58 protein-coding genes and 2 tRNA genes are annotated in these 57,671 nt (G+C 42.6%); 19 read left to right on the top strand and 41 right to left on the bottom strand.

From position 1 onward, the window contains the following. Positions 1-37 precede the first annotated feature (37 nt). Both AAEU32_RS07900 and AAEU32_RS07895 read right to left on the bottom strand, forming a co-directional pair. Positions 38-883, bottom strand: coding sequence for an amidohydrolase family protein (locus AAEU32_RS07900; RefSeq protein WP_421969983.1), 846 nt, complete (start codon positions 881-883; stop codon positions 38-40). Then, the gene (locus AAEU32_RS07895; RefSeq protein WP_421969982.1) at positions 884-1,612 is read right to left on the bottom strand and encodes an SDR family NAD(P)-dependent oxidoreductase; all 729 of its coding nucleotides are present in this window, start codon (positions 1,610-1,612) and stop codon (positions 884-886) included. Between the two features lie 71 nt (positions 1,613-1,683). Between AAEU32_RS07895 and AAEU32_RS07890 the strand changes: the two genes are divergently transcribed. Continuing rightward, the gene (locus tag AAEU32_RS07890) at positions 1,684-2,082 is read left to right on the top strand and encodes an acyl-CoA thioesterase (RefSeq protein ID WP_421969981.1); all 399 of its coding nucleotides are present in this window, start codon (positions 1,684-1,686) and stop codon (positions 2,080-2,082) included. On the opposite strand, the gene AAEU32_RS07885 is transcribed toward AAEU32_RS07890, so the two are convergent. Next, positions 2,079-2,480, bottom strand: a complete 402-nt coding sequence (locus AAEU32_RS07885; RefSeq protein WP_421969980.1) for an META domain-containing protein — start codon at positions 2,478-2,480, stop codon at positions 2,079-2,081. The two genes, AAEU32_RS07890 and AAEU32_RS07885, sit on opposite strands and share 4 nt — an antisense overlap. 192 nt (positions 2,481-2,672) lie before the next feature. Between AAEU32_RS07885 and AAEU32_RS07880 the strand changes: the two genes are divergently transcribed. Beyond that, a complete protein-coding gene (locus tag AAEU32_RS07880) occupies positions 2,673-4,253 on the top strand; it encodes a S41 family peptidase (protein WP_421969979.1) in 1,581 nt (526 codons plus the stop codon). Continuing rightward, positions 4,246-4,623 (top strand): hypothetical protein, encoded by a 378-nt coding sequence (locus tag AAEU32_RS07875; RefSeq protein ID WP_421969978.1) that lies wholly within the window; start codon positions 4,246-4,248, stop codon positions 4,621-4,623. The genes AAEU32_RS07880 and AAEU32_RS07875 overlap by 8 nt, the downstream gene beginning before the upstream one ends. 69 nt (positions 4,624-4,692) lie before the next feature. Here the strand turns inward: AAEU32_RS07875 and AAEU32_RS07870 are convergent, their stop codons facing one another. From AAEU32_RS07870 to AAEU32_RS07855, 4 genes are all read right to left on the bottom strand, one after another. Continuing rightward, positions 4,693-5,868 carry a mandelate racemase/muconate lactonizing enzyme family protein gene (locus tag AAEU32_RS07870; RefSeq protein WP_421969977.1) on the bottom strand — a complete coding sequence of 392 codons (1,176 nt, stop codon included), beginning with the start codon at positions 5,866-5,868 and terminating at the stop codon, positions 4,693-4,695. Positions 5,869-6,187: 319 nt separating this feature from the next. Then, the gene (locus AAEU32_RS07865) at positions 6,188-6,964 is read right to left on the bottom strand and encodes a class II aldolase/adducin family protein (RefSeq protein ID WP_421969976.1); all 777 of its coding nucleotides are present in this window, start codon (positions 6,962-6,964) and stop codon (positions 6,188-6,190) included. Between the two features lie 127 nt (positions 6,965-7,091). Next, positions 7,092-7,406 carry a c-type cytochrome gene (locus tag AAEU32_RS07860; protein WP_421970096.1) on the bottom strand — a complete coding sequence of 105 codons (315 nt, stop codon included), beginning with the start codon at positions 7,404-7,406 and terminating at the stop codon, positions 7,092-7,094. A gap of 144 nt (positions 7,407-7,550) precedes the next feature. Then, positions 7,551-8,093, bottom strand: a complete 543-nt coding sequence (locus tag AAEU32_RS07855) for a DUF2058 domain-containing protein (RefSeq protein WP_421969975.1) — start codon at positions 8,091-8,093, stop codon at positions 7,551-7,553. A gap of 215 nt (positions 8,094-8,308) precedes the next feature. Between AAEU32_RS07855 and AAEU32_RS07850 the strand changes: the two genes are divergently transcribed. Beyond that, positions 8,309-9,454 carry an MFS transporter gene (locus tag AAEU32_RS07850; protein WP_421969974.1) on the top strand — a complete coding sequence of 382 codons (1,146 nt, stop codon included), beginning with the start codon at positions 8,309-8,311 and terminating at the stop codon, positions 9,452-9,454. Here AAEU32_RS07850 and AAEU32_RS07845 read toward each other — a convergent pair. Both AAEU32_RS07845 and AAEU32_RS07840 read right to left on the bottom strand, forming a co-directional pair. Continuing rightward, entirely contained in the window at positions 9,397-9,960 is a 564-nt protein-coding gene (locus AAEU32_RS07845; RefSeq protein ID WP_421969973.1) for a prolyl-tRNA synthetase associated domain-containing protein, read from the bottom strand. The two genes, AAEU32_RS07850 and AAEU32_RS07845, sit on opposite strands and share 58 nt — an antisense overlap. Continuing rightward, positions 9,960-10,352: a hypothetical protein gene (locus AAEU32_RS07840; RefSeq protein ID WP_421969972.1), complete on the bottom strand. Its 393-nt coding sequence runs from the start codon at positions 10,350-10,352 to the stop codon at positions 9,960-9,962. The genes AAEU32_RS07845 and AAEU32_RS07840 overlap by 1 nt, the downstream gene beginning before the upstream one ends. 152 nt (positions 10,353-10,504) lie before the next feature. Here AAEU32_RS07840 and AAEU32_RS07835 point away from each other — a divergent pair. The 4 genes from AAEU32_RS07835 to AAEU32_RS07820 all read left to right on the top strand — a co-directional run bounded on the left by AAEU32_RS07835 (position 10,505) and on the right by AAEU32_RS07820 (position 13,794). Beyond that, positions 10,505-10,580: transfer RNA gene (locus AAEU32_RS07835), tRNA-Ala, on the top strand. 314 nt (positions 10,581-10,894) lie between these two features. After that, entirely contained in the window at positions 10,895-11,758 is an 864-nt protein-coding gene (locus AAEU32_RS07830; RefSeq protein ID WP_421969971.1) for a DMT family transporter, read from the top strand. Next, positions 11,755-12,456, top strand: coding sequence for a glycerophosphodiester phosphodiesterase (locus tag AAEU32_RS07825; protein ID WP_421969970.1), 702 nt, complete (start codon positions 11,755-11,757; stop codon positions 12,454-12,456). Before AAEU32_RS07830 ends, AAEU32_RS07825 begins: the two co-directional genes overlap by 4 nt. 123 nt (positions 12,457-12,579) lie before the next feature. Continuing rightward, positions 12,580-13,794: a methyl-accepting chemotaxis protein gene (locus AAEU32_RS07820; RefSeq protein WP_421969969.1), complete on the top strand. Its 1,215-nt coding sequence runs from the start codon at positions 12,580-12,582 to the stop codon at positions 13,792-13,794. A 66-nt stretch (positions 13,795-13,860) separates the two neighbouring features. On the opposite strand, the gene AAEU32_RS07815 is transcribed toward AAEU32_RS07820, so the two are convergent. From AAEU32_RS07815 to putP, 3 genes are read right to left on the bottom strand one after another with little or no spacing between them, the layout of a single operon-like run. After that, positions 13,861-15,108 carry a glutamate-5-semialdehyde dehydrogenase gene (locus AAEU32_RS07815; RefSeq protein ID WP_421969968.1) on the bottom strand — a complete coding sequence of 416 codons (1,248 nt, stop codon included), beginning with the start codon at positions 15,106-15,108 and terminating at the stop codon, positions 13,861-13,863. After that, positions 15,105-16,211: a glutamate 5-kinase gene (gene proB, locus AAEU32_RS07810; RefSeq protein WP_421969967.1), complete on the bottom strand. Its 1,107-nt coding sequence runs from the start codon at positions 16,209-16,211 to the stop codon at positions 15,105-15,107. Before proB ends, AAEU32_RS07815 begins: the two co-directional genes overlap by 4 nt. Before the next feature lie 15 nt (positions 16,212-16,226). Continuing rightward, positions 16,227-17,723 carry a sodium/proline symporter PutP gene (gene putP / locus AAEU32_RS07805; protein ID WP_421969966.1) on the bottom strand — a complete coding sequence of 499 codons (1,497 nt, stop codon included), beginning with the start codon at positions 17,721-17,723 and terminating at the stop codon, positions 16,227-16,229. Between the two features lie 525 nt (positions 17,724-18,248). Here putP and AAEU32_RS07800 point away from each other — a divergent pair. Beyond that, a complete protein-coding gene (locus AAEU32_RS07800; RefSeq protein ID WP_421969965.1) occupies positions 18,249-20,087 on the top strand; it encodes a cation:proton antiporter in 1,839 nt (612 codons plus the stop codon). 104 nt (positions 20,088-20,191) lie between these two features. On the opposite strand, the gene rpmG is transcribed toward AAEU32_RS07800, so the two are convergent. The 3 genes from rpmG to radC form a co-directional block, all read right to left on the bottom strand. Next, positions 20,192-20,347, bottom strand: a complete 156-nt coding sequence (gene rpmG, locus AAEU32_RS07795) for a 50S ribosomal protein L33 (RefSeq protein ID WP_099643121.1) — start codon at positions 20,345-20,347, stop codon at positions 20,192-20,194. A gap of 12 nt (positions 20,348-20,359) precedes the next feature. Continuing rightward, a complete protein-coding gene (gene rpmB, locus AAEU32_RS07790; RefSeq protein ID WP_138508549.1) occupies positions 20,360-20,596 on the bottom strand; it encodes a 50S ribosomal protein L28 in 237 nt (78 codons plus the stop codon). Positions 20,597-20,874: 278 nt separating this feature from the next. Then, entirely contained in the window at positions 20,875-21,549 is a 675-nt protein-coding gene (gene radC, locus AAEU32_RS07785) for a RadC family protein (RefSeq protein WP_421969964.1), read from the bottom strand. A gap of 128 nt (positions 21,550-21,677) precedes the next feature. Here radC and coaBC point away from each other — a divergent pair, with 128 nt between their 5' ends. The 4 genes from coaBC to AAEU32_RS07765 all read left to right on the top strand — a co-directional run bounded on the left by coaBC (position 21,678) and on the right by AAEU32_RS07765 (position 25,969). Beyond that, a complete protein-coding gene (coaBC, locus tag AAEU32_RS07780) occupies positions 21,678-22,865 on the top strand; it encodes a bifunctional phosphopantothenoylcysteine decarboxylase/phosphopantothenate--cysteine ligase CoaBC (RefSeq protein ID WP_421969963.1) in 1,188 nt (395 codons plus the stop codon). Between the two features lie 97 nt (positions 22,866-22,962). Further along, positions 22,963-23,550 carry a nucleoid occlusion factor SlmA gene (gene slmA / locus AAEU32_RS07775; protein ID WP_421969962.1) on the top strand — a complete coding sequence of 196 codons (588 nt, stop codon included), beginning with the start codon at positions 22,963-22,965 and terminating at the stop codon, positions 23,548-23,550. A gap of 229 nt (positions 23,551-23,779) precedes the next feature. After that, positions 23,780-24,484: a 16S rRNA pseudouridine(516) synthase RsuA gene (rsuA, locus tag AAEU32_RS07770; RefSeq protein WP_421969961.1), complete on the top strand. Its 705-nt coding sequence runs from the start codon at positions 23,780-23,782 to the stop codon at positions 24,482-24,484. Between the two features lie 120 nt (positions 24,485-24,604). Further along, entirely contained in the window at positions 24,605-25,969 is a 1,365-nt protein-coding gene (locus AAEU32_RS07765) for an MBL fold metallo-hydrolase RNA specificity domain-containing protein (RefSeq protein WP_421969960.1), read from the top strand. Positions 25,970-26,761: 792 nt separating this feature from the next. On the opposite strand, the gene AAEU32_RS07760 is transcribed toward AAEU32_RS07765, so the two are convergent. Together AAEU32_RS07760 and AAEU32_RS07755 are read right to left on the bottom strand one after the other, a co-directional pair. Continuing rightward, positions 26,762-26,902, bottom strand: coding sequence for an integrase core domain-containing protein (locus tag AAEU32_RS07760; protein WP_421969959.1), 141 nt, complete (start codon positions 26,900-26,902; stop codon positions 26,762-26,764). A 3-nt stretch (positions 26,903-26,905) separates the two neighbouring features. Beyond that, complete coding sequence (locus AAEU32_RS07755; protein ID WP_421969958.1) at positions 26,906-27,259, bottom strand: DDE-type integrase/transposase/recombinase; 354 nt, start codon at positions 27,257-27,259, stop codon at positions 26,906-26,908. Between the two features lie 251 nt (positions 27,260-27,510). Here AAEU32_RS07755 and AAEU32_RS07750 point away from each other — a divergent pair, with 251 nt between their 5' ends. The 4 genes from AAEU32_RS07750 to AAEU32_RS07735 are packed head-to-tail and all read left to right on the top strand — an operon-like array spanning position 27,511 to position 30,499. Continuing rightward, positions 27,511-27,699 (top strand): phosphopantetheine-binding protein, encoded by a 189-nt coding sequence (locus tag AAEU32_RS07750; RefSeq protein WP_421970095.1) that lies wholly within the window; start codon positions 27,511-27,513, stop codon positions 27,697-27,699. Next, entirely contained in the window at positions 27,680-29,035 is a 1,356-nt protein-coding gene (locus AAEU32_RS07745; protein WP_421969957.1) for an AMP-binding protein, read from the top strand. The genes AAEU32_RS07750 and AAEU32_RS07745 overlap by 20 nt, the downstream gene beginning before the upstream one ends. Beyond that, positions 29,035-29,757 (top strand): SDR family NAD(P)-dependent oxidoreductase, encoded by a 723-nt coding sequence (locus AAEU32_RS07740; RefSeq protein ID WP_421969956.1) that lies wholly within the window; start codon positions 29,035-29,037, stop codon positions 29,755-29,757. The genes AAEU32_RS07745 and AAEU32_RS07740 overlap by 1 nt, the downstream gene beginning before the upstream one ends. Positions 29,758-29,767: 10 nt before the next feature. Then, positions 29,768-30,499: an N-acetyltransferase gene (locus tag AAEU32_RS07735; RefSeq protein ID WP_421969955.1), complete on the top strand. Its 732-nt coding sequence runs from the start codon at positions 29,768-29,770 to the stop codon at positions 30,497-30,499. Positions 30,500-30,828: 329 nt separating this feature from the next. Here the strand turns inward: AAEU32_RS07735 and galE are convergent, their stop codons facing one another. The 22 genes from galE to AAEU32_RS07625 all read right to left on the bottom strand — a co-directional run bounded on the left by galE (position 30,829) and on the right by AAEU32_RS07625 (position 54,228). After that, positions 30,829-31,845, bottom strand: a complete 1,017-nt coding sequence (gene galE / locus AAEU32_RS07730) for a UDP-glucose 4-epimerase GalE (protein WP_421969954.1) — start codon at positions 31,843-31,845, stop codon at positions 30,829-30,831. A gap of 14 nt (positions 31,846-31,859) precedes the next feature. Further along, positions 31,860-32,735 carry a UTP--glucose-1-phosphate uridylyltransferase GalU gene (galU, locus tag AAEU32_RS07725; protein ID WP_421969953.1) on the bottom strand — a complete coding sequence of 292 codons (876 nt, stop codon included), beginning with the start codon at positions 32,733-32,735 and terminating at the stop codon, positions 31,860-31,862. Between the two features lie 91 nt (positions 32,736-32,826). Then, positions 32,827-33,912 (bottom strand): UDP-N-acetylglucosamine--undecaprenyl-phosphate N-acetylglucosaminephosphotransferase, encoded by a 1,086-nt coding sequence (gene wecA, locus AAEU32_RS07720; RefSeq protein ID WP_421969952.1) that lies wholly within the window; start codon positions 33,910-33,912, stop codon positions 32,827-32,829. 127 nt (positions 33,913-34,039) lie between these two features. Continuing rightward, the gene (rfbD, locus tag AAEU32_RS07715) at positions 34,040-34,885 is read right to left on the bottom strand and encodes a dTDP-4-dehydrorhamnose reductase (RefSeq protein WP_421969951.1); all 846 of its coding nucleotides are present in this window, start codon (positions 34,883-34,885) and stop codon (positions 34,040-34,042) included. Positions 34,886-34,926: 41 nt separating this feature from the next. Continuing rightward, complete coding sequence (gene rfbB / locus AAEU32_RS07710; protein WP_421969950.1) at positions 34,927-36,006, bottom strand: dTDP-glucose 4,6-dehydratase; 1,080 nt, start codon at positions 36,004-36,006, stop codon at positions 34,927-34,929. A gap of 3 nt (positions 36,007-36,009) precedes the next feature. Next, positions 36,010-36,558 (bottom strand): dTDP-4-dehydrorhamnose 3,5-epimerase, encoded by a 549-nt coding sequence (rfbC, locus tag AAEU32_RS07705; RefSeq protein WP_421969949.1) that lies wholly within the window; start codon positions 36,556-36,558, stop codon positions 36,010-36,012. Beyond that, the gene (gene rfbA / locus AAEU32_RS07700) at positions 36,555-37,439 is read right to left on the bottom strand and encodes a glucose-1-phosphate thymidylyltransferase RfbA (RefSeq protein ID WP_421969948.1); all 885 of its coding nucleotides are present in this window, start codon (positions 37,437-37,439) and stop codon (positions 36,555-36,557) included. The genes rfbC and rfbA overlap by 4 nt, the downstream gene beginning before the upstream one ends. Continuing rightward, the gene (locus tag AAEU32_RS07695; protein ID WP_421969947.1) at positions 37,436-38,464 is read right to left on the bottom strand and encodes a DUF1972 domain-containing protein; all 1,029 of its coding nucleotides are present in this window, start codon (positions 38,462-38,464) and stop codon (positions 37,436-37,438) included. The genes rfbA and AAEU32_RS07695 overlap by 4 nt, the downstream gene beginning before the upstream one ends. Further along, positions 38,461-38,895 carry a hypothetical protein gene (locus tag AAEU32_RS07690; protein WP_421969946.1) on the bottom strand — a complete coding sequence of 145 codons (435 nt, stop codon included), beginning with the start codon at positions 38,893-38,895 and terminating at the stop codon, positions 38,461-38,463. The genes AAEU32_RS07695 and AAEU32_RS07690 overlap by 4 nt, the downstream gene beginning before the upstream one ends. A gap of 46 nt (positions 38,896-38,941) precedes the next feature. After that, positions 38,942-40,063: a glycosyltransferase family protein gene (locus AAEU32_RS07685; RefSeq protein ID WP_421969945.1), complete on the bottom strand. Its 1,122-nt coding sequence runs from the start codon at positions 40,061-40,063 to the stop codon at positions 38,942-38,944. Next, positions 40,053-40,952 (bottom strand): formyltransferase family protein, encoded by a 900-nt coding sequence (locus AAEU32_RS07680; protein ID WP_421969944.1) that lies wholly within the window; start codon positions 40,950-40,952, stop codon positions 40,053-40,055. The genes AAEU32_RS07685 and AAEU32_RS07680 overlap by 11 nt, the downstream gene beginning before the upstream one ends. Next, complete coding sequence (locus AAEU32_RS07675) at positions 40,952-41,818, bottom strand: polysaccharide deacetylase family protein (protein ID WP_421969943.1); 867 nt, start codon at positions 41,816-41,818, stop codon at positions 40,952-40,954. The genes AAEU32_RS07680 and AAEU32_RS07675 overlap by 1 nt, the downstream gene beginning before the upstream one ends. Position 41,819: 1 nt before the next feature. Beyond that, the gene (locus AAEU32_RS07670; RefSeq protein ID WP_421969942.1) at positions 41,820-42,758 is read right to left on the bottom strand and encodes a glycosyltransferase; all 939 of its coding nucleotides are present in this window, start codon (positions 42,756-42,758) and stop codon (positions 41,820-41,822) included. A gap of 14 nt (positions 42,759-42,772) precedes the next feature. Beyond that, the gene (locus AAEU32_RS07665; RefSeq protein WP_421969941.1) at positions 42,773-43,858 is read right to left on the bottom strand and encodes an EpsG family protein; all 1,086 of its coding nucleotides are present in this window, start codon (positions 43,856-43,858) and stop codon (positions 42,773-42,775) included. After that, positions 43,855-44,778: a WavQ gene (locus AAEU32_RS07660; protein ID WP_421969940.1), complete on the bottom strand. Its 924-nt coding sequence runs from the start codon at positions 44,776-44,778 to the stop codon at positions 43,855-43,857. The genes AAEU32_RS07665 and AAEU32_RS07660 overlap by 4 nt, the downstream gene beginning before the upstream one ends. Before the next feature lie 5 nt (positions 44,779-44,783). Further along, positions 44,784-46,301 (bottom strand): oligosaccharide flippase family protein, encoded by a 1,518-nt coding sequence (locus AAEU32_RS07655; protein WP_421969939.1) that lies wholly within the window; start codon positions 46,299-46,301, stop codon positions 44,784-44,786. A 15-nt stretch (positions 46,302-46,316) separates the two neighbouring features. Beyond that, positions 46,317-47,447: a dTDP-4-amino-4,6-dideoxygalactose transaminase gene (rffA, locus tag AAEU32_RS07650; protein WP_421969938.1), complete on the bottom strand. Its 1,131-nt coding sequence runs from the start codon at positions 47,445-47,447 to the stop codon at positions 46,317-46,319. A gap of 97 nt (positions 47,448-47,544) precedes the next feature. After that, positions 47,545-48,828 carry a Vi polysaccharide biosynthesis UDP-N-acetylglucosamine C-6 dehydrogenase TviB gene (gene tviB / locus AAEU32_RS07645; protein ID WP_421969937.1) on the bottom strand — a complete coding sequence of 428 codons (1,284 nt, stop codon included), beginning with the start codon at positions 48,826-48,828 and terminating at the stop codon, positions 47,545-47,547. A gap of 20 nt (positions 48,829-48,848) precedes the next feature. Continuing rightward, positions 48,849-49,823 (bottom strand): Wzz/FepE/Etk N-terminal domain-containing protein, encoded by a 975-nt coding sequence (locus AAEU32_RS07640; protein WP_421969936.1) that lies wholly within the window; start codon positions 49,821-49,823, stop codon positions 48,849-48,851. Positions 49,824-49,829: 6 nt separating this feature from the next. Beyond that, positions 49,830-52,505 carry an SLBB domain-containing protein gene (locus AAEU32_RS07635; RefSeq protein ID WP_421969935.1) on the bottom strand — a complete coding sequence of 892 codons (2,676 nt, stop codon included), beginning with the start codon at positions 52,503-52,505 and terminating at the stop codon, positions 49,830-49,832. A gap of 105 nt (positions 52,506-52,610) precedes the next feature. Next, complete coding sequence (locus AAEU32_RS07630; RefSeq protein ID WP_421969934.1) at positions 52,611-53,387, bottom strand: DUF481 domain-containing protein; 777 nt, start codon at positions 53,385-53,387, stop codon at positions 52,611-52,613. Between the two features lie 19 nt (positions 53,388-53,406). Beyond that, positions 53,407-54,228 (bottom strand): mechanosensitive ion channel domain-containing protein, encoded by an 822-nt coding sequence (locus tag AAEU32_RS07625; protein WP_421969933.1) that lies wholly within the window; start codon positions 54,226-54,228, stop codon positions 53,407-53,409. A 306-nt stretch (positions 54,229-54,534) separates the two neighbouring features. On the opposite strand from AAEU32_RS07625, the gene AAEU32_RS07620 reads away from it, so the two are divergent. Next, positions 54,535-54,610, top strand: a tRNA-His gene (locus AAEU32_RS07620). A gap of 218 nt (positions 54,611-54,828) precedes the next feature. Here the strand turns inward: AAEU32_RS07620 and epmA are convergent. After that, the gene (epmA, locus tag AAEU32_RS07615) at positions 54,829-55,809 is read right to left on the bottom strand and encodes an elongation factor P--(R)-beta-lysine ligase (RefSeq protein WP_421969932.1); all 981 of its coding nucleotides are present in this window, start codon (positions 55,807-55,809) and stop codon (positions 54,829-54,831) included. Between the two features lie 108 nt (positions 55,810-55,917). Then, positions 55,918-56,484, bottom strand: a complete 567-nt coding sequence (efp, locus tag AAEU32_RS07610; RefSeq protein WP_421969931.1) for an elongation factor P — start codon at positions 56,482-56,484, stop codon at positions 55,918-55,920. Positions 56,485-56,524: 40 nt separating this feature from the next. Between efp and epmB the strand changes: the two genes are divergently transcribed. Next, entirely contained in the window at positions 56,525-57,541 is a 1,017-nt protein-coding gene (gene epmB, locus AAEU32_RS07605) for an EF-P beta-lysylation protein EpmB (protein WP_421969930.1), read from the top strand. The last annotated feature ends 130 nt before the right edge of the window (positions 57,542-57,671 follow it).

Genomic DNA, 57,671 nt, shown 5'->3' with positions numbered 1-57,671 from the left:
AAAATACCCCAAGGGCGCCGCCCAGAGGTGTCAACGCTCATGGGTGAATAGCGTACAAACGCGCGGCATTAGCAAATGCAAGGTTGTCAAAATCAGGTAAATTGAGCTGCGCGTAGTCTTGCCATAATTCGGCATATGACGATGCAAACAAACACAGTGGAAAGTTACTGGCCAGCATCACTCGCTTACTCGAAAAAACACTAATGGCAAAGCTTATCACCTGTTTTTTCCACGCCATTCCCGCATCAGGTTGCAATATTTCCCAACCACTGCACTTAATAAATACGTTTCGATTCGCTGCCAGCAAAGCGATATTTTTTTGCCATTGCAACCAATTAGCACGCGTCGGTAACCCAGCATGATTGATGACTATTATCAAATTTGGGTGATTGTGAGCGTAGTCAACCACACCATTACACAAACGCTCATCACTGACATCAAACTGAGCTTCCCATATCAACCCTTTAGCACTGAGTAACGCCAGATTGTCATCGACATTACTGTCTAAAAGGCGCTCTGCGTCATCCCCTTCAGTGATATCTCGAATACCTCTCAATATCGCGCTATCGGCCTTATCCAAGGCTTTGGCGAAGTGCTGATGAGGCAGGTCGATAGCGACATAACTAATGGCACTGTCTTTGAACCCTTGGCTTTGTAACCACTGCGTTTCTCGCACCGGATCACGATTATCAAACCCCGCCTCAATGTGCACTACACCTTCGAGAATGAAATCAGGGCCGAGTTTTAAATCGGCGCGATTAAAATCTTTCCTGATCAGTGTTTTTTGCGGCCAAAACGGTTCACCGTCTTGTTTTAGCCAAAAATAATTCCCTTTGCTGTAAGCAAAGAAGTGCACATGAGGGTCATAGATACGTTGAGTCATTTACTGCGCCGTGTAACCACCGTCGATAACTTGCAGCGACCCGGTAATAAATCGCGCCTTGTCACTGGCCAAAAAAGCCACCAGCTCTGCAACTTCTTCTGGTTGACCTAGTCGTCCCAGCGGCTGTAGTGACGCTTCTTGAGCAACAACTTTGTCTTTTGGCTCGCCTGAGCGCTCACAGTAACTATCAATCGCGGCATGGAACAATGGGGTTTCAATGGTGCCGGGACACACAGCATTAGCGCGAATACCAAATTCGGCATAATCGAGCGCTGTGGTTTTGGCCATAGATGCCAAAGCTGCTTTTGAAAGGTTATAAGCAAAAGAATTACGCTTACCCACGAGGGCTTGGTCTGACGCCAAATAGATTATTGAGCCCTGCTTTGCCTCACGCATTGAAGGCAACACTGCCTGCGTTGCAGCAAAAGCACCTTTAATATTGAGCGCGATGACTTCATCGAGCAGTGCTTGTGATGTTTGTTCAATATTGGCACTGCGGTGTATGCCAGCATTGCAGACCAGCACATCAATGCGTTCTTCTTGCTCGCAAATATCTGCGATAACACTTTGTACAGCAGACACATCACGCATATCGCAATGGCGGTATTCCCCTTTATCTGAGGTTACGATGTCCAAGTTGTATACTCGGTAGCCTTGCTCTGCCAATTTTTCTACAATGGCCAGACCAATTCCTTTACTTCCACCCGTTACAATAGCGACTTCACTCATACTTAATGCCTTGATGTACTATTGAGCTAATACTAGCATCAGCCCAAAATTAAATTATAGGAATAACTAAAATGACTTTTCGTCTTACTATGAAAGTACGCGATTACGAATGCGATTTGCAAGGAATAGTTAATAACAGTGTTTACTTCAACTACTTAGAACATGCTCGCCATGAGTTCTTGTTAGCGAAGAACATTGACTTTGTCGCACTCGCGAAGGATAAAATTAACCTAGTGGTGGTGCGCAGTGAAATGGATTATAAGAGCTCTTTAGTACCAGGAGATGAGTTTTACGTAACGGTAGAAGTGCTGCGTGAGAGTCGATTGAAATTTGCGTTTATCCAGCACATTTACCGCGCCAGCGATGACAAACTAGCGCTCAAAGCCAAAGTGATTGGCACCTCAGTCAATGCTCAGGGGCGTCCTTTCATACCAGAGCAACTCGACAGCTTGTTTAGTGACTCAATCTAATTTGCTTGTGCAGCAAACGTCAGTGTGTGTGAGCCAGTTAATGTTAGGCTAACTCCACTGACACTCAATGAAGGCGTTGATTTCAAGGTATCTAATAATACCTGTTCTGTCTGGCCCTGTTGCTGTGCACACAGTTTGTAGGTCATCCCCACATTGCTCACAAGCAAAGTACTTTCAACAACTTCTGTACTGGCAAAAAAGTCATTACAACCACTGTGACCTTCTAATTGCATCGCATCAATAAAGCGAATATAAGCTGTAGTATTAATAGGTTGCGAATCAATCATAACAAGTTGCCAACGCTGAAACTTCATTTCATTCGCCAAACGTTGCTCTGTTGATGCACAACCAGCAATCAATATACAGATAAGTAGCGCACTCACCCATTTTATAATCACTGTTATAACCCTTTTAAAAGCCGGTTTGTCCGACTATGGACACAAGGGGCGGTATGCTAAATCAAAGCCACTGCTTTTGCATTATTTGTGATCCCATAAATGGCTCTAAAACGTAACATTTAACTTCCTTTTTACACCCTTATACACTTTAGTATAAAGTGTATAACAGGTACCGAAAAATGGATTGATATTATGACTATGCAGTTTTGTAAGTCACTTGTTGTATGTGCACTTGGCGCAACCTTGGCCGCCTGCGGTGGGGGTGGAGATTCTGAGCAGTCGAACTTAAATGGCAACTCTAGCTCTTGGCAATCAGGAGTGTTTGCCTCGTCTAACCAATTCAAAGGCCAATGCGCCAATACCTTAGACCAAAAGAATTGGCTTCGCTCTTGGAGTAATGAAACCTACCTTTGGTACGATGAAATTGTTGACCGCGACCCAAGCAGTATTGCTGGCGTAATTGACTATTTTGATGTGTTAAAAACCGAGCAAACGACCAGCTCCGGTGCGCCCAAGGATAACTTTCACTTCAGTATTCCCACTGATGAATGGCAACAAATGCAACAAAGCGGTGCATCTTTAGGTTATGGCTTTAATTTTAAAGTCATCAAAGGCGCGCCACCGCGAGAAGTTGTAGTCACCTATACAGAACCTAACACAGCTGCAGTCACTGCAGGTGTTCAGCGTGGTTGGGAAATTGTCGCGGTTAATGGCGTTGACGTAGTAAACAGTAATAACGTTGATGCGATAAATGGTGCGTTATTTCCATCTAGTGCCAACACCAACACCGAATTTACTTTTAAGCTGGTAGGCAGTAATGAAGAGCGCAGGATATCACTCACCTCTGGCGAAGTGATTCAAGATCCAGTGATGAATGTAAAAACCATCAATACGAATACTGGTTCTGTTGGTTACATCCAGTTTAACGATCACAACGCGCCTGCAGAGCGCCAATTGTACGATGCCTTTAGGCAGCTCGATGTTGCTAATGTTACAGACCTCGTTATTGATATGCGCTACAACGGTGGCGGCTATCTTGCTATGGCTGCACAACTGGGTTACATGATTGCCGGCGCTGATAACACGCGCGATCTCGTTTTTGAGCAAACAATATTTAACGACAAATACCCAACCACCAATCCGGTTACAGGAGCACCGCTCACACCTTTCCCATTTATCGATGAATACATTGGCTTTGATCCTGACTCAGGAATCACAGACGGTACCAAGCTACCGAGCCTAAACCTTGAGCGCGTCTTTGTGCTTGCTGGCAGCCGCACCTGTTCAGCCAGTGAAGCTCTGGTTAATGGACTAAGAGGCATTCCAGATAGTCGTGGTTTTGAAGTCGTCCTTATCGGCGGTAACACCTGTGGTAAGCCGTATGGTTTCTACCCAACAGATAACTGCGATACCACCTTTTTCACGATTCAATTCACGGGTGTGAATCACGCTGGATTTGGTGAGTATTCTGAGGGATTTGCACCGCAGAACCTAACCAGCAGCGAGCGCAACCCTGTGCGTGTAACTGGCTGTGCTGTAGCAGATGACTTTAGCAACTTACTTGGTGACACGAACGAAGCGATGTTAGCCGCGGCACTAAACTATCGGGTCAACCAAAGCTGCCCTGCTCCAAGTAGCACCTCGGGATTAAAAGGTTATGACGTACAAAGTGCTAGCGCCGATCCTGCACTAGTGATTAGCGATCCACGTTGGCAGACTCAGCTGCGCAACAATCGTATTTTGACGCTACCTCAAGGAACGACCAATGATTAAAACAGCCGTTATGGCACTCATATCAGCACTGTCTGTAAGTGCACTTGCTGGGTGCAACGCCACGCAGCAGCTCCCAGCTGAGTTGCGGCCTGCCTTGTTGTCTCAGCCAAGCCAGCAGCAGGTTTCTGAACTGATTGCTGGCATGCTCAACAGCCAATCGGTGCGCTTAAACTCCAATGTATTCATGGATAAGAGTTCATTGGTCGTTGAGCCACCAAAAATGACGGATGCAAACGGTAACCCGATTATGGGCAAGGTACTGGAGATGCCACAACGCTTTATGCTGATGACAGATGGCACGCAATGTTACATCCGTCACCTCAACACAGAGCAAACTATCGCTGCACCACAATTGTCGTGTAAACAATGAACCGTGTGTAGCTTTAAAACGCAAAAGAGCCAGCAGATGCTGGCTCTTTTTGTATTAACGCAACGTCGTTTACTTGATTTCAACTCGCGTTGAGCGCATCACCACTTCATCATTGAGCTCAATGCCAATACCCGGCGCTTCACTCACTTTAAACTTGCCGTTCACGGGTTGCGGGTCTTGAATACACAGTTCACGGTTCCATTTCTTAATCGCATAGGTGTGGTGCTCGTGAATTAAGAAGTTAGGAATAGCAGTTTCTAGATGCAAAGACGCCGCTGTAGCAACGGGGCCACCACACACATGGGCTTGAATACGCACGTCGAAAATGTCTGCGTAATCACACACTTTCTTGGTTTCAGTAAAGCCACCGCACAAACCGATATCCGGCTGCAACACATCGATACTTTGGTCCTCAAGGTAAGGACGTACACCCCAACGGTTATATAAGCGCTCACCACCAGCAATTGGCACGGCAACCTTGTCAGCGACCTTGGCATGCAGTGAATGGTTAAGATAATTCACTGGCTCTTCGTAATACATACAATCAAATTCTTCAGCAATTTCGCCGATTTGAATCGCGGATGTTGCTCCCGGTAAGCTATGGCATTCAAAAATAATATCAACTTCATCACCGACTGCTTCGCGAATTGCTTGCATACGCGCGCGGTACAACTTCATTTCCGCACGAGAGATGATCTTAGTGCGGTCATAGTAGGTATTACCGTGTTTATCATACTGAATTGGGTCCACTTTTACGGCGTCGTAACCCTCTGCCATGGCTTTAAGCGCTGCCTCGGCATACTCTTGAGGCTCCACCAGCGCTTTAAACTCTTTGTCCCAGTCAAATTGCAGCTGTGAGGCGTAGGTGCGCAGCTCATCATTCACTTTACCACCTAGCAGTTGATACACAGGTAAACCCAGCGCCTTACCCTTGATATCCCAAAGCGCTGTATCAATGGCGCTCATGGCTGCATACACCACAGGCCCACCACCTAAGCCCCAAAAGCTCTCGCGGAGCATACGTGACCACAGCATTTCCGTTTGAAATGGGTCGTGACCAATTAAAAACGCTTCTGCCATTTCTTTAATCATGGCTGCGGCTGCACTATGGCCCAAGTCGTATGCTAAGCCTGCTTCACCGACTCCACTGATCCCCTCGTCAGTATGAATACGCACGAATACCGGCGTCCACGCAGGACGGTCCGGGCAGTGAATATCAAATACTTCAACGCGATTAACTTTCATAATCTTTCCTTAGGGTCTGTTTATCTTTGTGGTTAACTTTATGTTCAATCTAAACGCATTTTGATGAATTTAGCACTAACCTATACGGCATAATTCATCCATGAAGTTTGGTTACATCGTGCATCCATGCACTCACCTCGCTATGCTGCGAAGCATTGCTTCGGTCTTGCTCGCCTATGTAAATAGCGAGCAACACAGAGCAGGGTGCGTTTAGATGAACCCGTAGGGCAGCAAAAATAACTACCCCACACATGTGCGGCCTTATATAAATACACTACATACTGCTGCAGAAACGAACAACAAAGGTCAACAGCCCCTATTATTCGGCAAAGCTAGGATCTAAACGGTAGGCTTTACGCAGCATTGCCGGCCACGCTAGTTGACCTCCAGTACTGCCGCTGTGTACAACATTCGCCTGATTATAAATATTGTCGATAATGGGTTGCGGCACCCTAATCGGTGCTTGATTCATGCTTTGAATTGCCACTTGAATTTCACATGCTCGCTGCAAATCATAAAAACGCATAAACGCATCGCCTACCGTAGGACCAACAGTGAGGCCGCCGTGATTAACCAACAACATGTGATTTGTCGTGCCCAAGTCTTGCTGCAAGCGCGCTTTCTCTTCGTCATTCACAGCCAAACCTTCATACTCGTGATAAGACAACGAGGGCAAAGAGAACATAGAATGCTGAGAATAAGGTTGTAGGCCCCCTTCAACACTGGCAACAGCGATAGTCTCTTTGGTATGTAGGTGAATCACACAATGTGCATCTTCACGGACTTCGTGAATCGCGCTGTGGATAGTAAAGCCCGCAGGGTTAATGCAATGAGGTGTATCATCTAAGATATCACCATTGAGGTTTACTTTAACCAAGTTAGAAGCACTAACCTCGTCAAAGCTTAAACCAAACGCATTCACCAAGTATTCGTCGGTGCCTGGCAAACGTGCCGACATATGGGTGTAGATGAGATCGCCCCAGCGAAAGTGCTCTACCAGTCGATAGCATGCAGCCAAATCAACACGTAAACGCCACTCTTGTTCACTGACTTTACCTTTGAGGCTCACAGGGGGTAAATGAGGGATCACACTCATATGTCTCTCCAATTACTTTATAGATGTATAGAAGTCTAAACACTTGTTGTTTATGAGGCAACAAAAAACCACCGCCTGAGCTCGCCAAACGGTGGTTTCTTAGTATTGATTAGCGATTACTGAAGTATTATTGAACACCAGCTAGATAATCAGCGATTGCCGCAAACTCTTCGTCAGTAATGTTCATTACCATTGCTTTCATCGCTGCTGACATACCATTGCTGCGTGCGCCTGACTTGATGTCTTTCATCTGCGCAACAAGATACTCTTTGTTCTGGCCTGCCAATTTTGGATACATACCCATAATTGGTGTTTTACCTTCAGCGCCATGGCATGTTTGGCAGTTCTTAGCGGTGTAAAGAGCCTCACCATCAGCTGCGTGTGCATTCATTGCCATCGCAGAAACTGCAATAGCACCGGCTCCCATAAGTACTTTTGTCATTTTTTTCATAGTATTTACTCTTATTTTGACGGTAAAAATTAGGGCGTTTTGTACCCCACTAGCAATGAGTGTAGACCCATGTTCTTTACTGTAGCAACTAAGAATTAACAGACACTGAGCACAAAGCCACGCTGCCAATTGGCATTACCACATTAGATCATCAGGAACTTCATAGCCTGCGTACGGATCATCCTCATCTTTTTCTTGGTCATCATTTTCAACATGGAAAACAATATACTTTTCATCAACTTCAGCAATTTTACGAGCAGGTTCATCCTGCAATACATAAAACTTACCTTCTAAAACACAAATTGCAAGGCGACCGCTAGCCAACGCTTTTTGCGTTTGCGCGTTAACCTCAATTTCTTTGATTTTGCTATCGTAGGTAAAGTTGAACGTGACCTCACCACGAATTTCATCCTGATTGTGGTGTTCTAAAATTTGTTTAACGCGCGCAACTTGCTCTCGCTCTTTGATTTCAGCCTGACGCTGCTCGTTGAGTTGAGCCGCTTTTTCTTGCTGCGCTTGCTTTGTTTGCTCAATATGCTTTTGCAAATCGCTCTGGTCGCTAGTTGCGCCTTTCTTCTTCTTTTTCTTCTGCGCTTTGCGTTTCTCGGTTTTCGCCAACTTTGCTTTGTGCTCTGTGGTTAAACCCGCTTTGAGTAATTGATCTTGTAACGAACCCATCTTAGTCACTTATTACATACAAACTGAATAGAATTATTCTACCCCAATTAAATTCATATTTTGACCATCTAAGAATAAATAAACGTAACACCGAACAAGGTGACATCTACGTAAGAAATACACTAATCACTAACATTTTGATTAATCGCATGCTTTCTAGATAAGCTATGAGGCTATGATACACTTTGCTTGAACTGTTCAATTGATACTGTGCTATGTCGTACTGGTTATTGCTGTGCTGCTCCGTTGTTATCTTCTTTGTGCTTTACGCAGTACAGCCATTATTAGCGCTTTTTGCTGAGCAATACGAGGTAAGCCCCGCCACATCAGGGTCATTAATGACCTTCACCATGTTGCCCCTAGCCATTGCTCCTTTGTTATATGGTGTGCTTTTAAACAACAAAAACCTGTATCGGGTGTTGCAATATGTCATGGTCATCCTCGCCATTAGCAATGCGCTTATTCCATTTTCAGAGCACTTTTGGCAGTTACAAAGCCTACGACTTATTCAAGGCATTGCGCTTCCTGCAGCACTTACTGCGATGACCGCAAGCATTGCTTTGCGATATAAAGACGCCGATATTACCCGAAAAATGAGTGGCTACATTGGCAGCACCATTGCGGGCGGTTTTTTAGGACGTGCGCTAGCAGCGGGGTTTACAGAATACATAAGCTGGCAAAGTTTTTTTTGGTTCAACTCGGTCTTATTATTGGTTTTTGCCGCATGTATCCCTGCCAAAAAGAACCCAGTCCGACAAGCCCATTCACCTTTTCGCGGTAATGTTGCCGCACTTGCCAATACCCGAATTCTGACTTTATACGGCGCAGTGTTTTGCATGTTCTTTTGCTTTGCTGCATTACTCAATTACCTGCCGTTCATATTGCGCAGCACCTATGCCATGACCAGTACCAAGAATATTGGTTTGGTTTACAGCGGTTACTTACTGGGCGCCCTTGCAACGCTCCTCACCCCCTATCTGCATAAGCGCACCAAAGGGCTTTTCTCGTTTCTTGCAGGTATGTTTTTGTTCTACGTGGCGACCATTTTGCTCATGTACTGGCAACAGTTTGAGTTATTCCTCTTTGCCTTTACTTGCTTTTGCGCGTCTATGTTCATTATTCACGCCACAGCTGCACCGCTTGTGAATACACTGAGTCGTGCAAGCGCGAGTTTAACTAACGGTGTTTACGTGAGCTTTTATTACTGTGGTGGGGCGTTGGGGTCAGTGTTACCCGGTTTGCTGTATCAAGCCTATGGTGAATTTGCGTTTTTAAGCTGTTTGGTTGTGGTGTGTATAATGGGTTACGCCTTTATTGTTGTGCCGCAGCGTTTGGGTACATCTATAATCAAAGGCTCATGACCCCAGTGTGCAAAAATCAAAGGCTCATGACCCCAGTGTGCAAAAAGTTGCTCTAGCGCCTTTTTAGGCACCAGCCATGTTTGCGTATTATCAAAAGGATGACAGTGATACGGTGTGCTCTGTTGAGTCTCATTCCATATTGCCCTATCAAGCCATAGTTCAACGTGACACTGGGGATCATTCATTAATGCCAACATAGAAACACAGCCCTTTTTGACTCCCAAAAACTTTTCAAGCCGCTCATCAGAAGCAAAGCCTAACCGCGATACCTGCTGAGTTTTTGAAAGTGCTTTTAAATCAACGAGCGCATCATGGCTTGTTATTAACAAAAAGTGGCGTCGCCCGTAGTTATCGCGCAAAAATAAGTTTTTAAGTCTCACCCCAGGACGGTGCAACGCGATATCATCAGCGCACTGCGCCGTAGCCAATGGCGGGTGAGGTAGTTTTTCGCATTCAATAGCTAATTGCTGACACAGCTCATCAAGAGCCTCTATAGACGCTGGCATTAATTGCACTGACCACGTAACTGCACACTAAAATCCCGCCAAAGCACTTCGTTAATGTCATACTCTTGCGGACAATAATTACGTGCCTTTAACTCTTTCTTTAACGCTGCTGCAGCTTCATCTTCGAGTTGTAGTTTCAATGCCGGTGATTCATCAAAGTGTTCTTGTTCCAAATAACTTTTAAGCTGAGAACGGCTCACTGGTTTATCCATATTCAAATTAGTGCGCTTGTTTGCTTTTACCGCCATCACATAAGCAAATAACTTCTGCCCTTGCTCATTGGTTTTCTCATAAAACTGCTGACTAACTACTTCATAAGGCTTCTCATCAGGCGAAGAGCTACATGCCACAAGCGCTGACAACAGAAAAAGTGTGCTTAATTTTTTGCCCATAACCTATACTTTCAAACTAGCTTTAATGGTTACTGTAACAAAGCGCCGAGCAGATTGGGCACTTTGAATAAATTTTTTTGTGGTCGATGCTTGACCCGCGCAGAAAAATTTATAAAATACGCATCGTTCCTTCGGGAATATCCCAATGAAGTGGGGCTATAGCTCAGCTGGGAGAGCGCCTGCCTTGCACGCAGGAGGTCAGCAGTTCGATCCTGCTTAGCTCCACCACTTTCTTTTTTGTAATACCTTTAGCCGTCAGGCATCCAAGCCCATCCCCCGGCTCGATATCCATATCTCGCGTTCAAAACTAAAAAAGCAGTGCTTTTTTCGGGCGTTTTTCACCCTGCTTAGCTCCACCACTTTCTTTTTTTAAATACCTTTAGCCGTCAGGCATCCAAGCCCGTATTCTCAAACCGCTAGTCGGTCGTCTCTTTTTAAGCTTGTAGGCAAGACTTTAGTCTTGCGGATGCCAATTACGACTTACATCTAGGTGCTTTTATTCGTATTATTAAGCTGTTACGCCAGCCTATTACTGAAATACGATGAGCCCTCATAAACAAAGCTTAATCTACTTACATATCGCCGTACTCTTGTTTGGCGGAACCGCGCTGTTTGCCAAACTCATCAATCTATCCGCGCTCGATATAACCGTGTATCGCACAGCCGTCGCGTCAGTCGCTTTGTGTCTATTACTGCTCGCTCAAGGCTCTCGAATTCGCCTTAATCAAGGTAAAGATTACGCGGTGGTTTTATTGCTCGGCGCGATAGTTGGGGTGCACTGGGTCACCTATTTTGAGGGCATGCAACTGGCTGGCATCACCATAGGGATTATCGCCTTTTTTAGCTACCCTGTTTTAACCGTACTCATAGAACCCCTGCTGAGTAAGCAGGTTCCTAAGGCAAAAGATATAGTCAGCGCTATCGTCGTTATGGTGGGGATTTACTTACTTGTGCCCGAGGCTAACCTTGGTAATGATGTCACGTTAGGCATTGTCACAGGAATATTCTCAGCATTGTGCTTTGCCATGCGCAATATATTACAAAAACGCTATTTTACTCACTATAGCGGCCCACAAACGATGTTCTATCAAACCTTAATAGCATCGTTAATGCTGTGTGCATTTGTGGATGTGCCCATCACTGAGGTGGCACAACAAGATGTACTCTTATTACTACTTGTAGCTATTGTGTTCACTGCTGCTCCCCATGCATTATTTGCTTCTTCATTACGAGGGCTGAGCGCAACAACGGCTGGACTTATCTCTTGCTTACAACCCTTGTATGCAACCATTTTGGCGTTTATGCTGCTTAAAGAGCGGCCTGATTTTACAACCTTAATTGGCGGTTTAATGGTGGTCAGTGCAGCGTTATTTGAAACGTGGTCTGTATCGAGGCAAAAACAATGAAAGTATTTGCACACCGCGGTGCCAGTGGTAACTACCCTGAAAATACGCAACTAGCTATACAAAAAGCCCTTGAAATAGGGGTTGATGGCATAGAGCTGGACTTACAAAGCTGCCTAGATGACTACGTGATCATCCACGACTCTTGGCTCGATAGAACCACCTCAGGGCAAGGAAAAGTCAACGCTACACCTTTTGCCGATATTCAATTATACGATGCAGGTATGGGCCAGCGCGTGCCTGGTTTGCAAGATGTAATAAGTTGGGTCAGCAAACAAACAATGCTCAACTTAGAGCTCAAACACACATACTCTTTAGACAAACTCGTGAGCACGATTGAAGACAGTGTGACCGCTGGATTATTGGACCGTGACCAACTTATTGTCTCTTCTTTTGATCACCATCAATTGATGTGGTTGAAGCAACACCTTCCTTGGGTAAAAATTGGTGCTTTAACGGCTTCAATCCCGCTCGGGTATGCTGAATTTGCTCAACGCCTCAATGCTTTTAGTCTGCATGTGGATAAAAACTTCATTAATCATGAGTTTGTTGCTGACGCCAGAGCTAGAAATTTAGAAATATATGCATACACGGTAGATAAAGCCGACGATATTTTACAGATGCATGCACTAGGGTTAGATGGCGTTTTCACTAATTACCCGTGCAACACTAAAATAGTATTAGCGCAAAATACGGGCTAAAGCACACTGTGGTTTTGCGGTTTTCGCAAAAGACAATATTAGCTAAATACTTGAAAATATTTTGCTTTATATAATACTGAGCAGGATAACATGGTGCTTATCAGGCAGGTGGAGCCGCATCACATGAGTTGGTTTATGGGCATTTATAACTACATTGAACAAACATTTTTCTTCACGTTGACACGTAAGATAGTCGGCAATCTGAGCTTTTTGTTCGTATTACAGTTAATCACTTTATTGTGGTTGTACGATACTGTGGCCGATGAAGGGATTGGCTTACTCGTATTGCTCACTATTTTGGTTGTCGGCGGCTTTATATTTACCGTGTTTTATATGCGCCACCTCATTGTGCGACCAGTCCAATCGATGCGCGATACATTGATTCAAATAAACCAACAAGATGCCAACCTCAATGCGCGATTGCCAGAATTCACATTCGATGAATTTCGTGAATTAAGTCAGCAATATAACCGGTTTGTTCACCATTTAGGTGAGCTATTAGCGTCAACCTACCAAGGTGCCGAAGAAGCTGCGAACAGTAACCAAAGCGTGAATTTATCAATGCAAAACACCGCAGACTTAGGCGCGCAACAGCTGCAATTTAGCAATGAAATCGCAGCAAGTACTACCCAAGTGACCCAAAGTTTAGAACAGATCGTCACCAATACTGACACCGTATTTAGCGCCAATAGCGACAACCTTGTCTTTGTACAAAACTCCTCTGGTGAGCTCACGCAACTGGTAGAGCAAATCAAGCAAATCACGCAACTTTTGGGACGCTTTGCACAGACGGTCACGGGCTTAAAAGAAAACTCTGAGAACATTCGCAACATTTTGAAAATGGTCGAGGGCTTTGCCGACCAAACAAACCTATTAGCATTGAATGCCGCAATTGAGGCTGCACGAGCAGGTGAAGCAGGTCGTGGCTTTGCTGTGGTCGCTGACGAAGTGCGTAGCCTGTCGTTAAAAGTCAGTGATGCGACAGGGCAAATAAGTGATTTTATTAACCAGATGAATAACTTGGTTGCTGATACCAACCAAGAGTCAGAGCTGCTGATTGACCATTCCTCACAAGCCGAGAATGCCATTAATGCTACGGCCACAGGCTTTATTCAACTTGTAAATGACTTTGAGCGTAACCAACAACAGCTACAAGAAATTGTTGCTGCGGTACATGAATTAGAGCAAACGCAAGCCAACACACAAACCTCGGTTGACCAAATTCGTCACCTAGGCGAACAGGCCAAAGCACAAATTGATGAAGCAGCACTGCAATGCGCCCGTTCAGAACACCTAACGCGTACCACTCAGGGCGACTTACAGCGCTTCGTAAAATAACCGAATAAACGAAAAAAGCCGCGTAATCGCGGCTTTTGAATACTTATTTGTTCGTTATCTGCAATGTTAGTTGCGGATTTGACCCACACCATTGACCAAGTATTTTTCAGTCGTCAACGACTCTAGACCCATAGGTCCGTATGCATGTAACTTGGTCGTTGCAATACCAATTTCAGCACCTAGGCCCAGTTGTGAGCCGTCAGAGAAACGTGATGAGGCGTTAACCATAACCACCGACGCGTCAACACTGCGCTGGAATAGTGTGGCAGTTTGCTCGTTTTGAGTACAAATAACTTCGGTGTGGAAGCTACCAAAACTGTCAATGTGCTCAACTGCACCATTAAAATCATCAACGATGCGCACGGCAATTTCTAAGTCTAAGTATTCTTCGCCAAACTCGTCATCAGCAATCACGTTAGCACCGTCAAAATACTGAGCTGCTTTGCTGTCGGCATTGATACGCACGTTTTTCTCAGCCAAGGCTTTTGCAGCCATCGGCAAGAACGTATCAGCAATGTCCTGATGTACCACTAAACCTTCAAGTGCATTACACACACCCGTTCGCTGCGTTTTACCGTTAAGTAGCAAATTCAAAGCGATATCAACGTCTGCATCTTTGTCTACATACAGGTGACAAACGCCTTTGAAGTGCTGGATAACAGGAATAGTCGAGTTCTCTGTTACGAAGTTGATTAGCCCTTCACCACCGCGTGGAATGATCAAATCAATCGTGTCGCGTTGCTGCATTAACTCCATCAGCAGGCCACGATCAGGATTTGGGATCACTGAGATCAATGCCTTAGGCAGATTATGCTTTTCAAGCACACTATGAAGCACTTCTGCGATGGCCATACTTGAGCCTAGCGCCTCTTTACCGCCGCGCAGAATAACCGCATTACCGGATTTAAAGCACAACGCACCCGCGTCAGCAGTCACGTTTGGACGCGCTTCATAAATCATACAAATCACGCCAAGCGGTACACGCATTTTATTAATTTGAATGCCATTTGGACGCTCGCCCATTGGACGTAACTGGCCTACAGGATCATCAAGTTCAGCAATTACTTCAATGCCTTCGGCCATATCTTCAATGCGCGCGTCTGTCAGCGTTAAGCGGTCAACCATCGCTGCGGGTAAATTGTTGTCGCGAGCATTGGCTAAGTCTGTCTCATTATGTGCTTTGATCTGCTCTTTGTTAGCACGCAAGGCATTCGCCATGTCTTTTAACACGGTGTTCTTAGTGTCGGTATCAAGTAGCGCTAGCACTTTCGCTGCTTTTGCTGCTTGAGTTGAAATATCCTTAATTAAACTCATGATTTCTCCAATACTGCTATATCTTCATCTGAAATAATTGGGCCGATAGAATCTTGCACTTCCTCACTAAACTCACTGCTTTCATTCTCTGCAATAAAGCTTAGCAAACAGCTGCTGTAATTGGCTTTTGCCTTCGCTATCTTGGTCCCATCATCACTGCGCACTAAAATGGTGTCACCTACGGAGAATTCACCGCGAACTTCAATAATCTCGTGCGGGTTGAGTTGCTCGCTGTTCTCATCTAATGGTTCATTGAAATTGCCCTCAACAACCACTTCCCCTTGCTCGCTCGCCGTATGCGTGCGCCAGTGAATAGCCTCTTGCATTGGTTTTTCATACGGCTTAAAGATAGTGCCCGGATTTTCACCTTCAAGTAAACGATTAAATGTTTGGTCCTTAAAACCATTTAGAATAAAGGTAGTAATACCGTGCGAAGTGGCTTTCTCGGCCGCTTCAATTTTCGTTTTCATACCGCCTGTGCCCACAGCACTGGTGGCACACCCAGCCATGGCATAAATGTCTTCGTTGATTTCCTCAACCTCTGGCAACAACACTGCGTCAGGGTGTAGGTTCGGGTTTTTATCAAACAAACCGTCAACGTCAGAGAAAATCATCAAGGCATCGGCGTCTGCAGCACCGGCAACCATTGCTGATAAGTTGTCGTTATCACCCACCTTAAGATCATCGGTCGTTACTGTGTCGTTTTCATTGATAATCGGCAAAATACCATGATCAAGTAAAGTGAAAATTGTTTCACGAATACTCTTGTAACGCTCACGGTCACGTAAGTCACCGTGAGTTAACAGTATTTGCGCCGAAGGGAAGTCGAAAAAACGATCCCAAGTCGCCATCATTTCCATTTGCCCTGCTGCCGCCATGGCTTTTTTCAATGCGACTGAGCGCGGCTTATCTTCAGGGAATAGGTGCGAGCCTGCGGCTACTGAGCCTGATGACACAAGGATCACTTCAATGCCTTGAGCGCGACAGCGAACAATAAACTGAGCGATGGTGAGTAAATAGCGCGAACTACAGCCATTTTGCTCGGGTGCAATCAAGGCACTGCCTACTTTTAGTACGATGCGTTGCCATTTAAAATTTTGCATTAGGTAAATTATCCTTTAACTAAGTTGCTCAAGTTTTTGCTCTGTCGCATGGAATGTTTCGCGCACGTCACTCGTCGGTGCTTGCGAAAACTTACTTACCAATACGATGGCAGTTGAACTTGCAATAAATCCAGGAACAATTTCATACATCACACTACTTAGCGTGCTCCCGTCACTAAGTACTGGTGCAAATATCCAAAACAGAACAGTTGCTGCACCGACAACGATCCCCGCTAGTGCGCCTTCATAGGTCGTTTTTGACCAACATAGACTGAACAAAACAAGTGGTCCGAACGCGGCACCAAAGCCAGCCCAAGCGTTACTCACCAGCGATAAAATGCTGTTTGATTTATCCAATGCCAACAGTGTGGCTACGAGGGCAACAGCAAACACCCCAACACGACCTACTTTTACTAACGTGCCTTGGTCGATTTCTTTTTTACTGTAGGCACGGTATACGTCCTCTGTTAATGAGCTAGAAGACACCAATAGTTGTGATGAAATCGTACTCATTATTGCAGCCAAGATTGCTGCCAATAAAAAACCACTGATAAGCGGGTGAAACAAAATTTCTGAGAACAAGATAAAAATTGTTTCAGGGTCGCTCACTTGCAAACCAAATTGATTTGCATACGCCACGCCCACCAGGCCTGTCGCAAGGGCGCCAATAATGGTCACCGTCATCCAGCTCATACCAATGTTGCGAGCCGTTTTGATATCAGCCACCGAACGTATCGCCATAAAGCGCACGATGATGTGAGGTTGACCAAAATAACCTAGACCCCACGCAAGACTTGAGATAATTCCCAAAACAGTGATGCTTTGCCACGATTCACTCCACGTTGGGATGCTTTGCTGCGCTGCAGCAAACATCTGCGCACTGTTTTCAAACTGCATAAAGGCAACAATAGGCACCAAAATCAGCGCGACGAACATGATGCAGCCTTGAACAAAGTCCGTCATGCTCACGGCTAAGAAGCCACCAAGTAGGGTGTAAGCTACCACTACCGATACTGTGACAACTAAACCAATGTGATAACTCAAGCCGAAAGCTGACTCAAACAACTTACCACCGGCAACGATCCCTGCAGATGTGTACAGAGTAAAGAACAGGATAATTACCGCCGCAGAGATGACGCGAATGGCACTGTTCTCACGTTTAAATCGTTTGTCGAAAAAGTCCGGCAATGTTAATGCATCATCAGCCATTTCGGTGTACACACGCAGTCGCGGTGCAACGAGCAAATAATTAGCAAGTGCGCCAACAACCAAACCAACGGCTATCCATACAGTATCGAAGCCAGTTAAAAACATGGCACCCGGCAGTCCCATAAGCATCCAGCCACTCATATCAGATGCGCCCGCTGAAAGAGCTGTAACATGTGGGCTTACTTTACGACCTCCGAGAATGTAACCCGATATGTCACTCGTTGAATTGCGATAAGCAAATAAGCCGATGCCAAGCATGGCAATAAAATAAAGAGCTAAAGAGAGGTATGTATAAAAATGCATTCCTTAAACTTCCTGTACACCCTGTAAGGTGGACTTTGTCTTGGACATAAAAAAGCCGCCAGTAATGACGCCGTTTTTTAAATGCGTTTTACCCTACCCATGTACGTAAATACTGTACGGGCATAGCATGTCCAACTAATTAAAAGGAAAGCACTAACAGTTGTGGTTTATGCGATAAACGCAGTGCGGTATTAACCATCCCAAACCACAATTAATTAGCACTCTAATGTTTCGTGTTCGAAGCAATATTATGCGGATCTAGATTAAAAAATCAACCGAAAACTGATAAATCTAGTCGAAATATATGCTAAAACACTATAATTTAAAGAACTTTTTATTGGCACAACCACAATAAACACTTCGCCTAAAAACAAATTAATGTACGTATAATTATTAAATATACACATTTTATTTGTACCCTAAACAAAAACAACCAAAAACCATCCCTAACCTAGTGACAGCACGTTGTTATTACTGCATCCTTACCCCATACTTACATTCCACTGATTGACTTAAAGGGTATTTATGTCAGCTATTTACATCGCAGGAATTGCCTTATGTAGCGTATTTGCACAGTGGCTCGCCTGGGCTTTTCGTGTTCCTGCTATTCTCTTTCTTCTCTTAACAGGGTTGTTGCTTGGCCCAGCGACGTCACTATTAAAGCCTGATGAGCTACTCGGTGATCTGCTCTTCCCTGTGGTGTCGTTATCCGTTGCCATTATTCTCTTTGAAGGTGCCCTCACTTTGCACTTTCGAGAATTGAAAGGTATTGGCAAAGTGGTCAGAAATTTATGTTCTGTGGGTATGTTAGCCACCTTTGCAGTGATCGGAGCGAGTGCCTATGGCTTGCTCGAGCTAGACTGGCGCGTTGCTGCTGTTCTGGGGGCGGTACTCGTTGTTACTGGACCCACAGTAATAGCGCCATTGCTTAATGCGATGCGACCAACACAAGACATCGACAGAGTGCTGCGCTGGGAAGGTATAGTGATTGACCCTATAGGTGCTTTGTTTGCGGTTTTAGTATTTGAAGCGGTGATGCTAGTTGGCACCAGTGGCGGCGTTTTTAGTCATACCTTGGGGGCCTTAGTCACAACCTTAAGTGTGGGTTTTTCATTAGGTGCAGCGGCAGGTTGGATCACCACCGTGTTGATCCGCCGTGAATGGCTCCCGTATGAGCTACACAAGTTTTTTATTCTTGCATTAGTACTTATCAGTTTTACCGTATCAAACCATCTTAGCCATGAATCTGGCTTGTTAGCGGTGACCGTATTTGGTATTTGGCTGGCCAATCAAGATGACTTAGAAATAGACTCTGTACTTGAATTTAAAGAAGATCTATCGATGATCTTAATCTCCAGTTTATTCATCTTACTGGCAGCGCGTTTAAAGCTAGAAGATTTACTAGCATTGGACTCGCAAGTGTTTATTTTCTTGGCCATTGTGTTGTTCATTGCTCGCCCACTGAATATTTTCATTTCAACCTTTGGCAGTGACTTACCGATTAAATCGCGCCTAATACTGGCATGGATAGCACCGCGTGGTATCGTTGCAGCGGCCGTCGGCTCAGTGTTTGCGTTGAGTATGGCTGAGGCGGGTATTGTCGATGCAAATAAGATGGTGCCGCTGATTTTTACAGTCATTATTGTAACTGTGGTGCTTAATAGTTTAACGGCAATTCCACTTGCTAAGTTACTTGGGGTTCGCCAACCGGCACCGTCAACAATTCTTATTATTGGTGCAAACCACGTATCACGCGCAATCGCGCGCGGCTTACAAGAGCAAGAGATAGAAGTGCACCTCTCAGATCCTGCATGGGAGAACTGCAAAATGGCACGTATGGATGGCCTACCTTGCTATTACGGTAACCCACAATCTGAGCATGCCGAGCGTTATTTACCACTGACAAATTTGAGTAAGGTATTAGCATTGTCTCCCAACCGTCACCACAATGCGCTGGGGATTCAGTATTTCAGTCACCTACTCGGTGAGAACAAGGTATTCTCTTTAAAATCTTCACAGAACCATGCCAAAGCCAATAAAGACAGTGCGACATTTTTATCTCGCCAAATCCTCTTTGGTGATAATGGCTCTTATGCCAAACTCAGTAGCCTTATCGCTAAAGGCGGCAAAGTTAGCGCTACCCGCTTAAGTGAAGAGTTTGATTGGCAGCAATATAAAGAAATGAACAGTGAGGCTATCCCACTATTTATTATTGGTAGTGAGAAAATGGTGCGCATTATTACCGAACAGATGGAACGGCCGCCTGAGCAAGGAGAGAAAATAGTTGCGCTACAACCCCCCAAGATGTCGGTGATCAAAGAAGATAAAGCACCAGCAACAAAAAACCCACAGCTGCCAGCTTAATGGCAGCGATGCAGACAAGCTCACTAGCATCGCCACTCTATGAAAACAAAAAACCCGACACTAGGTCGGGTTTTTTAGCATATGCTTTTAAGCTGTAAATCAGATTACTTGATTTTAGCTTCTTTGAAGATCACGTGCTTACGAGCTTTAGGGTCGTATTTTTTGATCTCCATTTTTTCAGGCATGTTACGCTTGTTCTTGTCGGTAGTGTAGAAATAACCAGTACCGGCAGTTGAAACTAGACGAATCTTATCACGCATGACTCAGGCTCCTTAAACTTTTTCGCCGCGAGCACGGATATCAGCTAGTACCGCGTCGATGCCTTTTTTGTCGATGATACGCATACCTTTAGTAGTAGTACGTAGTGATACAAAGCGTTTTTCACTTTCAACCCAAAAACGGTGAGTTTGTAGGTTAGGTAGGAAACGACGCTTAGTCGCGTTGCGCGCGTGTGAGCGGTGGTTACCTACCACTGGGCGCTTACCTGTAACTTGACAGACTTTAGACATGTCTATTTATCTCCAATAACTTCGCTCGAGCTTAATTTTCCCTTATGGCCTTTTTGTATACTGCCCCGGGATAAATCGAAGGGCGCTCTTTATACAGCATAGACAGGCAAAGATCAAGGAATCTGATCTAAGAATCAGCTCATGTATGAATTTTGATAGCGGCCAATTATAAAGATCTAGGCAGCAAAGGGAAAGCAAAAACTGCATTTAAATTGCACTAAACGCAGCCTTATCTGCCAACGTTCTCTTTATCTCTGATTTGTTTAACATTTACCACGCTATAAATAGCCCACTTGTGCAAAAGAAATGCAGGTGCTACCACCGACGACAATGTGATCAAGCACGCGAATATCCACCAGCGCCAAACTTTGGGTGAGTTTATTGGTGATCAGCTTATCTGCCTGGCTTGGCTCAGCAATCCCACTTGGATGATTGTGTGCAAAGATAACCGCAGCAGCATTATATTTTAGTGCCGCTTTGACCACCTCTCGAGGGTAAACAGATGCCGCATCTATGGTTCCTTGGAACATCACTTCATGGGTAATGAGCCTATTTTGCGTATCTAAAAACATCACTAAGAAGAGTTCTCGTTGCTGCCCTTTGAGTTCCAGTTTGAGAAAATCAGTTACAGCCTGAGGAGAGTTGAATACGGTATCTCTTTGCAAATCAGTCAGTAAGTGCCTTTTAGATAATTCAATCGCGGCTTGTAGTTGCGCATACTTGGCCGTTCCCATCCCCATTAGTTGGCAAAATTCATCGTGACTTGCAGACAATAAAGGGGACAGCCCTTGGCTTAACGTAAGCACTTGCTGAGCCAGCTCAATGGCATTGACTCCTTTGATACCAGTGCGAAAGAAAATAGCCAGTAACTCGGCATCACTCAACGAGCGAGCACCTAGTAAAAGTAACTTCTCTCTTGGTCTTTGAGACTCTGGAATATCCATTAATCGCATAAGCACTCCTTGTAATTAGCGTGTTTGTCCTTTGCTAAACTATAGTGCAAACACGCCACATCTGGTATCTTCTACATCATTGTAGGTACTTGATACCGCTCGAAGATAAACAAAAGTTACTGCTCGTTATGCGAAATAAAAAAGTGGTCCTTGGGATCAGTGGTGGCATCGCCGCCTACAAATGTGCTGAATTAACTCGTCGCCTCAAAGAGCGCGGCTGTGAAGTCAAAGTAGTCATGACTGACAGCGCCAAACATTTTATTACTCCTTTAACGATGCAAGCAGTATCTGGCGAGATGGTGTCTGATTCATTATTAGACCCGCAAGCTGAAGCGGCCATGGGCCACATTGAATTTGCTAAATGGGCTGACCTTATTTTAGTTGCACCAGCAACCGCAAATATCATCGCCAAAATGGCTGCGGGTATCGCTGATGATCTTCTCACTACCTTATTACTGGCAACAGACGCCGATGTGGCAATAGCTCCAGCTATGAACCAACAAATGTATGCACACGCGGCTACGCAAGCGAATTTGCACACCCTAAACGCACGAGGCGTGCAAATTTGGGGACCTGGTAGTGGCGAGCAGGCATGTGGCGATGTGGGCGCTGGACGTATGCTTGAACCAATGGAGTTGGTTGAATTAGTGTGTGCTGAACCCGTTGAGCAATTACTCAAAGGTAAAACCGTTACCATTACTGCTGGCCCCACCCGCGAGCCTCTGGACCCAGTACGCTACATCTCTAACCACAGCTCTGGAAAGATGGGCTATGCCCTCGCAGAAGCGGCTCTCGCCTTGGGCGCTAACGTTAACTTAATTTCTGGCCCAGTAAACATTAAAGCGCCAGCTAACGCACAGGTCTTTGCTGTGCAAAGCGCACTGGATATGCATAACCAAGCGCTTACCCTAGCCCCTCAATCTGACATTTTTATTGGGTGTGCCGCGGTCGCTGATTACCGAGCTGCAGATATCGCCGAACAAAAAATGAAAAAACAAGGCGATGAGTTAACACTCACGCTAGTAAAAAACCCTGACATTATTGCTGATGTAGCTGCTTTGACTCAAAATCGACCTTTTACCGTGGGCTTTGCTGCAGAAACTCAAGATGTGGCCACCTACGCCAAAGGTAAATTAAAGAACAAAAACTTGGATATGATCTGTGCCAATGACGTATCAGTTCAAGGCCAAGGTTTTAACAGCGATGACAATGCCCTTACTTTATTTAGCGCCCATGACGAAGTGAGCTTGGGCCTGATGAACAAGAGTAAGTTAGCACTCACTGTCATGAAAGAGATAGCTACAAAGTTAATTTAAAGTAATTAAAAGACTGGAAAGGGATTTCAGAAACTATTAAGATGGCGTTCATAATAAAGGTCAAAGACCACTAAATTAAGCATTACTAAGGAACGTCATGGCTGCTACTCGTCGCACTAACCGTAAAGAGCAGATTCTGCAATCACTTGCACAAATGTTGGAGACCAGCCCAGGTCAACGCATCACGACCGCAAAACTTGCCGCAGAGGTGGGTGTTTCTGAAGCAGCTCTTTACCGCCACTTCCCTAGTAAAGCCCGCATGTTTGAAGGGCTCATTGAATTCATCGAAGACACCCTACTTTCTCGTATCAACATCATCTTAGAAAACGAAAAAGAAACACAAAGCCGTGTTTATAACATCTTGATGTTACTACTTGCCTTTGCCGAGAAAAATCCGGGGATCACACGCATCCTTACCGGCGATGCGCTACAAGGTGAAAATGAACGTCTCCGTGATCGTATTCAAAGTTTATTCGAAAAATTAGAAACTCAGTTCAAACAGGTACTGCGCGAGCGCAAGTTACGTGAAGGCAAAGCCTTTGCCAGTGACGAAGCGACGCTTGCCAATCTATTCCTAGCTTATGTAGAAGGTAAGATGAACCAGTTTGTACGCTCAAACTTCACCGCCAAACCAAGCACCCAGTTTGATAAACAGTGGCAAGAGCTACAAAAGATCTGGTTGTAACCAAGATTAAAGAGCAAGGCTGAAGCCTTGCCTACAACAAAACAACACACCTTGTAGGTCGGGCTTTAGCCTGACAATGCATTGCACCAAAGAGCAAGGCTAAAGCCTTGCCTACAAAAAACAACATACCTTGTGGATCAGGCTTTGGCCTGGCACATAATCTGCGCTGTTTTCACATTAGTCCTTGCGCTATACTCCCGCCATTAATATCTCTGTATAGCGCCTCATCATGAAATTTCCTTGCCGTTTAGATAAATTTATTAGCCACTTGGGTGAAATTCCTCGTACTCACGCAAAAGCTGCAATCAAGAAAAAGCGTGTAACCGTGAATGGCGAAATAACAAAGCAATTAGACAAACCAATTACCGAGCAAGATGAAATCATGCTTGATGGCGAGGTATTAGTGTATCAAGGTATGCGCTACTTTATGCTCAACAAGCCTGAAGGTTTTGTGTGCGCTAACAGCGATGATCTGCATGCTACTGTACTAGAGCTGCTCGAAGAACCTAATTTGGGCGAGCTTCATATCGCAGGGCGTTTAGACATTGATACAACTGGACTGGTACTTATTAGTAATGATGGACAATGGACACATCAAATCACCAGCCCTAAGAAACAAAAATTTAAGACCTACTTGGTAGAAATTGCCGAACCACTATCAGAGGATGATATTGATGCTCTTGAAACTGGCGTGCAACTGCATGGCGAGCGTGAGCTAACACAGCCTGCAAAAGTAGAAGTGCTCGCTCCTTATCAAATCAGGTTGCATATTGTTGAAGGCAAATACCATCAAGTTAAGCGTATGCTCGCTGCAGTGGGCAATAAAGTTGTGACCTTACACCGTGAAGCGGTTGCAGGAATTGTGCTTGATGATGACTTGGCCCCTGGTGAATATCGCCAGCTGAATGATGAAGAAATAAACCTCGCTAAATAACCGCTTATTTACAGACACCTAGGTGCCCTTCTATAGTAGAGGTGACCTTTGCAGTATGAATTTCATTCAAACCAAGCTGCAAAGGTTAACACGCTCTAGTCACTAACAAGGAGAGTACCTATGCGAGTGATTCACCATGGTGCCGTAAAAGGCGTCACTGGCTCTTGCCACGAATTAGTGTTCAGTGAAGAACAATCGCTTTTAATTGACTGTGGGATGTTTCAAGGCCTTGAAGCCAAGAGCGACTTAAGCATTAATTTTGATATAAGTCGCGCTCAGGCACTCATTGTTACCCACTGCCATATTGACCATGTTGGTCGCATCCCTTACTTGCTCGCTGAGGGCTTTAAAGGGCCTATTTATGCATCTGAGGCAACCGCAGCTCTGCTCCCTTTAGTTATAGAAGATGCGCTGAAGATAGGTGTAACACAAGACCCTGAGCTTGTTGCAACCTGCATCAAACTGCTACAAAAACTACTTAAGCCCTTGCCCTTCAACACTTGGCACAACTTAGAAAATGTCTGCCCAAGCGTAAAGTTTCGTTTTCAACGTGCTGGGCATATTCTTGGCTCAGCGTATGTTGAAATTGATGTTGGTAAAGGTGCAAATGCACACAGAGTGGTTTTTTCTGGTGATTTAGGTGCCCCTTACACACCGCTTTTACCTGCGCCGAAAGCGCCCTATAAAGCAGACACTTTGGTGATTGAGTCTACCTACGGCGATAGCTTGCACGAAGGGCGCAAAACTCGAGCGCAACGCCTAAAAAAAGTGATTGAACGCGCCGTAACAGACAATGGCGTGGTATTGATCCCCGCATTTAGTATTGGCCGTACACAAGAGTTGCTCTATGAATTAGAACAACTTATTTATAGCGCGCCCAAGCGCTCTTTTTGGCATGAAATAGAAGTTATTGTCGACTCCCCTATGGCTGCTAACTTCACCGCCCAATACCGAAGGTTTAAAACCCTGTGGGATAAAGAAGCCAAAGCCAAAATAGCAAAAGGTCGCCATCCTCTTAGTTTTGAACACCTATATACCGTAGATAGCCACCAAGAGCATGAGCGTGTTGTGAGCTACTTAAAGCGCCGACACAAACCCGCCATTATTATTGCAGCGAGCGGTATGTGCAGCGGCGGGCGAATTGTGAACTATCTCGATGCATTTTTAGAAGACCCTACAGCAGACGTTATTTTTGTTGGCTATCAAGGCAAGGGGACACCAGGGCGAGAGATACAAAAATATGGCCCGCGCGGTGGCTATGTGATGTTGAATAATCGCCGCATAGATATACGCGCGCACATTCATACTATTTCTGGCTATAGTGCTCATGCCGACCAAGCGAGTTTGGTACGTTTCGTGACGGGTATGAGGAAAAAACCAAGCCACATAAAAATAGTACATGGTGATGACGATGCGAAAGCGGCACTTGCACAGAAGCTGGCAGAAGCACTTAGCTCAGACACAAAAATAGAAATCGCCACATGATAGAGCGCAAGGCTGAAGCCTTGCCTACAACAAATCAACATACCGTGTAGGTCGGGCTTTAGCCTGACAATGCATTGCACCAAAGCGCAAGGCTGAAGCCTTGCCTACAAAAACCAACATACCTTGTAGGTCAGGCTTTTATCCTGACAATGCACCGAAGCGCAAGGCTGAAACCTTGCCTAAACAAACCAACATACCTTGTAGGTTAGGCTTTAGCCTGACAATGCACGGCTCCAGAAAGCAAGGCTGAAGCCTTGCCTACAACACACCAACACACCTTGTAGGTCAGGCTTTAGCCTGACAATTTGGCGACAGCCAAACAAACCCTCATTCCACAAAGCGAGGCTGAAGCCTTGCCTACAACACACCAACATACCAACATACCAACATACCAACATACCTTGTAGGTTAGGCTTTAGCCTGACAATATATTTAATCAAATTAGCTATAATTAAGAGATGCAAATATTCAAAGGAACTGAATATGCCCTATAGCGAACTAACAAAAGGCCGCAGCTCACAACTTCAACAAGAATATTTCATTACATTTTGTTGCTGTAACAGAGATCCTATTTTTAAAGACCCAAACCTAGCGGGAGCTTTCTGTGCCAGCATTGAACCGAATGAGAGTGTATGCGGATACCAATGGCTTACATGGGTATTAATGCCTGAACACTTTCATGGATTATTGAGACTGACCTTTCCCCTGAATTAGTACCATTCATTCAATGAGATAATTCATATTTTGACCGGCCCCCATTATTAGTACCACTTACCCGATGAAACAGACATGTTAGTTTTTAATGGATGCCGCGAACTGTATTGGCGACAGGTTATTTAATGCCTGGTGAGGTCGACTCTGATTATAGTCATTTCGCCAAGCTTCGATTTTCAATTTAGCATCAGTTAATGATTCGAACCAATGACAATTCAAGCATTAATCTCTGAAGCTACCGTTTAGCGACTCGATAAATGGATTGTCTGTTGGTTTTCCTGGTCTAGAGAATGCTAGCGTGACTTTGTTGGTATAAGCCCATAAGTCCGTCATCTGACCCGAAAATTCACTGCCGTTGTCACAGTGAATACGCTTGGGAGCACCTCTCTTTCTACATAATCTTGTGAGCGTTGCTACGACGTTTTCGGAACGCAATCGGGAGCAGATATCTGCTGCCAAACATTCACGAGTGAATGTATCTACCACGGTGAGAATACGAAACTTGCTCCCCGTCGTCAGTTGGTCAGAAACAAAGTCCATAGACCAACGCTGGTTCGGCTTTGACGGTAGTTTCAAAGAAAGTCTGGGCCGCTGTATTTTATTCCGCTTTTTGGTGCGAACTTGGAGTCCTTCTTCCGTATAAATGCGATAGGTTAAAGAAAGCCATATTATAAAATTATACACTTTAAGTTTCATTACCCTTTAATGTACAATAGCATTCGTGAGCAATTATGGTTAATGACAACGCTACAATCATGGAGAGGCGTACTTTGAAACAAATTATTTTAGAAAAATTTAATGAGGCTCTTGAGCAAACTGACGCTGATATTCAATTTGATAACATCAGTGAAGACCAAATTCTATTGGAGAGTGGATTAGATTCTTTAGGATTTGCTATTCTTGTTGCTTTACTTGAAGAAGAACTGGACTTCGACCCTTTCCAACAAATGGAAGATGCAGTTTACCCTACTACTTTTGGCGAATTTGTAGCTATCTATGAAAAGTATTCGTCATGAGCCAAGCAGCCTGATTGAGGCAGTGAAGCGAATCCCCCAAGAAAGAGCTTTTTTAGTAACAAAAGACTTAAGATATAAATACAAGGACATTGTCGCACTAAGCGATAGTTTTAGTTCTGAGTACCCATATTTAGAACAGCAGAACTGTGCTGTGATTTCTACCGACCGTGAATCTTTGGCTATATACCTCCCTGCAATAGATAACCTATCAAACAAGTTATTTCTATTACCCCAAGATGCAGGAGAGCATTTTGAATATTTTCTTCAAACTGCTGAAATAGACTACGTTATATATCTTTCCGATGCTAAGGTAAGTAGGGTCAGAAAACTTTTAACACATAAAAAACAAGAAAAAGATGATTCACCAGGGTACATACTCTCAACTTCAGGAACAACTGGCGTCCCAAAGTTGGTAAGCTACACGCTAAACTCTCTTCTTGCAAAGACAAAAACTGATGTAAGTCGTGGAAAAGACTTTACATGGGGATTGACTTACGACATCAACAGATTCGCTGGCTTACAAGTTTATCTCCAAGTTATTTCGTCAGGTTCGACCTTAGCTATTCCATCCAATAACGCGTCAATGAGCGATTTAATTTATCTGTTCTCGAGAGAACATGTCAACGCATTATCCGGAACGCCATCGTTCTGGCGTAAGTTGTTAATGGAGCCAAATCACCGGGCACTTAAATTACATCAGATCACTCTAGGAGGAGAGATTAGTAACCAGAGTGTACTTTCTGCATTGAGTCAAAGATATCCCTCAGCAGCAATTTCTCATATATACGCTTCTACAGAAGCAGGCGTAGGCTTTGTAGTTAAAGATAAGAAAGAAGGTTTCCCAATTTCCTTTTTATCCAAAAACTCAAACTTAGCATGCCAACTTAAAATTGTTAACGGAAATCTGTGGATAAAAAGCGCTAATGGATGCACAAAGTTTTTAAAGGGAGAGTTAAATGTTGATGAACAAGAGTTTATTGATAGTGGAGATATGGTCAAAGTTTTAAAAGATAGAGTTATTTTCCTAGGAAGAGAAAGTGGTGCAATTAATGTCGGTGGCAATAAAGTTATGCCTGAGAAAATCGAGTCTATTTTAGAGCAACACCATTATGTTGTGATGTCTAAAGTTTACGCGAAATCAAACCCCGTTTTGGGTTCTCTCGTAGCTTGCGAAGTTGTTCTTGAAGAATCTGCGAAAAGCCTTAGCCAAAATGATGTTAAACGAAATGTTTTGTCATTTTGTCGAGAGCAATTAGAAGGGTTTGAGGTTCCTGCACTATTAAAAGTTGTAGATTCAATACCTGTTAGTGCTACTGGTAAGAAGGTAAGATATTAATGAAAAACATAATAGTCACAGGCTGTGCGAAGGGACTTGGGCTCGAGACATCAAAGATGCTTGCTGCAGCTGGTTATAAAGTGATTGGAATAAGTCGCACTTATACTGACGAGTACAATCAATTAAAATCTGATTACCCGCAGAGTGTCTTCTTTTACCAATTTGATTTTGCTGAAGTTAAAGAAATTTCATTATTAGTTAAGAAAATCACTAAAGAACATGGCCGTATTTATGGGCTTATCAATAATGCAGCGATAGGACATGACGGCGTACTAGCAACTATGCATGAATCTGATATCACATCTTTGTTGGCAATAAATATAGAAGCGCCAATCTTACTGACCAAATATGTTTCTAGGTCTATGCTTCTCAATCGGAAGGGTCGTATTATAAATGTTGGATCAATTATAGGTTCAACGGGCTACAATGGCCTTAGCGTGTATGGCGCAACAAAATCTGCTTTAGGCGGCTTTACTAAATCATTAGCTCGAGAACTTGGTAAATCACAAATAACTGTGAATACGCTAGCTCCTGGTTACATGGAAACCAACATGACCGATGGCTTGAAAGGTGACAAGCTTGAGAAGATAAAAAGGCGCAGCTGTTTGGGCAGACTTGCTAATGTTAGTGATGCTGCTAGCATGGCGCTGTTTCTACTGTCAGAAGATGCTTCAGGTATTACAGGAGCAACATTTACCGTAGATGCAGGCAGCACAGCCTAAGGGAGAATTTATGATTACAGGCAGATATACCCCTTGGGATGAAAGCGCCCTTAAAGTAAAGACTTTTGAAATTCAAGCTATAGACATTACCAACGAAAAGCTCTGCGTCCAGAGCCTCACAAAAAATGATTTTTGTGAGGCCGAACTCATTTACGGTCGATTTCCATCCAATAATTTAAAAATAAAAGAGATATTGATAAAATCAGGGTATTTTATTTGTGAGACGAGCTTAAACGTTACATTAAAAAATTTGGAAAGTTATACTCTTCCATACATTTACTCCAGAAGAAAACTATCTATATCTACTTTAGATAAAAACGATTATTCAACATTAGCAAATATTTGCCAAAATACATTCGATTATTCCAGATTTCATGAAGATCCCTTTATTCCGAATGATCTTGCAAATGCGAGGATCGTTCAATGGATTAGGGATTTAGCAAATCAAGACGTTACGTGTCTAGTAAATAGATCAAACTCAAATGACATTTTATCATTTATGATCTTTAAGACAACAAACGACACTCACATAGAGCTTATTTTAGGGGGGAGTAAAAAGGGTTATGAGCTAAACTCTCCTTTCTTTTGGGGAAGCGTCATCCAATACTTCAAAGACAAGGGCCACTCAAAAATATCCACGACGATTTCCGCGGCCAATAAAGGCGTTTTGTCTTTATATCAAAATTTAGGTTTTAAAATAATCAATGTAAAGACCGACTATCACAAACACATAAAATTTTAACCGTGACTTATTTAAATACTCTGTAGGCGTTATTAGCTGGGCTTGAACTATGCCCACTGAACAGAGTGTTTCTATGTTTTACAGGAACTGCTCACTTACCCATTAGTGACGCAGTTCAAAATTAGAGTTTTCCTGCTTTTTTCGATAACCTTCCGGAGTCAGGTTTCTTAAACTTTCATTTGTTCGTTTCTTCGTTGCAATCCAACCGCCATAACTATGGTACTTCGGTTACCTTACCTTTGATATCAAACTGATCTTCCCCCAAAATTAACACCATGACTTTGATGAGATTTAGCCTGAAAAAAGGAGCTAAGCAGCTCCATTTTACCTTACTGGCTATACCCATTGGGATTCTGGCTTTGCCAACGCCACGCGTCGCTCATCATATCTTCAAGGCCACGTTCGGCCTTCCAGCCGAGCTCGTCCAGCGCTTTTTGTGGACTGGCATAACATGACGCGATGTCACCATCACGGCGCGGGCCTACTTTATAGGGCACTTGTTTTCCCGATGCCTGCTCGAACGCATGCACCATCTCTAATACAGAATAACCATTACCAGTGCCCAGGTTATATATGTGCACACCTGCATGTTGCTCTAACCGCGCGAGTGCCTTGAGGTGCCCTAATGCTAAATCAACTACATGAATATAGTCTCGCACTCCGGTGCCGTCTTTGGTGTTGTAATCATCGCCAAATACACCGAGTTGCTCTAGCTTACCTACCGCAACTTGTGAAATATAAGGGAGTAAGTTGTTTGGAATGCCGTTGGGATCTTCGCCAATTTGACCACTGTGATGAGCGCCAACAGGATTGAAATAGCGTAAAATAGCAAAGCGCCAACGCGGGTCTGATTGAGCAACGTCTTGCAAGATTTGTTCAACCATCAATTTAGAGGTGCCATACGGATTAGTCGTGCCTCCCACAGGGGCTTGTTCGTCAATAGGCAAATACTGAGGATCGCCATACACGGTCGCAGACGAGCTAAACACCAATGAGAACACTCCGGCGTCGCGCATCGCATCAATCAAAGTGAGTGATCCTTGCACGTTGTTTTGATAATACATTACAGGCTTTGCAACCGACTCACCCACCGCCTTAAGGCCTGCAAAGTGAACCACACTGGTGATATCAAACTCATGGAATACTTTATCAAGCGCGGCTTTATCGCGAATGTCATCTTTGATGAAGGTGACCGACTTACCCGTTAGCGTCTTAACTCGTTGCAAAGACTCACTTGATGCATTACTGAGGTTATCAAACACAACCACCTCAGAGCCCTGATTAAGTAACTCTAATACCGTGTGAGAACCAATATATCCGGCGCCGCCGGTTACTAAAACAGCCATACTACTACCTTGTATTACAAGCTTTTAATGTGTTTGGTAAGTGCTTCACCTAACTCTGCGTGTTTTTGTGCATAACGAACGAAAGCCTTCACATAGCCCATCTTGTCACCGCAATCGTGCGACAACCCACTCATGCGAAATGCCTCAACCGGCTCTTGCTCAATCAACATATCAATTGCATCTGTTAATTGAATTTCGCCACCCGACCCCACTGGCGTTTTACGTAACAGGGGCCAGATATTATGTGAGAGCACATAGCGACCAACCACAGCTAAATTAGAAGGCGCGTCTTCAACCTTAGGCTTTTCAACCATAGATTTGATCACCGCACTTTGCCCTGGCTCGATTTGCTCGCCATTAATGTCGGCAATACCGTATTTGTTTACGTCTTCTTTCGCCACAGCCTCAAGCATGATCTGGCTTGCTTGGGTTTGTTCAAAACGTTTCAGCATAGCAGCCAAATTCTCTTGGGTTTGATCCGCACTGTATTCATCAAGAATTACATCGGGAAGCACCACCACAAATGGGTTATCGCCCACAATTGGCTGAGCACATAAAATTGCGTGTCCTAAGCCTTTAGCTTCACCCTGACGAATACCTATAATAGTAACATCATCTGGGCAAATAGAGCGAACTTCATCAAGCAATTGACGTTTAACACGCTTCTCTAGCGTTACTTCCAGCTCAAAGCTGGTATCGAAGTGATTTTCTACAGAATTTTTGGAGGAGTGAGTCACCAAGATAATTTCTTTGATCCCTGCATTTACACATTCATTCACTATGTATTGAATGAGCGGTTTATCAACAAGTGGGAGCATTTCTTTGGGGATAGCTTTGGTGGCAGGTAACATGCGCGTGCCGAGGCCGGCAACAGGGATAACAGCTTTCATGTAATTTTATAACTCTTTGAGAAACCTTAATAACCAGCATACAAACTAGTTACTAAGATTTCTACATAAAGCTATATCTAAAGGGAATAACTTAGGAGCGAATGCGTCTAATATTACGAAGGCGCCGAATACGGTTTCGCCTTTGGATAACTCTCACAAACTTTAAGAGCTTCCAAACATGCATCATGGAATAGTTGTACACAACAAACAATACCAAAAATGCACAGAACATAACGCTTTCAGATACTTGGTAGTAATCGCAAACTACACCAACCGCAGCTAGCACAATTGAAATTATGCTAATAATGGCGAGTGCACCTTTAGGCGTCATACCCGCTCGCATAAAAATATGGTGCAAATGATCTCTATCCGGCTTGAATGGTGACTGACCTTTCTTTAAACGTCTAAATACAATAGCAACCATATCCATAAGTGGAATGGCGATAAGCCATAAAGCCGTTACAGGCCTAAATGAGGGGTTCTCGCCTTGCGTTCCTAACGTAAGCATCCAAATTACACTCAAGCCTATAAACATCGAACCTGCATCACCCATAAATATTTTACGAGCCTTGCCCGGTAGCAAAGAGAGGTTAAACAGCAAAAATGGTACGACTGAAAATGCGATAATTACAGGTAACATCGCCTGATTAGTATTACCACTTAAGTAAAAAAGAACCGCAATAGCTGTGAAGCTATTTAGTGCCAAAGATCCTGCTAAACCATCAATCCCATCGGTCATATTGAATGCGTTAATGGCGGCTATTACCGCGACAATAGTAAAGAAAGTACCAAACACACCTAGGTCTACATCACCTAAAAATAGTAGGTTCCCTAAGTCATGAATATAGTGGCCGGCACCATACACCAAAATACCACCAATAAGAATTTGAGCTACGATTCGAGTCCTTACAGGCAAATCTTCTTTGTCATCGAGCATTCCCAAAAATACAATCAACGCAGCAGAGAGTAAAAATAACCTCACCGTTGCATCTGTGGGGAAAGCTATTAACGTGGCACTCAAAGTGCCTAAAAATATCGCAATACCACCAATAAGGGGCACCGCCCCATCATGATGCTTTCGCGCATTGGGGACATCTACTAAGCCAACTTTTACTGCAAGGGGTTTTAAAATGGGTATTGCTATGAGTGTTGTAAGAAGAGCTACTAGAAACTCCACACTTATTTCTCCATGCTTCCCTCATATCCTTGAGAGATGAAATCCAATCGTAGCGAAAATTATAACACTTGATACAAGTGTTAGTAATTTATCTTGCCAAATAATTTATAACTTTTTGTTACCGATACTAATTTCTTTCTATATTCACCATCATGTCGTGCAAATTGTCTTGCCATTGAGTACGGCTTCTACTGTCTGCTTTCAGCAGACTATATTTCGGACGCTTTGCGGGCGTTGGATAGTCATTCGTTGTTATTGCGTTTAGCGTCACAGTGTTTCTAATAATGCCCAACTCTTTACCTTGCCTATATATTTCGACAGCAAAATCATACCAGCTAGCAACCCCCAAATCAGACCAATGATAAATTCCATTAAATTCTTTACTGTCCACTAACTGCCATATAAATTCGGCAAGGCCTCGGGCATAAGTAGGACAGCCAATTTGATCGGAGACGATACCTAAGTCACTACGTTCATTCATCAATTTAATCATGGTTTTCACGAAATTGGCTCCGAAGCAAGAATATAACCAAGAGGTTCGAATAATGGCATAACCATTTTGCATCACTTCTTGAATAGCCTCATCACCCGCAAGCTTCGATGCACCGTAAACACCTAATGGGTTAGTATTGTCGTCAACTTCATATGGTTGATTTTTACTTCCATCAAATACGAAGTCAGTAGAAACATGAACCAATCTGCATTCATACAAAGAGCAATATTGAGCTAGTGACTCTACAGCTTCACAATTTAGTTTGAAAGCGGCAGCCTCATCAGATTCAGCTTTATCTACAGCGGTGTATGCCGAAGCATTAATAATAATTTGGGGCTTATACTCACTAAGCGTGCCAAATAATTTATCTCTATCAAAAAGGTCTATATCCTCCCTTCCTAGAAATGTAACCTCCCTATGAGTACCCGTAGCCTTTAATTCTTGTGCTAACTGGCCAGATTTACCGATAACAACTATCATAAAACACCTAAAAATAAAGCGGTGGAGTCACCGCTTGTATACTAAGAATCTGAGCCTAGTCGCTCTCGCATATAACTACCATCTTGAACATGTTGGCACCAAACACTGTTTTCTAAATACCACTCAATGGTCTTTCTTATACCGGTTTCGAAAGTTTCAACAGGCCGCCAACCTAATTCGCGTTCTATCTTGGTTGCATCTATTGCATAACGAACATCATGCCCAGGCCTGTCCGCCACATAGGTTACTAGACTCTCAAACCCATCACCGCCAGATGACTTTGCCAATGCATTATCAGATGCTAGTTCTTCAAGAAGAGCGCAAATAGTTTGAACCACTTCAATATTTTGCTTTTCATTAAAACCGCCAATATTGTAGGTTTCACCAACCTGACCTTCTGTAACAACCTTATATAAAGCTCGCGCATGATCTTCAACAAACAACCAATCGCGTATTTGCTTCCCATCACCATAGACAGGTAACGGCTTCCCCTCTAATGCATTTAAAATCATTAAAGGAATTAACTTTTCAGGGAAATGGTATGGTCCATAGTTATTTGAACAGTTAGTAACAACCACAGGCAAACCATATGTACGATACCAAGCTCTAACGAGGTGATCGCTGGCCGCTTTAGAGGCTGAATACGGTGAACTAGGCTCATATGATGTTTCTTCGGTGAATAAACCAGTTTCGCCTAGGTCACCATACACTTCATCAGTTGAGATGTGGTGAAATCTAAAACCTGAGCGTTTTTCTTCCGGTAACTCTTTGTAATACTCGCGTGCTGCCTCAAGTAACGAGAAGGTGCCAACCACGTTAGTTTGAATAAACTCACCAGGACCATCTATTGATCTATCTACATGACTCTCTGCAGCTAGATGCATTACATAATCAGGTTGATATTTGGTAAATAAACTTCGCATAGCATCTTTATCCACAATATCCGCTTGCTCAAAGCTATAGCGCTCGTTTTGAGCAATGCTCTCCAGCGACTCAAGATTGCCGGCATAAGTCAGTTTATCTATATTAATAACTTGATTATCAGTTTCATTAATTAAAAAACGAACCAGTGCAGAACCAATAAAACCTGCACCACCCGTTACAAAAATTTTCTTATTCATTTTTTACTCAAAATAATCTGCATTAACAAATAACTTTCCATCTGCATCTTTAGCAGATATTAGAGGGTCTTGCCCGTTAACGAGCGGCCATTCAATAGCTAACTTAGGATCATTCCATAGAAGGCTCCGCTCATGCTCAGGCGCATAATAGTCTGTACATTTATACACAAACTCAGCCGATTCAGAAGTAACATAAAAGCCATGCGCAAAACCTTCTGGCACCCACAGCTGAAGTTTATTATGTTCAGATAGCAAAACCCCAACTGCTTGGCCAAATGTTGGACTAGACTTTCTCATATCTACGGCTACATCATATACTTCACCGGAAACAACTCTAACTAGCTTGCCTTGAGTCTGTTTTAACTGGTAATGCAGGCCGCGAAGGATACCTTGAGCCGATTTACTGTGATTGTCCTGAACGAATTCAACATTTGCTACATTCTCTTTAAACCAATCGGCGCGAAATGTCTCCATAAAGAAACCACGTTCATCGCCAAAAACTGAAGGCTCTAAAATTTTTACGTCTGCTATTAACGTATCGACTACTTTCATGAAAATACCTTATCATCGATAAGTCGCAGCAAGTATTCACCATATCCACTTTTAATAAGGGGCTGTGCAATATCACGCAACTCTTCAGCACTTAACCAACCGTTTCTAAAGGCTACTTCTTCGGGACAGTTAACCTTTAGGCCTTGGCGCTTTTCAATGGTCTCGATGAATTGAGCGGCAGCAAGTAAATCGTCATGAGTACCAGTATCAAGCCAAGCCGTTCCCCGCCCCATGATTTCCACACTCAACTTGCCTGCTTTGAGGTAATGATCAATCACGTCGGTTATTTCGAGTTCGCCACGGGCTGATGGCTTTACATTTTTTGCAACCTCAACAACGTCTGAATCAAAAAAGTAAAGGCCAGGAACAGCATAGTTAGACTTAGGATGTTGAGGTTTCTCTTCTATTGAGATTGCTTTACCAGTCTCATCGAACTCAACAACTCCATATGCTCTTGGGTTAGATACATGATATCCGAATACTGTACCGCCAGGGTTCTCGTTAGCTGACTTGAGAGATTTTACGAGGTCATGACCATAAAAAAGGTTATCTCCTAAAACCAATGCTGCAGGACTACCAGCTAAGAAGTCTTCAGCCAGTATAAAAGCTTGAGCTAAACCGTCAGGGCTGGGTTGGACTTTATAGGTCAGAGACACACCAAATTGACTTCCATCGCCCAGCAAGGCCTCAAAGCGACCAACTTCTTCAGGTGTAGCAATAATTAAAATATCCCTAATGTCCGATTGCATTAACGTCGCAAGCGGATAATAAATCATTGGCTTGTCATAAACAGGCATAAGCTGCTTAGATACCACTTTCGTCAAGGGGTACAATCTTGTTCCACTTCCCCCAGCTAAAATAATCCCCTTTCTATAACTCAAAACAAATCCTCATATTGTTTACGGATTACATCCCATGTATAGCGATGGCTTGCTATTTCCTTCATCACACAACCATTGTCACCTTCTTCGTTATTTAAAAGGTTAACAAGGCTATTGGCGTCACCAAAATAATGCGCTTGTTGGGATGTGCTCTCTCTATTGTAACTACAGTCATAACAAAAGGTGTTCACGCCAAAGTGCATCATTTCAACCAAGGAAGGATTAGTCCCCCCAGCAGAGTGCCCATGGATGTAACCTATGCATTCAGACCTTAGAATAAAAAGCTTATCTAACTCATAAATCGGATCAATCAGCTCTACATTATCGAATTCTGAATACTGCTCTCGTAGGTTTCTGCCGAACTCACTATTATTCCAATTACCAACAAACTTCAAATTTTTGCCAGTCTTACTGAACGCCTCGAGAATCATAGCAATATTGTTTTCTGGCTCTATTCGACATAAAGCGAGAAAATAGTCGCTTCTAGAGTATGCTCCACTACTCACAATGGCATGATCCCCACCATAAGCAATGGTTTCGGCTTTAACATTATATTCTGTTTTAACGTAATCGGTTATGGCTTTATTATCAGCGACGATGGAATCTGAGTATTTTACCGCAACAGCTTCGCTGAATTTTAAAAACCACTTAGCAAACTTGCCCCATTTATCTCTTTTCCACTCAAGACCATCAATATTTGTGACTACCTTTCGTCGCGAGAATAATTTGAACACAGGTAATGTAATGGCACCGGAAACCCCCAATACCAACAAATCATTTTTTGTAAAAATCAAACTGTGCAAAATAGACAGAGCGTCATACAAAATGCTTTGCACACCATTTGCCTTAAGGGGCAAGTACTTTAATTGAGCCGCTTTGTAGTGTTCTAATTTTTGCGTATATACGCTTGACTGGCAATAAACGAGGTAACGTTTATCCTTTGTATCTATCAGATTATCAACTAAGGATTCAAAGCCCCCGTAGCAAGCGGGCACACCTACAGTACCCACAACTGAAATTGTCATTTGTTTTTGCTCGTTCCTGACCCTAAGATTTTCGACTTCAGCTTGACTAAACTCGACATATTTCGAACTAAAACCGCCTTTATTAACCCTTCATTTTCAGGATACCTAACAGTTTTTTCGGCTGGTTCATCTGGTCCTTGTACAGTATAACCGTCAGCCGCATTTGGAACTACCATGCGTTGTTTTTGAGTAAACAACATGTCCTCTCTAACTCGCTCCAATTCGGATGTGCTGTTGGGAAGTAAAACATCCACACTTTTTACAATCTGAAAGTGATTATAAACAGACTCTTCGTAATAATGCTCATGAGGGTTATAACAAATAACCTCGTGACCACTTTTAACCCAATACTGGCGAACTATTTCAGCAAACTGCTCATAGCCACCATACCTATTTGGTATACCCCTCGTCTCAACAATTGCAATTTTCATTAATCTTCCAAAATACTTAAAGAACAGCATCTAGTCACAGTCGATACTAAACTCGGCTTTGAACAACCGCATTCAATGCTTCATTAACACAATAAGAGAGGTGCCACTCCTTTCTAATCGAGCTAGATATTAGATCATTTCCACTAACTGAAAGCATATCTTCAATGTCACTATCTATGTCTTTAGAGCAATTGTAATTCCTTATAAAACGAGTATCGCTTATTTCATAATCCATAGAGGTCAAGCATGGAATATTAAACTTCATATATTCATAAAGTTTTAAAGGTGAACCATCATGACTTTTTTCCTGTAGGTATGGCAATAAACCCACTTTGAATGTTCTACATATCGCTGGTACATCGCTGTACGAGAATGCTCCAAGTAAAGTTACATTCTTTAATCTAGACAGTTGTCGCTTAGTTTCACCGTCGAGCACTTTTCCGTATATCGCGACCTTGTAGCGCTCAGATACCATTTCTACAAATTTGACATCAAGCTTATCAGTTACAAATCCAATAAACCCAAAGTCAAACTGCGCATTAGAGGCCAGCTTTAAAGGATTAGAAGTCTGGCCCTTTGGCACATAAACCTTGTTCGAAATCACCATGGAATTCTTCATAAGAGACAAATCATTTGCTTCGAGGCAAGCTGCAGATACACTTGAAACAAAGTTTGCATTTCGGGCAGCAAAATCGTACTTCTTTTTAACCAGATCTTTTTCTGTTTTTGAAAATCTATTGTGCTTCTTAAAGTTGTCGATAAAATCGTACCAATATAGCCAGCCATCTAGTAATTTTTCAGAAAAACAACCGATAGGCAAAAAGTCTAAAAAGACATTTATGTGAGAGTCAGATTTTTCACTAATTAACAACTGATCTATGCATGATGGGTACACATCTTCCGCCCAACCTCGGCCCTTAAGGGCGCCAAAAATATCAGTAGATAGCTGGTCAATAGTATTAATTTTATCGCTCTCAATTCGCCTTGCAATAGGCTTTCGAAATAAAGCCCTTTCTAATATCGAAACGGGCCTATTAATGATAGTTACCCTTTCAACTACATCCAATGACGCGAGCGCATCAAGAAACTGAAGATCTCTGACTGCATAACCAAATGAATGATGAAAATATGCGTCTCTATACAACGCAACCAACAAATTAACCTTCATTATTTAACCGCCTAATCTTCCTCATCATGCCCCCAAAATAGTAAAGCGAGTATAAGGAAGCGATCTCTGCTGCTCCAAATTCTTTAGCGAAATAAGTGCGACCAGTTCGCTCTTGAGGTATCGCTTCTATTGCTCCCTTTTTTACAAAGCTTTTCAAAGCCATCACCAAGTTATCAGTGCCTAGAGCACAGTTTTTTACGAAAATACGCGCTGGGGAGTCTAACTCATTCATAATGAGTGTGTTTACACTAACGATTGCTCCCTCATCAGCTTCATTAGATATAAAATGAACCGTGCACCCTATATCCTTTAAATCTCCATTTATAAGGGCCTGCTCTGTTGTATAGCTACCTTTATACTTTGGAGACATTCCTGCATGCTGATTCAAGGTGACCTTAGAGCTGGCATATAGCCCCTCTCTATAAATAGGTCCACCAAAAGAGACAAAAACATCTGGTGAAAAATCATTAACAACCTTTTCTATCTCTGAAGAGTTAGGATCAGAAGTCTCAATGCTTTTGTATAAATTGAGTTCAGCATCAGGATAAAGAGGTATTAACTTTTTTTCCTCTCTCAAAATCATTAGGTTATGAAAAAGGAGTAATGGCTTTTTAAACGCCTTCTCAAAAAAAGAATAGAAGAGCAGTTTAGTTGCCTTTTTGAGGCCAAGCGTTTTAATTTTTGAAGAAAGCCCCAATAGGCTTTTAAGCAAACTAGGCTTAGAGGGAGTCGGTTTTACACGTTCCCTGTTAATTTTCTGCTTGCTGTTCTTCACCCCTTTAGAGCGTACCCAAAGGATCTTAACATCTGTGTCAAGTTCACTATTTATCTTGTGAATGAGTCTCCTGTGCCGAAGCGAAGAGCCTGTAAAAGCAGCTATTTTTAACATTATAATACCCTCGCAGTATGGCGATATATCAACCCTTTCTTTAAATTGTTAAGGGTATTTTTCTTCTCATTAACCAATACGAGATATTGATTTTTTTTGACTAAACCTGCCGCAAAATCTCTTACTCTTTCATCCATTTTACCTTCCCTGCTAAATGGGGCTACTAAAAAGGGGGATGCGATTTTGAAGTCTTCATAGATCTGTGACGAATTACTTGAGAATTCGTCCTCGATTAAATTAAAAGCAGATGACTCAGTTATTGGGTAGTGCATGGAGCTATGGTTAGTTATCTCCCACCCTTTATTTTGTAGTTCTTCTATCTCCTGCTTATTACAAAAGTCATCATGCATAGATGAAATAAACTCATTCAAGCCTTTAAACTTTATAAAACTATCTAGGCCTTGGATAAATTGAAAGTCAAAAAATGTAATCGAATCATTTTTTAGTGTGGTTCTTTTCCAAAACTTCCGCCCTATTTCCTTATTCAAAAAACCGACTAACTCTTTCTCATATCCTAATTTTATTAGAGCTTGAAGTTTATACCTCCAAAACACAGTTTCTCTGTTATACATAGATGAACAAACTGAAACAGCCGCAGGAAGGTTAAAGCTGGACAGGATTGGAAAAGCAATTGTTGAGACACTTTTGAATGCATCATCAAACCATATAGTTGCAAACTTACCCTTCTTACCACTATTCAAATTATATACAGCTTCACTTGGAGTAATTACATCATAGGAAGCTTTCAAATTCGCAATTTGCTTTTCAAAAAGCAAGAAATCTACATCATGGCCTAAGCTGAGCTTTGCACTATCACTACGAGCCCTAGTTAGATTGTGATATAAAAAACAGTTCCAAGTCGCCATACTATTTATGTTCCTTTTCCATTCTAAACCCTGCCTTTAAAGCAGATAAAAACCAGAAAACTCGCTTAATATCAAGGCGAACCAAAAAGCCTAACAATATAAAACAACTGACCAATATTACATTTGTGTAAAATAACAGCCTTCGATTAGATCTACTAAGCCCGAAATAAAGCTGGTTTCGAACCGAGAAGAAAAGTCTTATTTTAGGTGCTTCTAAATATCTGTTAGCAAGAAAAGTACTCTTCTTTTCCAGGTGAAAACTATGCTCTAAATCAGTAATAGAAACATCATCAATCATCTTTATTTTATAACCATGCTCGGTAACCAATCTATATGTATACTCGTGATCATCGGCGTATAAAAAATAATCCTTATTAGGAAGGATCCGCTTCTTAAGTATTGAAGGCGGCAAGATGAGACCGCTATATGGAGCAGCGATTAGATCACTCTCCGTTTTTTCATAATCCGGATATTTTTTTGAGAAAATGTCTCGACCTAAAAAGCTATTTTTTGTCCCTAACTCTAAGCATGGTTTAGAGCTATCTCTTGCTAACCTCAAGATCTCCCTATCTTTCCTATTTATAAATAGGATTTCATTCTCCGTCTCTGAGAGTTGAGGAGTTACCTTTTCAAAAAAGTCACTAGGAACCAAATTATCATCGTCCAGTAATAAAAGGTGATTCACATTGTTGTGCGAAGATGCATATTCTATAAGATTATTATAACCGCCAGCGGATCCTAAGTTATCAGGAGAATAAAATAGAAAAACCCCTCTATTATTGTATTTTCTTTTAATTTCAGCAAAACAGTCATAATCCAATCCATTACAATAAATATAAATAAACTTATAATCCTGATTTAAAAGAGCATCAACAACACTAAATAAAAGCCTCTTTCTTTTTCCATATGTCAAAATTGCTACAGACAAACCAATAGGCATAAATAATCACCAAATCAAAATATATAAAGAAGCTCGTAAGCGCCAAACGTCTTTGTTGTGTAAGTCATAGAAAAGCCTAAAAAGGCTAGTAAAAAGGCCCAGAAAGGCCGATAAATAGTTCTGAAATAATTTTCAAAGATATAACACACCATCAATACCTGTATGGGGTATGCTAGATACATAAACCTGAAAGAGTACTCACTAAAAGATACAACTGCATACAAAAGCTGCGTACTCATTACCACAAAAGCCAGCCTGCTTAAATAATCGTCCTCAATTATTTTTCGATTAACAAAAGAGAAAGATATATAAAAAAGGGAAAAAACAACTGATACAAAGACAAAGTACATTTTAACTACAAAAGAAAGAAGCTCTCTTTCCAAAAGTAAATATCTTGCAAACTTTCCTACGTTACTTCCTTCCTTAGAAAAGCCGTCTGCTATGCGCACTATTAGCTCAGGCGGAAAGACAAGCCAAAATATAAAAAAGAAGATACTAAAAGAAAATAAAAAAAAGTTAAGCCTATAGCCTGAAAAACGTTTAGATAAAAGCCCATTTATCGCGAGAATTAAATATGAAGAGTGAAACATCAAAGGTAAGAAATTAAAAACTCTGCTCCCCCTGTTTCTCACGACTGTAAAAACCAGGATTGGGAGGCCTAAACTCAAAGCCAAGCCACCCCTTGTTGCATTAGAAAGCATATCTAACCCAGGCAAATAACAAACGTATAATATCAATACTAAAATTTTATTTTTTAACTTCAATGTACATGCTGCCACATAAACAAGAAGCATCTGAGAAAAAGTTAGAAAGAATATATAAATATCAACCCTATCAAATAAAACGAAAAACCTTGTTAATAACTCAAAGCCTATTTCAAAGCCAAATGCAGGACTGTTGCCATGTTTAATATCTTCAAAATAATTAATATAAGATAACGTATCAGATCCAGAAATAGAGCTCCTAAACCCTATAAAAGTAGAATAAAAAGTTATAAAGAGAATTGATAATGTTGAATTTATTCTTGATACTTTTATTGACCACCCGAAAGAGGCCAATAAGACAAATATAGAAAGAAAACAGATAAAAATAAAGTTCATGACCAGTGTGACAACATTTCTTCAATAGCAAGTTTAACATTATTAAATGACTTATCTTCTTCTGATATGACATACTGTTTGACTAGATGAGCTGTCGAGTTTGCTTTTTCTATATTTTCCATGCCGTAAGCAATACCATTTCGGTCTTCAGGGTTGGGATACCACTCTTCTTCAGTGACTCCTTCATCAGGAATCACCACAGATTCACAACCACACAAAACTGCGAATAATGAGTAAGCTGTATAAGTATCGTAGCTAATAAACGTTTTAACTGACTTAAATACCTTTGCAACTTCCTCGTGCGGTAAGTCATCGATTAGCACTGAATCCTTGAGATCATGAACTATCGCTTTATGCTTTCCTTTTCTCAAGCAATACGCTGTACCCTGCCTCTCCTCTTTAACATCATCTAAATTATAATGCTCCAATGGATAATGGATAACCTTCAACTCTTGAGTTGACGTGATAGAACCAGGGTAATTAAAGTCTCTAACTGCACTATTAAATTTGAATAAAATCTCGCCAGCATTGTACATTACTCTGCCTGTATGAAACCCTGGTTGATGTAAAAGCCATCTGGCAACTTGTTTTGCCCCTAAAGGATTGCCCAATACTAGTTCAGAGTAAAAAACAATACATGAGTCATCAATTTCCTTATTCTTAAAATCGAAAATTGGAGTATCAAAATGAGGATTTACCTTAAATCCGGTTAACAATGATTTCAATTCAAACTTGATAAATTTCCTGAACTCAGAAAAGATACTTTTTTTATCAAAAACGAACTGCTCACTCTGCGGGTAAAGGTAAGCTTCATAGCCTAAGTCATTAAGTATGTGGCAAAGTTTATGCAAGACAACAATACCACCACTCTTTTCATTATAAGAGGGGGTATATATTATAAACTTCTTTTCATTTAACACTTCATTCACCTTATTACTAATTCAATTTTTCTCATTGCCAATTCCAACCTTGCTTTTAATAAAAAATTTAAAATAATTAAAACTGCAACGGCTAAGCCACCAACAAGTACAAGACTAAAAAATGTGCCGGGGCGTCCATCCCCAAAAAGACCTACTAATGGCGACGCAAAAAAAACAGCTATTCCAGCAAGGAATAAACTGGCCAAAAACATAGGCGTCACAATAGTATTTATTAAATTTGGTAAAAGTAAACGAAAGCTATACAAGCCCCAAAAAAACAAAAACAATCCATTTTGAACAACCCAAAAAATTGCTGTCCCTTCCGATTTGAAATTACTAACAACTATAAAAATACTAGGTAACAGTAAAGAGGAATATATAGAGTAAGCAATCAAATGTCTCCTCAACTTCTTGATAGAAAACTGTACCAAGAAGCTATAATTGGCCAAAATCGCAAATAAATTACCGATAGCCAACCATTTCAAATAAAAGCCTGCCTTATTCGCAGCTTCAATATTCCCAGTCCAACTCCAAATCAACTCCTGCCCATATAAAAAAAACATGAGGCACAACGGAATAAAAAGAGTAAACGAAAGCAATATGAAACGTACTAGTACTCTTACATAACCGGTATTTTCATTACTTGATGCTAGGGAGGTCAATCGTGGCATCAACACTTGGCTGATTGGTAAGTTGAGAGTGAGAATAACACCAGCCACAGACACTGCTAACGAGTAATATCCAAACTCCTCTAGTGATACATTGCCGGACAGCAATAGCTTGTCCACTTGAGATACTAGAACCCAAAGAACTGACAACAAAGTCAGCTGCAATGCGGAGACCAATAAAACTTTTATACCTAGGCTACTAACATTATTCGTTACGATTGTTCGCTTTATGGTTACATTTTTATGATACACAAAGAGAATACAGTAGAGCAACCACTCCAACAAAGCGACTAATACCTGAAACGCAAAGTAATATATAAGAGAGTTATCAAAAATATATAATACTAGCAATCCTCCGGGATACCTAAGATTAGCAGCAACAAAGTTCGCTGTCGCAATCGCGCCATGAACCTCTAAGCCGATGAGCACACTTTTTAAAGGTCCGCATAAATACTTCACAACTAGAGTTATTAGCATCGCTTTTATGCTAAATGACAAAATATCTAGAGGGATGGTAGTCTCAAACCACGCCGAAGAATGCCTAGAAAGCAATAACCCTATACCTCCCAAGATCGCTCCAACGCACAAAAAACCCATGTAGATTCTGTAAAAATCTGAAATAAATGACTTAAAGGCCTTTTTACATCCCTTAGCAATTGCTATTTGGCGTGCCAATGTGCCGCTTACACCAGCGTCAAAAATTTGCAGGAATGTTTGTACGGTAAGAAAGAAACCTATAAGCCCAAACCCCTCTGGACCTAGCATTGTCAGAAGAACGGGGGTTAAGGCTACGGTAACTATAGTAGAGTAAGCCTGCACCCCGAAGGTTACTGATAATGAGCGACGCAACTTCAAGTCAATACCTATATATTAAGCAAAGAAGCTATTAATATAGGAACAAACTTTGATCACCTGCTGTGGCTCAAGGCTAAAGAATAGTGGTAACCTCACTAATCGTTCACTTTCCACCGTCGTGTAAAGGTCTTCACCTGAAAAAGTACCAAATTTCTTTCCTGCCTCTGCGGAATGCAGTGGGATATAATGGAACACCGCCATGATATTGTTTTCCTTCAAATAACGAATCAGGTCAGTGCGAACCTCCAGATTAGCTACTTTTATATAAAACATATGGGCATTATGCGTACAATCATTAGGTATGCAGGGTAACTCAATTAGACCCTTCTCCGCTATAGATGAAAGCTCTTCATAGTAAAGGCTCCACAACTCAAGTCGCTTACCATTTATATAGTCAGCATTTTCTAATTGACCCCATAAATATGCGGCCTGGATGTCACTAGGCAAGTAGCTACTGCCTACATCGACCCATGAATACTTATCAATCATCCCTCTAAAGAACTTGCTTCGGTTGGTTCCTTTCTCTCGAATGATCTCAGCGCGCTCTACAAACTTGGGATCGTTAATGATTAACAACCCTCCTTCGCCACCACTAGTATAATTTTTAGTCTCATGAAAACTATATGCGCCTATATGACCAATAGTTCCTAAAGCCTTGCCATTGTAACTACTCATCATACCTTGAGCAGCATCTTCAATGACAAATAGGCCTTTGTCATTAGCCAGTCTCATAATTGAGTCCATTTCGCATGCAACACCTGCATAATGAACAACCACAATGGCTTTGGTTTTTCCTGTTATGGCTGCATCAATTTTAGTCTCATCGATATTCATCGTATCTCTACGAATATCAACAAAAACCACTTTTGCGCCGCGTAAAACAAAAGCATTAGCTGTGCTTACAAAGGTATAACTCGGCATTATCACTTCATCGCCAGGCTGAATGTCGATCAAAATAGCCGCCATTTCTAATGCTTGAGTGCAATTTGGCGTTAGCAGTGTTTTCTTTACGTTCAAACTAAGTTCAAACCATTGCTCACACTTTTTAGAAAACGCACCGTCGCCAGCAATCGCAGAGCTCCGTGCCGCTTCTAAAAGATATTTATCTTCTGAGCCAGTATAAGGGGGTTTATTAAAAGGTATCATTCTGTATTTCCGTTCGGTATTGACACTCAAGTTCTAGCAAGTCTTTTTCATGTGAAAAATTCCCTTTCATTTTGTCTATATTTGGGAAGTGAACAATCTATAGACGTATATCTGAAGCTTCTCTGGGTAATACATGCTTAACGTCAAAAAGAACATGATTTTGCTTACCTAGCTTTCTAATCGCCTCCACACCCATTTCTTTGAATTCAGTATGGTCAACCGCTATTATTATACCGTCATAATTACGTTCCGTTAAAACCGACGTTAACTCGATGTTATACTCTCTAATAACTTCAGCTTTACACGCCCAGCTATCATAAACATCTACTGACATGTTGAAGTCCTTGAGCTCCTTGTAGATATCAATAATTTTAGTATTTCGTACGTCTGGGCAGTTACCTTTGAAGGTAAAACCCAAAATCAACACTCTTGCTTCATCAATATGTATTTTGTTTGCAGATAACTTCTTTACTAATTGTGTCGCGACATATTCCCCCATCCCATCGTTTATCCGACGTCCAGCCAAAATAACTTCAGGTCTATAACCAACCTCTTGAGCCTTATGTGTTAAATAGTAGGGATCTACGCTAATACAATGCCCACCTACAAGGCCTGGCTTGAATTTAAGGAAATTCCACTTTGTACCAGCAGCATTCAAAACCTCTTCAGTGTCAATACCAAGGCGATTGAATATCTTGGCAAACTCGTTAATGATGGCAATATTCAAATCACGCTGTGTGTTCTCTATTACTTTGGCAGCTTCTGCAACCTTGATTGAACTCGCTTGATAGGTGCCAGCCTTTATGATCGAGCCATACAAACTATTTATAAGCTCAGCAACTTCGGGGGTTGAACCTGATGTTATTTTAGTGATTTTGGTTAAGGTATTAACCTTATCACCTGGGTTTATTCGCTCAGGAGAATAGCCAGCATAAAAATCTTTATTAAACTTTAGCCCCGAAACTTTCTCTACAATTGGAATGCACACCTCTTCTGTTGCTCCAGGGTAAACTGTCGATTCATAAATGATAATATCTCCGTCCTTGACATAACGACCAATCATTTCGCTGGCATTACGAAGAGGAGTAAGGTCTGGAGAATTACTCTCATCTATAGGAGTTGGGACTGTTACAATATATATCTTTGAATTAGCTAAGTCCTTCTCATCACAAGAAAAAATTAGTTTGTTCGCAGAAGCTAACTGCTCATCACTAACTTCCAAGGTATTGTCTGAACCATTGCTTAATTCTGTAACTCGCTTCTGATTTATATCAAAACCCAACACATCAAACTGTTTTCCAAACTCCACAGCTAAAGGAAGTCCGACATAACCTAGCCCGATAATTGCTATTTTGCCTACAGGCATTGAATTTATTTCCATTCTTTTCTCACTAGATATATTTAGGAGACAACCTCTCTACTTGGCTTTTTAGAAAAATATCTGATAAGCACAAATAGAGAAGCGAGCATCCCCGCAAGAATAACACTCAACATCACAATTAAGGCTCTTTTAGGCCCCGCTTTATTCTCTGCAACCACTGCTGGATCTATTGTCTTGAGTGCATACTCTGCGTGTACACTCGCTAACATCTTTGTTTGCTGTTGTTGTTCAATTAATTGATAAAATACTTTCTGCATATCAGCAACAGAAGTTTCCCCGAGAGCACTATTAAGATACTGAATACTATTTTCGGCATCGGCAATATCATTTGCTCGCATGGTATTGTTAAGCTGCTTTATAAGTTTATCTGCTAGTTCTTTCGCCACTACTGGTGAGTAGTGTTTTATAGTTACGGTAACTAAACCTGATTCCTTATCTTGAGATACTGATAGAAACTTCCTAACAAACTCCTCGTGTACCTCCAGAAGGCTTGGCTCTGGCTGCTTGGGCGCTTTAACCTCTCGCAACCACTTATTTGTTTCAGGGTTATAGACCTCTCGGTCATAAAGCACTGTATTGTTCTCACGATCCCAGCCATTCGCAGCCATAATCAGAGGCTTCAGGTTATGCTCTTGAACAAACTCACCTATAAAAGACCGGCTTTTAAGCAACTCCAGCGCAATAGTAGTTTTATCAGCACTACCGCCGCCTAAGCTCACACCAGCTAAAGAAGCTAACCCACCAAATTGCCCAGCCAATGCCGATAAACCGCCACTTTGACCATCTTCGGCAGGGGCTAGCAAAGCCTCACTTTTATAGATATTTGGTAGGCTAAGTGCATACACAACAGAAATCGCTGCAGCGATAATCGTCGTGCCAATAATAATCCACTTACCTTGCCACAGTGCTAAGAACAGTTCTTTTAAATCAATTTCATCATCGGCGTAATACGGCTGAGCTATTTGCTGCTCATTATTTTGAATTGTCATTTTCATACCACCTTAAATAGCCGCAATTGCAGCTAAGCCAACACCGATTTGATAGAAGATTTGTGTTGCCGTGCTCCAAAGAGTCAAGCCGTCCATATGTGATGTATCGATTGGCACAACAATCGTGTCACCTGGTTCAATCTCTTGATTCATATCTACCGCGAACCAGCCTTCAGTTTGTGGCACGTACACGGCACCGTTGGCTTTAATCACGTAGATACGCTCTTCGTCTGCGCGCTCTTTAGTTCCACCACTTAGGCGAATATAAGATTCTAAATCTGTACCTTCCTTGAATAAATGTGACGATGCGTAGTTCACTTCACCCATTACGCTTACCGAGTCACGCTTAGAAGGAACATAGAGGGCGTCACCATTTTGTAATACCAGCTTCTGCTCACCAGCTAAAATTCCGCCCAAATCAATTACAAGACGCCCCAAGGTTGGTATGTCAGAGAGCTGCGCTAATAGCTTGTTCATCTCATCTAACGAAACGTTACTGCTCGTTATTGAGCGCTCGAAACTCTTTGAGGCTAAATCACGGCGCAACTCATCTGTTAAACGATTTAGGTGCTCTCGCTCCTGAGCTTTTATTGACTCACGGGTAAACACGGAAGCATTTAGTGCGGCAAACTCGGTAAAGCCACCTGCACGCTTAATCACATCACTCATCGTTTCGCCGCGACGAATGGTATAGGTGCCTGGGAATGTGACTTCACCGCGCAATGTCACTTTTACGTTTTCTTGCCAGTTCGGAACCGTCAGCACATTCAAGCTATCTTTACTTTGTAAAGCAGTGTCATGCTTGGCATCACCAGCAAGTGCTTTACTTAAGTTAAAGCTTATATGCTGAATATCATCATTAGTGCCAGATAGAGTTCGCGTCATCTCCGCTTGCTCTAAATATGCAGACTCAGTAAGGCCACCACCAGCAACAACAAGCTCAGCAACGGTCATATTATTGCTAAGAGGATACACGCCAGGGAAGCGCACATTACCATTGACTTCAACCAGCTTAATTTTTTGCCCCGCATTGGCTTGAAGTTGTAACTGGTTAATCACTTGGGCGAGTAATTGAGTACGGCTAAACGTAGCAAAGTCGTTGCCTTTTTCATTGCTTTGTCGACCAGACACAATGTTTGAAAGGTTTGCATTGGCAAATGTTTCTTCATTCACTGCAGCATCACTTTTAGCACCTACAAACTTGTCAAACTGGCGCTGCTCAAACATATGCCATAGTTTCACTTTCTCTTGCAGTTGCTGCTCTTCTTCAGTGAGCGCTAATTGCTTTAATGCACTTTGCTCTGCTGCTTTAGATTCATAGCGGCTAAACACCATAATTTTGTCATATGGCTGCAACAACATATCTTGTTCAGTGTTGCCCGCTGCAGCTTCTGCTAATGAGAATTGCAATACATCTATATTACCGAACACATCCACTTCTCGCAGAATCAGCGCGTAGGTTAGGTCCGCTTGTGGCAGTAATGCACCACGTACAGATGTTATAATGTCAGATACACGTTTACCTTCGTGCCATGCATACTCACCTGGGCGCGTAACTGCACCAATCAAGGTCACCGCATTATTGAAAGTGGCGCTACTTTGGTCAATGGTGATCACATCACCATCTTTTGGCATATAGCCAGATGCATTTTTTGAGAAGTCGAATGATAAAACTTGTTTAAAGTCACCTTGGCCTGAGCGTTCAACCAACACACGCTTTGCATATGCTTCTGGTTTGAAACCACCTGCCATAGCAAGTAATTCTTTTGCGCCTTCGCCGCTTTTCAATTCAAAAATGGCAGGGCGTTTAACTGCACCGTCAACGCTCACTTGCGCGCCTACTGGTGGGATGAAAACTACATCACCCGGTTTTAAGATGATGTCGTTGCTGCTATCACCTTTAATGAGCAAATCATACAAGTCAAAGGTGTTAACAACGTTGCCGCCTCGCTTTACTTGAATATTGCGCAGGGACGCAATATCACTCACGCCACCACTGGCGAACAACGCATGGGTCACTGTGCTTAGTGAAGAAAGAGTATAGCTACCTGGCTTATACGCTTCGCCTACAACTAACACTCGAATACTGTGCAGTTGCCCCAATGAAACAAAGGCTTTTACGCCGATCATTTCATTGCTGACCTTTTCACTAACTAGTGACTTGAGCTCTTTGAAGGTCATGCCTGCAACTTGAACCGGCGCTAAGTTGGGAATACTTAAACGGCCAGAGCGGTCTATGCTCACGTCGTAAGTGCCAGATTCTTTACCGTACAGGGAAATTTGCACTTCATCGCCTGGGCGAACAATATAATCATCGGGTACTGGCGCATTTTCACTTGGCATGAAACTGCTTGGCTCACCTGCAAAGATGTCATAACCAAACGGTTGCAATGCCTGCTCTTTAGGTTTGAACTTTTGCTCTGGAGTTTGTGCTACTGGCTCTTCGCCATACACATTGCGCTCTCCAATCGTCTTGGCGGCCTCAGGGCTTGCATTGCCATTTGACGAATTTGAACCGGTTATTGAACCAAGATCTACACCATATTGCCTCGCTAACGCTTCTTGCTGCGCGCGCGGGAGTTTTTTGAATTGTTCAATCTGCGCTGGAGATGGTGTGAGTGATTGGGCTATGCCACTGTAAAGTAAGATTAATATTGCTGAAAAAGCACTTAGATAGGTCTTAAACATTTTTCCCTGCATGTTCGACTCTTGTAAAGATACAATATGATACACGACAAAACCCACGAAAAAAATGCGTATAGGGCATTTTTCACGTGGGTTTTTAGACTTTTCTTAGAAATTATAAACGAGCGTCAATGCTGTTTCTGTATCTGTGTTTTCTTTATCGTCAGCAACATCAGAGTTGTGCGTAACGTTGAAACCCACTTTCATTTGCAAAGAACCGTTGATTTTAGTCAACAATGCAGTCTCTGAACGTGTTTTGGTATTGGTATCACCGTATTCAACTGCCAGTAGCTGAGTGAACTTAGCACCCTCAGAAATTTGCCACGTGTAGTCAGCTTTAGCTAGGGCAATTAGTTCACCTTCCCACTCACCAGCTAGAGGTGCGCCATTTGAGTCCACTTCAGTGCTGTCATCTGGGTACTTGAAATATTTGTAACCCGGACCGATTTCAGCATTTAGCACCATGGTTTCATCGTCAATTAAACGCAGACCATAACCGCCTGAAACAACGGCTTCCTCACGGTAAGCACCAAAGTAATCACTCAAGTAAGAACCATAAATGAACAAGTGTGCATTGTCTTCGTTAAGTTTGTAGTTACCCTGCGCAGAGCCAAAGTACTTTTCGTTTGTACGCTCGGTGATCTTAACGCCGTTATCTTGTTCAACTTCATCTTCTTTGTACAAACCGCTTAGTTTGTACTCATTATTCCATTTCTCAAGGTTATGCTTGATTGTAAGCGCACCTTTGAAGGTGGTTGTTTCAGTGTTACCACTGGTGATAATGGCACCCAACTCAGCGTTGGCTTCCCATGTTTTTTTCTCTTCTGCGGCAACGTTAGTTGCAGCGAAAGCTGCAACTAACACCGACAAATACTTTAATTTCATTTTAGCGATCATCTCCAGATTATTCGCCAGTTTTGTGTAAATGCACATCCATTTGTGGATACGGAATACCAACGCCATTGTCATCAAGAGCAATTTTAATGTTCTCCATCAGATCAAAGTATGTTGGCCAGTAATCAGCGGTGTTAACCCAAGGGCGAACCACAAAGTTTACACTTGAATCAGCTAACTCGCTTACTGCTACAGTATATGCTGGCTCTTTCAAAATACGGCTTTCGGCGTCAAGTACTGAGGTAAGTACACTTTTCGCCTTTTTCAAATCTGCGTCGTAGCTTACACCAATCACTAAGTCGATTCGACGAGTCTTTTCACGTGAATAGTTCACAATGGCGCCAGACATAATCGATGAGTTTGGCATAACAATGATTTTATTATCTGGTGTATTCAGCTCTGTAGAGAAAATCTCAATTTTACGAACCACACCGGCTTTGCCGCCTGCTTCAATGTAGTCGCCTGATTTGAACGGACGTAAGATGATGATCAATACACCCGAAGCAAAGTTAGAAAGAGAGCCTTGCAGTGCCAAGCCAACCGCTAAGCCTGCAGCACCAAGAATCGCGATGAATGAGGTAGTCTCAACACCCACTTGTGACAGCGCCATCAATACCGTACCGATGAACACTAGCGCATAAATGATATTGCCGCAGAACGATCCAACGGCTTTATCCACATTGCGCTTCGCGAATGCTTTTTGCGTTAAGTTGCTGCACCACTTTGCAACACGTAAACCAATAATAAGAACGATGATTGCAAGCACAGCTTGTAATGCATAGTGAGTTAACATCCCTGAGTTATCTGAGATCCAATTTGTTATAGTTTCCATTAGCACTCCTACGATTTGCTATAAAAAAGCACGACATTCAGTATTACGTTACTGCTCTTTGTACCTAATATAATATTCTCTCAGTTTTTAAATAAATCACAACTGAACGAAGTTACGATGTTTAAGCACCAAACGCTCACTTAGGCATTAATTATTACTCCTTTTTACCTAGTACGGGAAATACCTTCTTGAAATGATGGCTAAAATTACGACAATCAAAAAAAACTAAGTAATTTTCTCTTCACAACTACAATTAAACTATGTATTATGCGCGCCACACATCGAGAGGTGTGCACTTCTATTATGGCGGCTGTAGCTCAGTTGGTAGAGCCCTGGATTGTGATTCCGGTTGTCGCGAGTTCAAGTCTCGTCAGTCGCCCCATTTTTTCTTCCTAAGTATTTCTGTTTTATTCTTTTTTTCAAATTTCTTGTGAAATTAATACTGTTATTTTACGTATTGAGTTTGTTTTCAGTGCATTTGCAAGGCTGAAGCCTTGCCTACATTGCACAACACCGCATCGTATCTTTGCAGGTCAGGCTTTTGCCTGACAAACCTGCGAACCATCGCGCAAGGCTCAAGCCTTGCCTACAACAAAATTACTAAGCTCTCTCGACATCAAAACTCAGCACTTCTTTGATATGACTTTTGTCGCATGCAAGCATCACTAGGCGGTCAATTCCCAAAGCGACACCCGAACACGCAGGCAACCCTGCATCGAGCGCTGCGAGAAAGTGCTCATCAAGCGCTACTGCTTTTAAACCCTTTTCAATTCGCTTTTTATTGTCTGCCTCGAATCGTGCTCGTTGCTCCGAGGCATCGGTTAACTCGTTAAAACCATTTGCTAATTCCTTGCCTTTAAAATAAAGCTCAAAACGCCCGGCTACACGTGGGTCATCTTTATTTAGCTGTGCGAGTGCCGCTTGAGACGCGGGGAAGTGATATACAAAACACGGTTTTTCTTGGCCAATTTTTGGCTCTATAACCATGCAAAACAGCAGCTGTAACAGTACATCAGGGTCTGTTTCGTTATCGGCGATATGCTCAAACCCATGTTCAGCTGAAATAACTTTGAGTTGCTCAAGCGTCACGTCCAGCGGGTCTAGCTGCAAATACGTTTGAAAAGCCTGTTGGTAGGTCATGCGTTCAGCGGCTTGTGTATTTACTATTAGCTGCATTAACGCATCGCTTTCATCCATTAGGTCAAATTCGTCAAAACCCGGCCTGTACCATTCGAGCATGGTGAATTCGGGATTATGATGACGACCATTTTCCTCGTTACGAAACGCTTTGCCGATTTGATAAATCGCTCCACTTCCCGCAGCCAATAGCCGCTTCATTGCGTATTCTGGTGAAGTTTGCAGATACAAAGGTAACCCTTGCGCGTACCCTTGGCCGACAAATTCGGTAGCAAATGTTTGTAGATGCTCATCAGTAACGCTGGCTTGCGACAAACTGGGTGTTTCCACCTCCATAACCCCTCGCTCATAAAAAAACTCGCGAATAGTTCGCAAGATTTTGGCTCGCTGCTGCAATGTAGTTATCTGTGCACTTGGTTGCCAAAGCGATTGCTGCTGACTCATTATCTACCCTTACCAAAAATACCTATAAGCTAAAAATCAGATATAAAAAACCCAGCTCGGTTGCCCGGGCTGGGCTTATAAGTCATGTATTGAAATTGCTCAGTGCAATTACTTTACACGGCTTACGTATTCACCTGAACGTGTATCTACTTTGATCACTTCACCAATTTGGATGAACAAAGGAACACGAACAACAGCACCCGTGCTAAGTGTAGCTGGCTTACCACCAGTACCCGCAGTATCGCCTTTTAGGCCAGGATCTGTTTCAGTTACTTCAAGCTCTACGAAGTTTGGTGGTGTTACCGCAATTGGGTTGCCGTTCCACAAAGTGATCGTGCACGAGTCGTTCTCAACTAACCATTTCACGTTATCGCCTACTGCTTTTTCGTCAGCCGCGATTTGCTCAAACGTTTCGTTGTTCATGAAGTGCCAAAACTCACCGTCAGTGTAAAGGTACGCTAAGTCTGTATCCATTACGTCAGCAGCTTCTACTGATTCACCTGATTTGAAGGTTTTCTCTAATACTTTACCAGAGATCAACTTGCGTACTTTTACGCGGTTGAACGCTTGACCTTTACCAGGCTTAACAACCTCATTTTCAAGGATGCTGCAAGGCTCGCCGTCCATCATAAATTTAAGGCCACCCTTGAACTCGTTGGTGCTATAATTCGCCATCTTGTCCTCTAATCAACAATTTCGAGTAATTAACCTGCCAATGATACAAAGAATCGAAGTAAATTTGCATAAAAACTGGCAAAAAGAATTAGCAGACGTGGTAACTCGCCCCGAGGAGCTACTTGAATTACTCGAATTACCCATTGAAAAACACCTCGCAGATTGTGAAGCTCGCGCGCTATTTAATCTGCGCGTCCCGCGCCCTTTTATAGCCAAAATGGCCAAGGGGGATGCGCGTGACCCATTGTTATTACAGGTTTTACCCCGTCGGCAAGAGTTTAACGAAGTAGTAGGATTCAGCACTGATCCTCTGCTAGAGCAAGATAATGAACAGCCCGGTTTATTGCACAAATACCGCTCCCGAGTGTTACTCGTTTTTAAGTCGGCATGCGCTGTTAATTGCCGATATTGCTTTCGTCGCCACTTTCCTTATGCAGACAACCAACTCAATAAGGCGGCACTAAAAGACAAGCTCGACTACATTGGGGCGCATAACGAGGTAAACGAAGTGATCCTCAGCGGTGGCGATCCTTTGATGGCTAAAGACGAATACATTGCGTGGTTTGTTGAACAATTAGCGCTTTTACCAAACATTAAACGCCTGCGTATACACTCACGTTTGCCAGTGACCATCCCCTCCCGTATTACGCCTGAACTTTGCGATATATTAAATAAAACCCGCTTGCAGGTGGTGATGGTGCATCACATTAATCATGGCAATGAAATTGATGAACACTTCGCCAAAGCAACAGCGATGTTAAAAGCAGCTGGGGTTACTCAGCTAAACCAAGCAGTGTTATTACGGGATATAAACGACAGTGCGTGTGCGCAAATTGAACTAAGTGAAAAGTTATTTGCTGCTGACATATTGCCTTATTACCTGCATCAACTTGATAAAGTGCAAGGTGCCGCGCACTTTGCGGTCAGTGATGAGCAAGCCAAAAGCATCATGGCTGAGGTCATCGCTGCATTACCTGGCTTTTTGGTGCCGAAGTTAGTGCGCGAAATTGGTGGTGAGCACAGCAAAACGCCCATCGATTTGCATTTAGAGCCCTAGCCCCGTTTCTTCGTAGGTCGGGCTTTGCCGCCAGGGATGGCGGTACTAGGGTAACGCAGGAGCAGTTACCTAGTAGCCTGACAAACCAGCGATTCACTGTGTAAGGCCGAAGCCTTGCCTACAATACACC

The sequence above is a fragment of the Pseudoalteromonas maris genome, from assembly GCF_049257235.1.
GTDB lineage: Bacteria > Pseudomonadota > Gammaproteobacteria > Enterobacterales > Alteromonadaceae > Pseudoalteromonas.
This window is presented reverse-complemented; position numbering and strand designations above follow the sequence as displayed.

Bases quoted from the DNA above. Each gene is read 5' to 3' on its own strand.
- AAEU32_RS07900 (WP_421969983.1), bottom strand. From the start codon at position 883: ATGACTCAACGTATCTATGACCCTCATGTGCACTTCTTTGCTTACAGC.
- AAEU32_RS07895 (WP_421969982.1), bottom strand. From the start codon at position 1,612: ATGAGTGAAGTCGCTATTGTAACGGGTGGAAGTAAAGGAATTGGTCTG.
- AAEU32_RS07890 (WP_421969981.1), top strand. From the start codon at position 1,684: ATGACTTTTCGTCTTACTATGAAAGTACGCGATTACGAATGCGATTTG.
- AAEU32_RS07880 (WP_421969979.1), top strand. From the start codon at position 2,673: ATGACTATGCAGTTTTGTAAGTCACTTGTTGTATGTGCACTTGGCGCA.
- AAEU32_RS07875 (WP_421969978.1), top strand. From the start codon at position 4,246: ATGATTAAAACAGCCGTTATGGCACTCATATCAGCACTGTCTGTAAGT.
- AAEU32_RS07870 (WP_421969977.1), bottom strand. From the start codon at position 5,868: ATGAAAGTTAATCGCGTTGAAGTATTTGATATTCACTGCCCGGACCGT.
- AAEU32_RS07865 (WP_421969976.1), bottom strand. From the start codon at position 6,964: ATGAGTGTGATCCCTCATTTACCCCCTGTGAGCCTCAAAGGTAAAGTC.
- AAEU32_RS07860 (WP_421970096.1), bottom strand. From the start codon at position 7,406: ATGACAAAAGTACTTATGGGAGCCGGTGCTATTGCAGTTTCTGCGATG.
- AAEU32_RS07855 (WP_421969975.1), bottom strand. From the start codon at position 8,093: ATGGGTTCGTTACAAGATCAATTACTCAAAGCGGGTTTAACCACAGAG.
- AAEU32_RS07850 (WP_421969974.1), top strand. From the start codon at position 8,309: ATGTCGTACTGGTTATTGCTGTGCTGCTCCGTTGTTATCTTCTTTGTG.
- AAEU32_RS07845 (WP_421969973.1), bottom strand. From the start codon at position 9,960: ATGCCAGCGTCTATAGAGGCTCTTGATGAGCTGTGTCAGCAATTAGCT.
- AAEU32_RS07840 (WP_421969972.1), bottom strand. From the start codon at position 10,352: ATGGGCAAAAAATTAAGCACACTTTTTCTGTTGTCAGCGCTTGTGGCA.
- AAEU32_RS07830 (WP_421969971.1), top strand. From the start codon at position 10,895: ATGAGCCCTCATAAACAAAGCTTAATCTACTTACATATCGCCGTACTC.
- AAEU32_RS07825 (WP_421969970.1), top strand. From the start codon at position 11,755: ATGAAAGTATTTGCACACCGCGGTGCCAGTGGTAACTACCCTGAAAAT.
- AAEU32_RS07820 (WP_421969969.1), top strand. From the start codon at position 12,580: ATGAGTTGGTTTATGGGCATTTATAACTACATTGAACAAACATTTTTC.
- AAEU32_RS07815 (WP_421969968.1), bottom strand. From the start codon at position 15,108: ATGAGTTTAATTAAGGATATTTCAACTCAAGCAGCAAAAGCAGCGAAA.
- proB (WP_421969967.1), bottom strand. From the start codon at position 16,211: ATGCAAAATTTTAAATGGCAACGCATCGTACTAAAAGTAGGCAGTGCC.
- putP (WP_421969966.1), bottom strand. From the start codon at position 17,723: ATGCATTTTTATACATACCTCTCTTTAGCTCTTTATTTTATTGCCATG.
- AAEU32_RS07800 (WP_421969965.1), top strand. From the start codon at position 18,249: ATGTCAGCTATTTACATCGCAGGAATTGCCTTATGTAGCGTATTTGCA.
- rpmG (WP_099643121.1), bottom strand. From the start codon at position 20,347: ATGCGTGATAAGATTCGTCTAGTTTCAACTGCCGGTACTGGTTATTTC.
- rpmB (WP_138508549.1), bottom strand. From the start codon at position 20,596: ATGTCTAAAGTCTGTCAAGTTACAGGTAAGCGCCCAGTGGTAGGTAAC.
- radC (WP_421969964.1), bottom strand. From the start codon at position 21,549: ATGCGATTAATGGATATTCCAGAGTCTCAAAGACCAAGAGAGAAGTTA.
- coaBC (WP_421969963.1), top strand. From the start codon at position 21,678: ATGCGAAATAAAAAAGTGGTCCTTGGGATCAGTGGTGGCATCGCCGCC.
- slmA (WP_421969962.1), top strand. From the start codon at position 22,963: ATGGCTGCTACTCGTCGCACTAACCGTAAAGAGCAGATTCTGCAATCA.
- rsuA (WP_421969961.1), top strand. From the start codon at position 23,780: ATGAAATTTCCTTGCCGTTTAGATAAATTTATTAGCCACTTGGGTGAA.
- AAEU32_RS07765 (WP_421969960.1), top strand. From the start codon at position 24,605: ATGCGAGTGATTCACCATGGTGCCGTAAAAGGCGTCACTGGCTCTTGC.
- AAEU32_RS07745 (WP_421969957.1), top strand. From the start codon at position 27,680: ATGAAAAGTATTCGTCATGAGCCAAGCAGCCTGATTGAGGCAGTGAAG.
- AAEU32_RS07740 (WP_421969956.1), top strand. From the start codon at position 29,035: ATGAAAAACATAATAGTCACAGGCTGTGCGAAGGGACTTGGGCTCGAG.
- AAEU32_RS07735 (WP_421969955.1), top strand. From the start codon at position 29,768: ATGATTACAGGCAGATATACCCCTTGGGATGAAAGCGCCCTTAAAGTA.
- galE (WP_421969954.1), bottom strand. From the start codon at position 31,845: ATGGCTGTTTTAGTAACCGGCGGCGCCGGATATATTGGTTCTCACACG.
- galU (WP_421969953.1), bottom strand. From the start codon at position 32,735: ATGAAAGCTGTTATCCCTGTTGCCGGCCTCGGCACGCGCATGTTACCT.
- rfbD (WP_421969951.1), bottom strand. From the start codon at position 34,885: ATGATAGTTGTTATCGGTAAATCTGGCCAGTTAGCACAAGAATTAAAG.
- rfbB (WP_421969950.1), bottom strand. From the start codon at position 36,006: ATGAATAAGAAAATTTTTGTAACGGGTGGTGCAGGTTTTATTGGTTCT.
- rfbC (WP_421969949.1), bottom strand. From the start codon at position 36,558: ATGAAAGTAGTCGATACGTTAATAGCAGACGTAAAAATTTTAGAGCCT.
- AAEU32_RS07695 (WP_421969947.1), bottom strand. From the start codon at position 38,464: ATGACAATTTCAGTTGTGGGTACTGTAGGTGTGCCCGCTTGCTACGGG.
- AAEU32_RS07690 (WP_421969946.1), bottom strand. From the start codon at position 38,895: ATGAAAATTGCAATTGTTGAGACGAGGGGTATACCAAATAGGTATGGT.
- AAEU32_RS07685 (WP_421969945.1), bottom strand. From the start codon at position 40,063: ATGAAGGTTAATTTGTTGGTTGCGTTGTATAGAGACGCATATTTTCAT.
- AAEU32_RS07680 (WP_421969944.1), bottom strand. From the start codon at position 40,952: ATGTTAAAAATAGCTGCTTTTACAGGCTCTTCGCTTCGGCACAGGAGA.
- AAEU32_RS07675 (WP_421969943.1), bottom strand. From the start codon at position 41,818: ATGGCGACTTGGAACTGTTTTTTATATCACAATCTAACTAGGGCTCGT.
- AAEU32_RS07670 (WP_421969942.1), bottom strand. From the start codon at position 42,758: ATGCCTATTGGTTTGTCTGTAGCAATTTTGACATATGGAAAAAGAAAG.
- AAEU32_RS07665 (WP_421969941.1), bottom strand. From the start codon at position 43,858: ATGAACTTTATTTTTATCTGTTTTCTTTCTATATTTGTCTTATTGGCC.
- rffA (WP_421969938.1), bottom strand. From the start codon at position 47,447: ATGATACCTTTTAATAAACCCCCTTATACTGGCTCAGAAGATAAATAT.
- tviB (WP_421969937.1), bottom strand. From the start codon at position 48,828: ATGGAAATAAATTCAATGCCTGTAGGCAAAATAGCAATTATCGGGCTA.
- AAEU32_RS07640 (WP_421969936.1), bottom strand. From the start codon at position 49,823: ATGAAAATGACAATTCAAAATAATGAGCAGCAAATAGCTCAGCCGTAT.
- AAEU32_RS07635 (WP_421969935.1), bottom strand. From the start codon at position 52,505: ATGTTTAAGACCTATCTAAGTGCTTTTTCAGCAATATTAATCTTACTT.
- AAEU32_RS07630 (WP_421969934.1), bottom strand. From the start codon at position 53,387: ATGAAATTAAAGTATTTGTCGGTGTTAGTTGCAGCTTTCGCTGCAACT.
- AAEU32_RS07625 (WP_421969933.1), bottom strand. From the start codon at position 54,228: ATGGAAACTATAACAAATTGGATCTCAGATAACTCAGGGATGTTAACT.
- epmA (WP_421969932.1), bottom strand. From the start codon at position 55,809: ATGAGTCAGCAGCAATCGCTTTGGCAACCAAGTGCACAGATAACTACA.
- efp (WP_421969931.1), bottom strand. From the start codon at position 56,484: ATGGCGAATTATAGCACCAACGAGTTCAAGGGTGGCCTTAAATTTATG.
- epmB (WP_421969930.1), top strand. From the start codon at position 56,525: ATGATACAAAGAATCGAAGTAAATTTGCATAAAAACTGGCAAAAAGAA.